This is a genomic window from Centipeda flueggei ATCC 43531 (assembly GCF_000160695.1).
GTDB classification, from domain to species: Bacteria; Bacillota; Negativicutes; order Selenomonadales; family Selenomonadaceae; genus Centipeda; species Centipeda flueggei.
On the sequence record NZ_GG694006.1, the window covers coordinates 1,034,007 to 1,091,271 of the forward strand.

Below are 57,265 nucleotides of genomic sequence, written 5' to 3' on the forward strand. Positions count from 1 at the left end.
CCCAGAAGGAGATGGTGACGGGCACGGCGCGCCGTACGGAGATGTCCGTACGCGGCGGATCCTTGCTCTCCTGCACCTCGTAGGTGTCCTTCTCGCCGAGCGTAACGCCAAGTTTTGCAAAAATATCGTTAGGCTGCGTCTGCACCGTCATGTCGTTGATCGTCTCTCCATCGACATGCACACTCACGCGGTGCATATTCTTCGGCAAGCCGTTCATCGTGAAGCCGCTGGACATCAGCATCATGCCCGCCAGCGCCGCACAGAGCACCGTGTTCTTCTTGGATTGGATGTATTTTCCTACACTTTTCCACTGCATAGAATTCCCCCTTTGTTGACGGTATTTTCCCACTGAGAACTGAATTTTTCATGAAAAATGGGATTCAGTATAAAATTGATAGGCATTTTCTAACTTAGCTCTCCACTTTTAGGGAATTCGTCCTATGTAAAAGCCCTGCGTGCAGAGGATTTTTCTGCACACAGGGCGATAAATTGCGTGAAAACAATAGTATTTGGTTTTCTGCAGGAACCTGCTGTTCCTGCGCGGTGTCTATCACAGCTTTGGATAGAGCCTCTGTGCATTCTCTGTCGTATAACGCGCAACTTCCTCGAATGCTTCACCACGAATCTCGGCGATCTTGGCGACGATATGCGTGACGCAGGCGGGCTCGTTGCGCTTGCCGCGCAGGGGGACGGGAGCGAGGTAGGGGCAGTCCGTCTCGACGAGGAGTTTATCCGCAGGGGCTTCGCGGACGATGTCCGGCAGTTTCGCCGCATTCTTGTACGTGAGCGGCCCGTCAATGCCAATGTACCAACCCATCTTCCACAGTTCACGTGCCATTTCAAGACTGCCCGAGTAGCAGTGGAGAACGCCCGTGAGCCCCGCCCCCTCAGCACGCAGCATGGCGAGCGTGTCGCCGTGCGCCTCGCGGTCATGGATGCAGACGGGAAGACCCGCCTCGCGTGCGAGGTCAAGCTGCGCTGCAAGGAGGTCACGCTGCAGGGCGCGGCGCGACGCGTCCTTTTCCCAGTAGTAGTCGAGTCCGATCTCGCCGATGGCGACGACCTTCGGATGCTGTGCCCATGTGAGGAGCTGACGGCGCATCTCGTCCGTCAGCACACACGCGCTCTCGGGGTGGATCCCGACAGCGGCATAGAGTGCAGGATATTCCTCCGCATCCTGCACCACCTGCGCGGATGCCGCCATCGTATCGCCCATGCTGATGATCTTCGTTACGCCCGCCTCATGCGCGCGTGCGATCACGTCGATGCGGTCATCGTCGAATTTTTCGTCGCAGAGGTGGGCGTGCGTGTCGATGAGTGTCATGCCTTCTCGACCTCGATGCGCGGGAAGAGCTGCTCTGCCGTGCCGACCGTATGCCCGTCAGGCGTTGTGCCCCATGCGGCGATGTCCGCCAGCTGCACGCCGTCAAAGTCCGCATGGAAGCCGAGCTGCTTGTGGATGCGGCGTGCCGTCGTCGGCATGAACGGCGCGATGAGGACGCTGACGATGTGCAGCGTCTCGACAAGGTGATAGAGCACAGCGTCAAGCTGCGCCGCCTTCGCTTCGTCCTTGGCGAGCGTCCACGGCGCAGTTTCGTCGATGTATTTGTTCGTACGCGAGATCAGCGCCCAGACGGTCTTTACTGCGGCGGAGAGCTCCATCGCGTCCATCTGCTCCGTATAGTCGCGCACCGTCGCCGCCGTCATCGTTTCGAGTGCCGCGTCGAAGTCCGTGCGCCCTTCACCCTTTGTGACAACGCCCTTCCGATATTTTTTTGCCATGGAGAGCGTGCGGTGAAGCAGGTTGCCGAGATCGTTCGCCAGATCGGAGTTGATGCGTCCGATGAGCGCATCGCGCGAGATATTGCCGTCCTGTCCGAGTGCGATCTCGCGCAGGAGAAAGTAGCGGATGGCGTCCGCGCCGAACTCCTCGATGAGGGCGACGGGGTCGACGACGTTGCCGACCGACTTCGACATCTTGGCACCGTTGACGATGAGCCAGCCGTGGCCGTAGACTTTTTTCGGCAGGTCAAGCCCGAGCGCCATAAGCATACAGCCCCAGATGATCGTGTGAAAGCGCACGATTTCCTTGCCGACGAGATGCACGTCCGCCGGCCAGTATTTATGGAACATTTCCTTGTCATGGAGGTAGCCGATCGGCGTGAGATAGTTCGTCAGTGCGTCGAACCAAACGTAGACGACGTGCTTTGGGTCAAACGGCACGGGGATGCCCCAGTCGAACGAAGTGCGCGAGACGCACAGATCCTCCAGCCCCTGCTCGATGAAGGCGATCATCTCGTTGCGGCGCGAGACGGGCTGGATGAAGTCGGGATGTTCGTTGATGTAGGCGAGCAGACGATCCGCATACTTGCTCATGCGGAAGAAGTATGCCTCCTCGGAGACCTCCTGCACGGGGCGGTGGCAGTCGGGGCAGCAGCCGTTCTCGTCGAGCTGCAGCCTCGTCCAGTAGCTCTCGCACGGCGTGCAGTAGAGTCCCTTGTACTCACCCTTGTAGATGTCGCCCTGATCGTAGATGCGCTGGAAGATATCCTGCACGAGTTCATAGTGGCGCGGCTGCGTCGTGCGGATGAAGTCATCGTAGGAGATGCCGAGCAGCCGCCACAGCTCTTGAAAGCTCGCAACGATGCGGTCGACGTACTGGATGGGCGTGATACCCTCCTTCTCCGCCGCCTGCTGGATCTTCTGCCCATGTTCATCCGAGCCGGTCAGGAAGAACACGTCGAAGCCTGCGAGCCGCTTGTAGCGCGCAATGGTATCCGCGACCGTCGTGCAGTACGCGTGCCCGATGTGGAGCTTCGCGCTCGGGTAGTAAATCGGTGTTGTAATGTAAAATGGAGTCTTTCCGCTCATAAATCATGCCTCGTTTCGATATAATTTCCTGTATATAGTAGCACAGAGTGTGCGGGGTGACAACTGCGGCGGCATTCATATACACAGAGAACTGTATTTATCATATCTACTTTTACAAGAACGATGTGCTCTGGACGAACATCTCCATCAGCATCCGTGCCGCTGCGGACAATCGTCTCCGCTAGGAAAGCACGGATACATTTCTGTATCGGGGATAAGCGGCGGTGTCTGTATGTATCGGCATGGTCAATCGGCGACATTTTTGATCGCGTGAATGACCTTGTCTGCAACCGCCCGATACACTGCCCAACCGCGATCATAGTGATTGCACTCACAGCAGACATAGCCAATAAACCCTGCCAACTCATCAGGAGCAGGGGCATTCCGCCACGGGGGACACGCCTCCAGCCGCTTGCAGATCAAGTGAACCTCATGCTCATATTCGTCTGGCGGCGCAGATGGAAACAAATGCAGGGGGTCCCATTCGTCTATGACCTTTTTCACGGCGAGAAAGGTCTCCAACTGCGGCACTGATGCTCTTAAATACAGATTCATGTATCGCATAATTTCTCCCCCAGTATTGCCTGATATACCTCCCTGCGCGAGATGCCGAGTTCCTGCGCGGTGCGGCGCATGGCTTCCTTCTTGTCGAGCCCTGCGGCGATATGTGCTGCATAACGTTCCGTGAGGGACATCTCCGCCCCATCATCCACAGCGACATTCTCATCTGCGCCCGCGACGACGATCACGAACTCGCCGCGCGGCTCGTTCTCTCGGTAGTAGTCTGAGAGTTCGCCGAGCGGCGCACGGCGAAACTCCTCGAATTTCTTCGTCAGTTCGCGCGCGGCGCATGCCTGCCGCTCTTTTCCAAGGCACTCTGCGAGAGCATCAAGCGTCTCACGCAGACGGTGCGGCGCCTCGTAGAAGATGAGCGTCTCGGGATAGGCGGCGACGCGTGCCAGCACCTCGCGCCGTTTCTTTTCCTTGCGCGGGAGAAAGCCGACGAAGGTGAATCCTTCGAGCGGGAGTCCCGCGCAGATGAGCGCGGAGAGTGCGGCGTTCGCCCCCGGCAGCGGGGTGACGGGAATGCCTGCGGCGACGGCGCGTCGTGCAAGATCGCCGCCGGGGTCGGCGATGCCGGGAAGTCCCGCATCGCTGACGCAGACGATGGTCTCCCCCGCCTGCATCCGTGCGATGAGTTCGGGGCCCTTGGCATCCTTGTTGTGCTCATGGTAGCTGGTCATGGGCGTATGGATGTCGTAATGCGCGAGCAGCCCGCGCGTATGGCGCGTATCCTCGGCGGCGATGAGATCCGCCGTGCGCAGCATCTCAACGGCACGGCAGGTGATGTCGCCGAGATTGCCGATGGGCGTTGCACAGAGATAGAGCCGTCCCGTTTCGTTCACGGTGATCCCCCCTCACGATCGTTCACATGCTTCCTTTATACGGAACAGACGGCAGGTTGTCAAGAAAAACAAGAGCAGCATCCTCCTTTCTTTAAGGAATCCCTGATAAAATGAATCCCGTCAAGGCAGAGGTACTGAATTTATCCGTGCTTCCTTAAAAGTTCGATTATATTTTTCTCTTTTGCCTTTTCATTTTTCTTTTGTTCATATATAGTAGTAGCATCGTTAAGGGATGATTTGAGGTGTTGTATTATGGATGAAAAAACACATGTCCTCATCGTGGAGGATGAGACACGCATTGCACGTTTTTTGCAGATGGAGCTGGAACACGAAGGATTTACAGCAGAAATCGAAGGCAATGGGACGCGTGCCTATGAGCGCATCATTCAGGAGAACTTTGATATTATACTGCTCGATGTAATGCTCCCCGGCATGGACGGCATTGAAATCTGCCGCCGTGTACGCACCGTGTCGAACGTGCCCATCATCATGCTGACGGCACGCGATGCCGTTGAGGACAGAGTCGAGGGGCTGGACATCGGCGCGGACGATTACATCACGAAGCCGTTTGCTGTGCCGGAGCTGATCGCACGCGTACGCAATGCCCTGCGCCGCCGCGATATATCGACGGACGATGCGTCCGACCGCCTGACGGTAAAGAACCTCATCATGTTCCTCTCACGCTACGAGGTGCAGGTAGACGGGGAGACGGTGGCTCTCACGAAGCGGGAGTACGATCTTCTCGAGTATCTCCTGCGCAACAAACGCACGGTGCTGACGCGCGACCAGATCCTGCAGGAGGTATGGGGATTCGACTACACGGGCGAGACCAACGTTGTCGATGTCTACATCCGCTACCTGCGCGCCAAACTTGATGACCGCTTCCACAAGAAGTACATCTATACGGTGCGCGGCGTCGGCTATGTGGTCCGCGATTAGGAAGAGAGCTGCCCGCTGGGCTGACCGCCATCTATACATCCGCATCTCGACCAAAATCACACTGATGTATGCCGCCATCCTCTTTTTCGTGCTCATTCTTTCAACGGCGATTCTGGGGATGGGTGCATACATCTTTTTTTATCGGCAGGCAGAGGTTGATCTCGACCGCAGTATCCGTCACGTGATGAATAATATCGAGAGCGGAAACGCCGCCGAAGCAAAATTTTGGTTTGAGGGTCCGGTCATTCCTGGGGTTATCGTGCGTATTACGGATGCCTCCGGTCGTGTCGTTCTCGATACAGATACACACTTCCCTTCCATTGAGGCAATTGAGAGAGGCCGTGTGCCGACGCCCTTCTGGGCGAACCCTGAGATGGAGGTCTCCGAGTTCCGCAACGGTGCGGTCTATCACGCGCGCCGTACCATTGAGTATGGCGGCATCTCCTATCAGATTCATTTCTTTCGCACGATCACGACAGAGAAGGATTTTTTTTACTCGCTGCAGCGGCTCCTCTTCTACACAGTTGCGATCTGCTTTGTGCTCGCCCTTGTTGCGGGTCATTTCATCAGCACGCGCATCCTGAACCCGATCCGTGCAATCACACGGACGGCAGGCAGCATCGAGGTGGAACGCCTTGGTCAGCGCCTCGATGTTCCGCGTGCACGCGATGAGCTGGCAGAGCTGGCACTCACGTTCAACCGCATGCTCGGACGTCTGCAGGAAGGGTTCATGCTGCAGCAGCGCTTTGTCTCGGATGCTTCGCATGAACTGCGCACACCGCTGACGGTTATCCTTGGATACTCCGATATGCTCTCACGCTGGGGGCGCGAAGACAAGGACATTCTCGAGGAGGGCATCACGGCGATCCGTTCGGAGGCGGAGAATATGCAGCAGCTCATCGAAAAGCTGCTCTTCCTCGCACGTGCCGATCAGAAGCGGCAGGCCGTACACAAGGAGTCGGTCATCTTCACGGAGCTTCTCGCCGACACCATCGAAAAGATGCAGACCGTCACGACCTCACATGAGGTGACGCTCGGGGAAAATGCCGAAGCAACGGTGTACGCCGATCCTGTTCTCCTGCGCCAGCTGCTGCGCATCTTCCTCGAGAATAGTCTGAAGTATACGCCGCCGGGCGGTCATATCCACGCTTCCTCCACGCTTGCGCCGGACGAAAAGTCGATCACCGTGACACTTTCGGACGACGGCATCGGCATTGCCAAGGAGCATCAGGCACATATCTTTGATCGTTTCTATCGCGTGGACTCTTCGCGCACGAAGGAGACAGGCGGCTCGGGCCTCGGACTCTCCATCGCCCGCTGGATCGCCGACCAGCACGACATCCGCATCAGGCTGATAAGTGAAGAGGGAGAAGGCACGTCCGTTATGCTGACCATCCCGACCATCGGCAGCAGCTCATAATGTATACCGAAAAGGCGTCGCCCATCGGCGGCGCCTTTTGTGATACAATAAGAGAAAGCAGAGACAAATGCAAAAGGAAAGGACAGATTGCGATGAAAATCCTCATCACGGGAGCCACAGGCCAGCTGGGTCATGACTGCGCGGAGGAATGCAGGGCACGCGGGCACGAAGTACACGGCGTCTCCTCCGAGCTCTTCCCGCTGTCTGACGAGAACGTCATGCGCGCCGTCCTCGATGCGACGGAGCCGGATGCCATCCTCCACGCGGCTGCGTACACCGCTGTGGACAAGGCAGAGGACGAACCCTCACTCTGCCGCAAGGTCAACGCAGCGGGCACGGAGATCCTCGCACGTCTCGCGCGAGAGAGAGATGCAAAGCTCCTCTACGTCAGCACAGACTACGTTTTCCCCGGTACGGGCGACGCTCCCCACGAGACAAACGAACTTACCGCCCCGCACAACGTCTACGGTGCATCAAAGCTCGCGGGCGAAGAGGCGGTGCAGCAGCATCTCGAAAAGTATTTCATCGTACGCACCTCGTGGGTCTTCGGTGCGCATGGCAAGAATTTCGTAAAGACCATGCTTGAGCTTTCCAAGACGCACAAGAGCCTCTCCATCGTCGCCGATCAGATCGGCTCGCCCACGTATACGCGCGACCTCGCGCCTCTGCTCGTGGATATGCTTGAGAGCGAGAAATACGGCATCTATCACGCGACGAATGAGGGATTCTGCTCGTGGGCGAAGTTCGCCGCCGAGATCTTCCGTCAGGCGGGCGCGGATGTCAACGTGACCTCCGTCCCCTCGCATATGTACCCGACGAAGGCCGTGCGCCCGAAGAACTCCCGCCTCAGCAAAAAGAGCCTCGATGAGGCGGGCTTCCGCCGTCTGCCGACGTGGCAGGATGCGGTGGGCCGCTTCTTAGGGGAGCTGAAAGAGTCGGCAGAATAGCCGCTGCTGCACTGTGAGGAGGCTGTGTGTTTCAAAGCAAACACTAGTGGAGTAAGTGCGTAAAGTGCACGATCCCTTGTGCAGTGAGGTGTTCGCGCGGGACAATACACCGCCATACAAGCCCTGCAAATATGTATACCCTGACAAAAGAGTGACAAATATGCCCCATTCTGCTATAATGGGGCATATTTTTTCATTCCAAAAAGGAGGAATCCATTTGCTCAGCAACATCAGCCGCAAGTACCGCGAGACGGCACTCATCAAGCTCATCGCGGTCGGACTCATCATCGGTATTCTCATCGCGCTCTACGCGCCCGCCGTCATTCCCGTCGTCGCCGTGCTCGGCGATGTCTTCGTCCGTGCCCTGAAGGGTGTCGCGCCGATCCTCGTCTTCGTTCTCGTCATGAACGCGATGGCGCAGCGCACCGTCGGCGCAGGTGCGGCACTGAAGCCCATCGTGCGTCTCTACATCATCGCGACCTTCCTCGCGTCCGTCGTCGCTGTCGGGTTCTCCTTCGCCTTCCCATCGACGCTCCATCTCGTCGTCGCGGACGCAAATGTTGCGCCGCCGAGCGGCATTGTCGAGGTCGTGCACAACCTCATTCTGAACGTCGTCGACAACCCAATTCACGCAATCGCAAGCGCGAACTACATCGGCATCCTTGCATGGAGCGTCCTCGCAGGGGTCGCTCTCCAGAAAGCAAGCCCGACCACGAAGAACACGGTGCGCGACTTCGCCGTCGTCATGACGCAGATCGTACTCTGGGTCATCCGTTTCGCTCCGTTCGGCATCATGGGGCTCGTCGCGGATGCAGTTGGTACGAGCGGCGTGGATGCCCTCATCAGCTACCTCCAGCTCCTCGCCGTTCTGCTCGGCGCATTCTTCTCCGTCGCACTCATTATGAATCCGATCATCGTCTGGACACACATCCGCCGCAACCCGTTCCCACTCGTCTTTACCACCCTGCGAGAGAGCGGAATCTACGCATTCTTTACGCGCAGCTCTGCAGCGAACATTCCCGTCAACCTCCAGCTCTGCAAGCGGCTTGGGCTCAATCCCGAGGTTTACTCCATCTCCATCCCGCTCGGTGCGACCATCAACATGAGCGGTGCGGCGATCACGATTGCAATTCTCTCGCTCGCTGCCGCACACACATTAAACATTAATGTCGATCTGCCGACCGCCCTCCTCCTCTGTCTCATCGCCACCATCGGTGCGTGCGGCGCATCGGGTGTTGCGGGCGGTTCGCTCCTCCTCATCCCCGTTGCCTGCTCCTCGTTCGGCATCAGCAACGACATCGCCATGCAGGTCGTCGGTGTCGGCTTCATCATCGGCGTTCTGCAGGATTCCTGCGAGACCGCGCTCAACAGCTCGACCGACGTACTCTTTACCGCGACGGCGGAGTTTGCCGACCGTGCGCGTGCGGGCACACTCGCGGATGGGGACATGATTCCGAAAGACGAGACCTGATCCTCCCGGTAAGACAAAAAGAACCTGCCATAGATCTTATGACCTATGGCAGGTTCTTTTTGTCTGTCTCTTTTTAGAAATAGCGAAGCCGCCGATTGAGTGTCACGCCGAGCGCTGCTGCTGCAACGGCTTTGATGAGGTCCCCCGGGATGAACTGGACAAGGGCCATAAAGGCGGCGGTGATGCCGACGAATTTATCGCCGAAGAGAATGGTCAGCCACAACGTCGCAAAGAGATACGTGATGGGGACGCTGATGAGCGCACCGACGAGGGCGTAGCGCGGAAAGGAGGGCGTATGCCCCTTGAGGAGGCTCATCAGTGTATAGGCGACAAGAAAGCCAATGAAAAAACCGCCGCGCGGTCCCATGATGATGCCGAGTCCGCCGACGCCGCCGGCAAAGACAGGCAGTCCGATCGCACCAAGGACGGTATAACCGATAAGGACTACCGCCGTCTGCCGCGGCGTGAGCACGAGCGCGGCAAGACACATGACGAAGGTCTGCATTGTGAGCGGTGCCATAAACGGTACAGGGATGGCAATGTAGGCACTCACACAGATCAGCGCGATGCAAAGAGCCATCCGTGTGGTGTTTCGGACGGAAAAAAACGGATCATCATGAGAGGTCATAAAAGCGACGCCTTCTTTCTTATATGCTCGTATTCTACACGGAAAAAGCCTAAGCGTCAACTCGTTTTGCTTTTTAGGTAAACAAAGAGGGATTGCGTACAAAGCCCATTCACTCTGTACCACAATCCCTCACTGTTATGCTGCCTCAGCTGCTCAGTTTCTCGAGCCGCGAGAGGTCAACTTCTTCGTATGTCTCCTCCTCAGGTTCCTCGGGTGCGGGTGGTTCCGGCACCGGCTGCGGTGCATGGTCGACGATCTCGAGGTTGCGGTAGCGGGTCATGCCCGTACCGGCCGGGATGAGCTTGCCGATGATGACGTTTTCCTTGAGTCCGACAAGCGGGTCAATCTTCCCCTTGATTGCAGCGTCAGTAAGGACGCGCGTGGTTTCCTGGAAGGAGGCCGCCGAGAGGAAGGAGTCCGTGGCAAGCGATGCCTTTGTGATGCCGAGCAGGATGGGCTTTGCCACGGCGGGCTCGCCGTCCTCCTCGATCGCCTTGGTATTCGCCGCCTCGAACGCGTTGATCTCGATGTACTCGCCCGGGAGGAAGTCGGTCGTTCCGGCCTCCTCGATCTTGACCTTGTGCAGCATCTGCCGCACCATGACCTCGATGTGCTTGTCGTTGATCTCAACACCCTGTGACTTGTAGACCTTCTGCACCTCGTAGACGAGATAGCGCTGAGTCGCCTGCAGGCCGCAGACACGCAGGATGTCGTGCGGATTCACGGAGCCCTCGGTGATCTTGTCGCCGGGCTTCATGACCGCGCCGTCGCGCACCGCCATGCGTGCACCGAACGGCACAGAGTACTCACGCGGCACGCCGCCCTTGGGCGTGATCGTAACCGTGCGCATTCCCTTGGCCGTATCATCAATGGCGACAACGCCTTCGTTCTCTGCAATGATGGCATTGTGCTTGGGCTTGCGCGCCTCGAAAAGTTCCTCAACACGCGGTAGACCCTGCGTAATGTCGTCACCGGCAACACCGCCCGAGTGGAAGGTACGCATGGTAAGCTGTGTGCCCGGCTCGCCGATGGACTGTGCGGCAATGATGCCGACTGCCTCGCCGATCTCGACCTCTGCCTGGTTGGCAAGGTCACGGCCGTAGCACTTCATGCAGACACCAAACTGCGACTTGCAGGTGAGTACGCTGCGGATGGAGACACGCTTCCGGACGCCCTCAATGCGCTTCGCGAGTGCTTCGTCTACGGAGTCATTGACATGGGCGATCGTCTCACCCGTCGCCTCGTCCACGATGTCTTCAGCGAGCACACGCCCGACGATGCGGTCGGCGAGGGATTCGATGACGCCCGTCCCCTCGGTGATCGCCTCGACCTCGATGCCGCGCACATTGTTGTTGCGGATATGGAGCTCATGAAGCTCGGAGGAAAGGATATCCTCCACCATCTTGTCCGTCAGCACAGCGCCGGCGGGAGCAAGTACAGTCCCATCCTCCATGACAGCGTCGCGTACGATTTCCTTGCCGCTGAGCTCGCGGAGGAGGGCGGCGTGCACCTTTCTGCGTTTCTTTGCATCCGGCTCACCGAGCGTAATGCTTTCCGTGACCATCGCGTTGCTGACCGCGCCGTCCGCGTTGACGGAGGAGCCGCGCACCATGATCTCGCGGATATCGCGCTCACCGATGGTCTCAAGCACTTCATCATCGAGGACGGTGTCCTGCGGATAGAGCACGTCCTTCGTCTCGGGATCGTAGATCGCCGCCGCGAGAAGGCGCCCCATCAGACTGTCAACGAGGAGTTCAAGTGCATCAAATGCAGACTCTGCGAGGCGCGCACGCACCTGCAGGAGGTTGATCGCGGAGACATCGCAGTCCTCTTCACGGACGATGACATCCTGTGCCACGTCAACGAGACGGCGGGTCAGATAGCCCGAGTCCGCCGTACGCAGTGCCGTATCGGCAAGGCCTTTGCGCGCGCCGTGCGAGGAGATGAAGTAATCCGAAACGGAGAGCCCCTCACGGAAGTTCGCCGTGATCGGCAGGTCGATGATCTTGCCCGACGGGTCAGCCATCAGTCCGCGCATACCGGCCAGCTGACGCATCTGCTGTTTGTTTCCTCGGGCGCCCGAGTCCGCCATCATGAAAATGGGATTGAAGGGATCCATGTTTTCCATCATGGCATCCGCGACGTCATCCGTCGCCTTCGTCCAAAGCTGGACGACCTTCTTGTAGCGCTCGTCCTCGGTGATAAGGCCGCGCGAGAACTGGCGCTCCACCTTATTGACCAGTGTCTGTGTATCCGCGATGATCTCTTTTTTCTGCGGCGGTACAATGACGTCGGAGACGGCGACCGTCATGCCCGCAATGCAGGCATAATGGTAGCCGAGATTCTTCACGTTGTCGATGACCTCGGCGGTCTTGGTCGCACCAAAATGATCGTAGCAGTTTGCAACGAGTTTGCCGAGTTCCTTTTTGTTCATGAGAACGCCGAGCGTCCACTCACCCGTCTCCGGATCCTGCTTGTAGTGACGCAGTTCTTCGGGCAGAATCTCGCTAAAGATGAGCCGGCCGAGCGAGCTTTTCACCAGCCCGTAGCCCGCGATCTGCACGCGGATCTCCGCCTGCAGGTCGAGCACCTTCTCCTGATAGGCAAGCAGTGCCTCCGCGATCCCCGTGAATGCTTTGCCCTCACCGATCGCACCCGGCTTCAGCTTGGTGAGGTAGTACGAGCCGAGTACCATGTCCTGCGAGGGCACGATGATGGGCTTGCCGTCCTTCGGCGCAAGGATATGGTTTGCGGCGAGCATAAGGACGCGTGCCTCGGTCTGCGCCTCGGCGGAGAGCGGCAGATGAATCGCCATTTGGTCGCCGTCAAAATCGGCGTTGTACGCCGTACACGCAAGAGGGTGCAGCTTCAGCGCACGTCCCTCGGTGAGCACCGGCTCGAATGCCTGAATGCCGAGGCGATGCAGCGTCGGTGCACGGTTGAGGAGGACGGGATGCTCCTTGATGACATCCTCGAGCACGTCCCAGACCTCGGGGCGCGCACGCTCGACCATGCGCTTGGCCGACTTGATGTTGTGCGCTGCGCCGTCCGCCTGCAGTTTTTTCATAACAAAGGGCTTGAAGAGTTCGAGTGCCATCTCCTTCGGGAGGCCGCACTGATGCAGCTTCAGCTCGGGACCGACAACGATAACGGAGCGTCCCGAGTAGTCGACGCGCTTGCCGAGAAGGTTCTGGCGGAAACGCCCCTGCTTGCCCTTGAGCATATCCGAAAGCGATTTCAGTGCGCGGTTGCCGGGGCCCGTGACCGGGCGGCCGCGGCGGCCGTTGTCAATGAGCGCATCGACCGCCTCCTGCAGCATCCGCTTCTCATTGCGCACAATGATGTCGGGCGCACCGAGATCGAGCAGACGGCGCAGACGATTGTTGCGGTTGATGACGCGGCGGTAGAGATCGTTGAGATCGGAGGTCGCAAAGCGGCCGCCGTCGAGCTGCACCATGGGGCGCAGATCGGGCGGGATGACCGGTACGACGTCCATAATCATCCACGAAGGCTGATTGCCGGACTTGCGGAATGCCTCGACCACCTCAAGGCGACGGATGGCGCGCACCTTCTTCTGACCGGAAGTCGTCCGCACGTCGTGTCTGAGCTGTTCGCTCATCTGCTCGAGATCGAGTTCCTCGAGCAGTTCCTTGATCGCCTCCGCGCCCATGCCGACACGAAACGTATTGCCGTACTTTTCGAGTGCCTCGTGATACTCGCGCTCGGAGAGCAGCTCCTTTTTCTTGAGATCGGTTTCGCCCGCATCAAGAATGATGTAGTAAGCGAAGTAGAGCACCTTCTCAAGTGAACGAGGAGAGACATCGAGGATGAGGCCCATGCGGCTCGGGATGCCCTTGAAGTACCAGATGTGCGAAACAGGTGCGGCGAGTTCGATGTGTCCCATGCGCTCACGGCGTACCTTTGCACGCGTCACCTCGACGCCGCAGCGGTCGCAGACGACCCCCTTGTAGCGGATGCGCTTGTACTTGCCGCAGTGGCACTCCCAGTCGCGCGTCGGGCCAAAGATGCGTTCGCAGAAAAGGCCGTCACGCTCAGGCTTCAAGGTGCGGTAGTTGATGGTCTCCGGCTTCTTTACTTCACCGTGCGACCACGCACGAATCTTATCGGGAGAAGCAAGTCCAATCCGCATCGAGTCAAAATTGTTTACATCCAGCAATAGATGCCACTCCCTTCCTTACAGATCATCCTCATCCGGCGCATCGATGCCGTCGATACTGCCGTGCAGGATTGCATCCATGTCATCCGCAATGTCCTCGTCCGCATCGATATCCGCAATGATGTCCTCATCAGCAGAGTTCTCTGCGTTTCCGTCGTCCTCGTAATCATCCGCGGAGGGCGGCGGCGCGGCTCCGTTCTCATCCACGCCCTCCACATCGAGGTCGAGGGAACGTGCCTTTTCGCTGATGTCCTCCTCCTCCTCATCGCGGATGGCAATTTCCTTCGCATCCTCGTTGAGCACCTTGATGTCGAGACCGATGGCCTGAAGCTCCTTGATAAGAACCTTAAAGGACTCGGGAACGCCCGGCTCCGGAATATTGTCCCCCTTGACAATGGACTCGTATGCCTTCACGCGCCCAACCACGTCGTCGGACTTGACCGTCAGGATTTCCTGCAGCGTATATGCCGCGCCGTATGCCTCAAGTGCCCAGACCTCCATCTCGCCGAAGCGCTGTCCGCCGAACTGCGCCTTGCCGCCGAGCGGCTGCTGGGTGACGAGGGAGTACGGTCCCGTGGAACGTGCGTGAATCTTATCATCAACCAGATGATGCAGCTTCAGCATGTAGACGCAGCCAACCGTGACGCGGTTCTCGAACGGCTCGCCCGTGCGCCCGTCATAGAGCACCGTCTTGCCGTCTGCGGGAAGTCCCGCCGCGCGGATCGTGCCGAATACGTCGTCGTCGCCCGCGCCGTCAAAGACCGGAGTCGCGATGTGAATGCCGGCCACATCGGGCACGGGCATCCCGTTTTTATCAAAATCATAGCCCGCCGCGCGGAGGTCGGCCTCCACCGTCGGGTCGCCGTCCTTGATGCGCTGACCGAGAACGCGGCACGCCATGCCGAGATGCGTCTCCAAGACCTGCCCGATATTCATACGCGACGGAACACCGAGCGGGTTCAGCACAATATCAACGGGTGTGCCGTCCGGCAGGAACGGCATATCCTCCTGGCGCATGATGCGCGAAACGACACCCTTGTTGCCGTGGCGGCCGGACATCTTGTCGCCGACCGAAATTTTGCGCTTCTGCGCGATGTAGACGCGCACGAGACGGTTGACCCCCGGCGGCAGTTCATCGTTGTTCTCACGGGTAAAGATCTTCACATCGATGATCTTGCCCGCCTCGCCGTGCGGCACGCGCAGCGAAGTGTCACGCACCTCACGCGCCTTCTCACCAAAGATCGCACGCAGGAGACGCTCCTCTGCCGTCAGCTCCGTCTCGCCCTTTGGCGTGACCTTGCCGACGAGGATGTCCCCAGGGCGCACGTCCGCGCCGATGGAAATGATGCCGTCCTCATCGAGATCCTTGAGCGCATCCTCCGCAACATTCGGAATGTCGCGCGTGATCTCCTCGGGACCAAGCTTTGTATCACGCGCATCACACTCATACTCCTCGATGTGAATCGAGGTATAGAGGTCACGCTTGACAAGGTTCTCACTGAGGAGAACTGCGTCCTCATAGTTATAGCCTTCCCACGGCATATAAGCAACGATGATGTTGTAGCCGAGTGCCAGCTCACCGTTGTCCGTCGAGGGGCCATCGGCGATGGGCTGCCCTTCCGTCACGCGGTCGCCCACATAGACGAGCGGCTTCTGATTGATGCACGTTGCCTGGTTCGAACGGATGAATTTCTGCAGTTTATAGGTATCAAATGCGCCCTCGTCCGAGCGGACCGTGATCGCATCTGCCGAAACCTCCGTCACCTCGCCGCTGTGCTTTGCGAGCACCATAACGCCCGAGTCGCACGCGGCCTTGTACTCCATCCCCGTACCGACGAGCGGCGCCTGCGTCTTGAGGAGAGGCACCGCCTGACGCTGCATGTTCGCACCCATGAGGGCACGGTTCGCATCGTCATTCTCCAGGAATGGGATCATTGCCGTCGCAATGGAGAACACCTGACGCGGCGACACGTCCATATAGTCCACGCGCTCACGCGGATGCAGCCCCGTCTCCTCATGAAAACGTGCTGTGACACGCTCGTTGACGAAGTATTCATTCTCATCCAGCGGCTCATTCGCCTGTGCGATGATGAGCTCATCCTCCTCGTCCGCCGTCAGGTAGCGAACATCATCCGTCACACGGTGATGTTCCTTGTCTACGCGGCGATAGGGCGTCTCCATAAACCCGAACTGATTCACGCGCGCGTAGTTTGCGAGCGAGCCAATGAGTCCGATGTTCGGTCCTTCCGGCGACTCAACCGGACACATGCGCCCATAGTGCGAGTTGTGCACGTCGCGCACCTCAAATCCCGCGCGCTCGCGCGAGAGCCCGCCGGGACCGAGCGCCGAAAGGCGGCGCTTATGCGTCAGCTCGGAGAGCGGGTTGTGCTGATCCATGAACTGCGAGAGCTGCGAGGAGCCAAAGAACTCCTTCACCGCCGCCACGACGGGGCGAATATTGATGAGTCCCTGCGGCGTGATGCTCTCCGTCTCCTGGATTGACATGCGCTCGCGCACGACACGCTCCATGCGCGAGAGACCGATGCGGAACTGATTCTGCAGCAGCTCGCCCACGGCACGCACGCGGCGGTTGCCGAGATGGTCGATGTCGTCCGTATTGCCAAAGCCGTTCATGAGGCCGAGGAGGTAGCTGATCGCCGCCATGATATCCTCACGCGTCACCGTGCGGAACTGATAGTCGCGCGTCGGTGCACAGAGCATATGATGGATCTCGCCATCGGGTTTCTGTACATCAAAGGAGATGAGTTCGCCGTCGCCGAAAATTGCCGTCTCGCGCTCTGCGCTGACCGCATCCACCATCTCCGGCGTAATTGGCTCGCCCTTCGGGAACACGATCTCGCCCGTTTCCTTGTCAACAATCGGCTCAGCAAGCACCTTGCCGAGGAGGCGACGGCGCCAGCCAAGCTTTTTCGTCAGCTTGTAGCGGCCGACCGTCGCGAGATCATAACGGCGCGGGTCAAAGAACAGCACCTCGAGAAGCTGACGCGCATTGTCCTCATTCGCAGGCTCACCCGGACGCAGGCGGCGATAGATCTCAATCACCGCACGGCCGCGCGTCTTGACCTCATCCGTGTCACGCTCGATCGTTGCAAGGATGCGCGGATCATCGCCGAAGAGTGCACGAATCTCCGCGTCCGTCTCGTAGCCGAGGGCGCGGATGAGGTAAGTCACGGGCATCTTGCGCGTGCGGTCGATACGCACGGAGATGACGTCATTTGCATCCGTCTCCAGTTCAATCCACGCCCCGCGGTTCGGGATCATCGTCGCGTTATAGAGCTCCTTGCCCGTCGTATCGATTTCCACACCGTAATACGTGCCGGGCGAACGCACGAGCTGGCTGACGATAACGCGCTCCGCACCATTGATGATGAAGGTTCCTGTATCCGTCATGAGCGGGAAATCGCCCATAAACACTTCCTGCTCCTTGATCTCGCCCGTTTCACGGTTCACGAGGCGCACATTCACGCGCAGGGGCGCAGCATAGGTCACATCGCGTTCCTTGCACTCGTCGAGATCGTACTTCGGCTCACCGAGCGCAAACGACTCAAAGGAAAGGATGAGATTCCCGGAGAAGTCCTGAATGGGTGAGATATCGCGGAAAATCTCCGCAAGTCCCACCTCAAGAAACCACTGATAACTTGCACGCTGAATGTCAAGAAGATGCGGCATCTCCATGACTTCCTTAATATGCGCATAGCTATACCGGGTGCGACGGCCGACCGATACAGGATTGAACATGAACGCTGTCACCCTTTCGCTGGAATATCCTGGCATCCGCACACCGTTTCAAGAGGAAGGAGCACCGCCGTCAGAAGCCACTGACAGCAGTTCCCTTGAACAGACACAAAAAGAACAAGGCAGCCATTCGAATACCTTGCTCTCTTGTCCTTTCTAACCGCACACCGAGCCGCGCGGCGTCCTCCCCCGAAAAAGGGCGCACAAACCCCATACTTATGTCAATAGGTCATTGTATAATACTACACCTTGAATACTGTGTCAAGAAAAATTTTATCCAGTGAAACAGCCCCCGCAAAAGCGCTTCTCCTTGCAAAATTCTCCTTACTCATGTACAATACGAAGGAAATCGAAATGCGGGAGGTATATTATGTTCACTACGCAGTACATACGTACAATGCTTGCTGCCATGATGCTTGGCATCCTCGTACTCACGAGCGGCTGTTTCAGCGGTGATGTGAGCGTCACCGTCAACGACGACGGCTCTGCCGATCTCAAGACGACGCTCGTCAGTGTACCGATGCTCGCCCAGCTCGTCGAGCAGAGCAAGGCGTCGATGGTGGCGAAGAATCCCGACGCACAGGTCGCGCCCGTCACGAAGGAGAACATGTCAGGCTACGAGATCACGGAGCACTATGCATCGGTTGACAAACTGTCCGACCAGGATTTCTTCGCCGCACACGACGGCAAGAACACGGGCATTACCGTCAATCAGGGGCTCTTCTACACGGACTATAACTTTGACCTCCTGTTTGAAGGGAGTCAGAACGGCGGCGGTGCAGGTGCATTCGCGAGCAACATCACGTTCACCTATCAGATGACGCTCCCATCTGCACCATCGAGCTCCAACGCCGACCGCGAGGAAGACGGCGGCAGGACGCTCACGTGGAACCTTGGCAAGACACTCGTCACGGGCGAATCTTCGCCGATTCAGGTCTCGTTCCGCATCTGGAACAAAACGGCCATCATCGGTACGGTCATCGCCGTACTCGTTCTGATCGCCGTGATCGCCTTCCTGATCTGGCGCCGCCGCAAGGGATCCGAGCCCGAGGAGCAGAAGCTGATCGACGGCCCGATCATCGACGTGAAGGCAGAAGAAAAGCACTGATCGCGAATTGAATACGAAAACATCCCTGCCATGCGGCAGGGATGTTTTTTGTGTCAGCCGTAATGTCCGCGACATGCAAAAATCAAGATACTCTCGTCCTCAACAAGATAAACAAGTCTATTGGTCAGTCCTCAATGAGATCATGTTCGGCAAAGCACAGCTTTCCCGCTCGGTATGCTTCCAGCTTTTGTTCAAGATAGTGCAGATTCCGCTCATCATAAAACGGATCCACAGAGACATCAAATGGGATTCGGCGTTCCCGTCCCACTTTCTTGGCAAAGATCGTAAACGCCGCACTCATGGAGAGCCCAAGTTCTGCACAAACCTGCTCCATGTTCTTCTTTACCGCTGCGTCCAGTCGAAAGTTTACATTAACTGCCTGTTCCATCGCACTCACTCCTTTACAAGGATAGAATACGCAACTGTAATGATTTTTGCAAGCGTTTTTCTTTATCTTTCATCCACACTGCAAAATCAATCGGACGTGATGAAAGTTCCGCGCAGCAAGGTCTTCCTTCCGAATCCAGAAGTAGATCAGACCGCAGTCGCCGTACATAAGCTCCGTTTCACCGTCCTCGACGGTGCCCATCTGAAACAGCAGCACCCAGCGATCTGCAGCATTTCTCACAAGTTCCGCTTCCTCCTCTTCGGAAAGCTCTTCCTGCATGTCTCCGTCAATGCCCCTGCTGTATAGTTCGCACTCCGGCTCCATTTCATTCTGAATCTCGTCGGCATAGCCGAGCATCTTCATGGGATTGTCCTCGTGAGCGGCAGCATCGTATCCGAACTCCGCCCGCAGTTCGTTGTAGGTATCCCAATCCACCTCTTTGCCGCAGCTGCGGCTGTATGCAAAAGGCGACAGAAGACTGACGGCATCCGCAAAGGTCAGCGCCTGCTCGCCCACGCTCCACTCCTTCGTTTCCTCCGGAATCTGTGTCGGGACAAGCCCCTCCGTCTCGGGGAAATAATAGACGCGTGCATATCCCTCAGACTTTAGTTCAAATCCCCACTCCATCGACACGGTCTCATAGAAGAAGCTGAGCACGCCCGTCTTCGGCAGGAGACCTGTACGGTCATACGGCGCGGCTTCGCCAAGGTTGATCTGCGCGAGAAAGGCAAGCGGGCGGTTCTTCGTCACGCCCTCGAAGTCCGTTCCCTTATAGTGCGGCCAGTCAAAATCTGCGGGCAGATCGGGCGTTCCGTAGAACTTGCTCGCACCGACGGGGAGTTTTTCCTGTGCAGGATGATGCGAGATCGCAATCTCACGCCGCTGCGTGCGTTCAAAGAACGCCGTCACCTCACGGCGCACACGCTCACGCTCTGCCTCAGCCTCACGCACGAGCTGCTCCACACTCATAGAAACGGGCTCCTCCGCATACCAGCCGTGCTTGTTTTCAACCGCCTCTTGGCACCGCGCCGTCATGCCGCCGGGCTTGCCATAGAAGACGCGCTCGATCTCTGCCTTGCTCTCCGCATCCTCGTCTGCACGCTCCAAATAGCCGAGAGCCAGACGCAGAACACAGAGCTTCGGATACCGATTGACTGCAAAAAAGTACAGGGAGTAGCCCATGCGATAGTTCCAGAGCGCATCGCGCTCGGCTTCCGGAACTTCGTACAGTGCCTTGACCGCATCGAAGAAGCTGCGTTCCTCGATGTATTCCTGTGCCGTCTTCATGCTGCCTCCTTTGCCCGCCGATACTGCATGACGAGAATGACGACGAAGAGAGCAAGTCCAACGAGGTCGGTGGTGCTGCCCGGCGCGATCATGAGGAGCCCTGCAGCGATAAGAAGCAGCCGCTCATAAGGGCGGCAGTGATCGGCAAGGAAACCGCAGAGCGCGGAGCTGACGGCGATCATGCCGAGGAGGGCAGAGATCGTGACTGAGACGAGTGCGAGCGGTGTCGCATCAACCATGAGGAGGACGGGCGAGAGGACGAATACATACGGGATGATGAATGCCGCTATCGCCAGTTTTGACGCGTGCACGCCTGTTTTCAGCGCATTTCCTCCGCTGATGCCCGCCCCCGCGTACGCAGCGAGGGCAACAGGCGGCGTGACATCCGCGATGATGCCAAAGTAGAACACGAACATGTGCGCAGCGAGCACAGGGACGCCCATCTGCTCGAGCGCAGGCGCGGCAATGGTCGAAGTGATGACGTAGTTCGCCGTGGTCGGCACGCCCATGCCGAGCACAATCGCCGTAATCATGGTGAAGAACATCGCAGGCAGGAGCATCCCGCCTGCGAGATCAATCAGTCCCGATGCGAGGCGCAGGCCGACGCCCGTCTTCGTGACGACGCCGATGATGATGCCCGCCGACGCGCAGGCGACGAGCACGCCGAGCACGCCTTTCGCGCCGCGCTCAAGGCCGTAGACGATCTCGATCGGCTTCATGCGCGTCGATTTGCGCAGCATGGCGCAGAGGATGGAGAGGAAGATGGCGACGAGTGCCGCACGCATGGGCGTATAGCCCGAAACGAGCAGATAGACGATCACGGCGAGAGGAATCGCGAGATGCCCGCGTTCCTTCAGGAGCGTCAGCGGATTCGGCAGCTCGGCGCGCGGGATGCCCTTCAGCTTCTTGCGCTTTGCCTCAAAGTGAACGCCGAGCCAAACCCCTGTGAAATAGAGAAGCGCGGGGATCGCCGCCGCCTTGACGACATCGATGTAGGGGACGCCGACGAACTCCGCCATGAGGAACGCCGCCGCGCCCATGACCGGCGGCATCAGCTGTCCGCCCGTGGAGGCCGCCGCCTCGACCGCCCCCGCAAAGTTCGCGTTGTAGCCGAGTTTTTTCATCATTGGGATGGTGAGCGAGCCCGTGCCGACGACGTTCGCGACTGAGCTGCCCGAGACCGTGCCCATCAGCCCGCTCGAGAGAACGGCGACCTTCGCCGGGCCGCCGCTCGCCCAGCCCGCGAGTGCATTGGCGAGGTCGATGAAGAACTTGCCGAGCCCCGTGCTCTCAAGATAGGCACCGAAAAGAATGAAGAGGAAGATAAACGTCGAGGAGACGCCGAGCGGGATACCGAAGATGCCCTCCGTCGTAAAGTAGAGATGTCCGATGAGCTGCTCCGGACTGAGTCCGCGGTGTGCGAGCACGCCCGGCATGTAGGGGCCGAGGAAGGCATACGCAATGAAGGCGAGCACGACCGTCACCATCGGCAGACCCACGACACGCCGCGTCGCCTCGATAACGAGCAGAATGCCGAGTCCGCCGACGACGGCATCCGTGGTCGATACGATCCCTGCACGTGTAATCAGCTCACAGTACTGGATGACAAGATAGGCGGGCGTCGCCGCGCCGAGGACGGCGAATGCGATGTCGATCGGGTGGAAGTAGTGATCCCGCGTCCACGCACGCCGAAAGGGATAGAGGAGATAGGCAAGCGCGAGCCCAAACCCGAGATGAACGGCACGCTGCAGCTGTGCATCGAGCACGCCGAAGATCGCCGTGTAGAGCTGAAAGATGGAAAATGTAATGGCAATCGCCGCAATGATCTTCTTCGGCCAGCCCGTATAATGGGCGGTGTTGGATTCGCGGTCATACGTTTTGAGTACTTCTTCCGCATTTGCAGCATGGTCAGTCATAGCGTGTTCACATCCTTAAATAATTCTTTCGGCAGGGGCAAGCCCCGAAGATTTTCACGATACATAAAATATTTGCGGAAAAAGAAATACGAGGCCACGATCCGCAGCCCCGGAAATCTTATAATAGGCTTGTATAGAGCGGTGCAGCGACGAGGTCGATGCGCGTGCCGTCAGGACAGCGCTCATAGAGGGGATAGTCCGTGCCGCCCGCCGTAATGGTCAGCTCCGTCCCCACACCTGTGCGCAGGCTCAGCGTGTCATAGTCGCGATCCATATCGAGGATGAAATGCCCATCCTCCTCGTGAAACGTCCCCTCCTCGGGGAGAAAGGGCAGTCCCACGCCGTGTGACTGGTAGCGCGTGCCCGTGAGGTGGAAATGTCCGTCCGGATAGACGGTGAGGAACTCCTCGACGGGCGTCTTCTGCACAGAGTGAATGAACCGCACGGTAAGCGGCGTGCCCTCTCTGCCGATCTCCCGTACGAGGACAGTCGTCTCTCCGCCCGCGTGCATGAGAAGCGCCGGCGCAGAGAGAATATCAAATGCGATGAGGAGCACCGCCGCGGCGAGAGCGATCAGATAGGCTCTCATTTCTCGTTAAAGTACTTCTCCGCCCCCGCATTCATCGGCAGAGACATTCCATCCTCCGCCGTTGCCTTTGTGATCTGCTTGCCGACAGCGTGCGCGGCCTGCAGGCGATCGAGGTTCGAGAAGATCGCCTTCGTGATGCTGTAGCCCATGTCGGCATCCACCGAGGGCCCCGCAACGAGCATCGCCATGACAGAGACCGAGGGGATGTCCTCATTGAATCCGCCGTACGTCCCCGCAGGGATCGTGGTCTTCGTATAGAACGGATACTTTGCGATCAGCGCATCCGCAGCCTTGTCCTCCACGGGGAGGAGACGTACGGGGTTCTGTGAGGCGATATCCTGCACAGACGCCGTCGGATAGCCCGCCGTCAGCACGGCAACATCCACGTTGCCGTCCTTCAGCGCGCTCGCCCCCTCGGCGAACGAGAGGAACTTCGCATCAATATCATCGTAGGAGATGCCGTATGCTGCGAGAATCTGGCGCACATTCGCCTCAACGCCCGAGCCGGCCGCACCGACCGCGACACGCTTGCCCTTCAGCTCCGAGAGATCCTTGATGCCCGAGGACTGGAGCGTCACAAACTGGCAGGTTTCGGGGTAGAGCGAGGCGATCCCCTGCAGTCCGTCCACCTTCTTGCCGTCGAACATCTCCGTGCCTGTCACGGCATAGTATGTAATATCGTTCTGCACCGTCGCAAGGTCGATCGCCTTGTCGCGCAGCATATTGATATTCGCCACCGACGCGCCCGTACTCTGCGCACTCGCGTTCATCCCCGGGATCTCCTTGTTCAGAATCTCGGCAATCGCGCCGCCGATCGGGTAGTAGGTACCCGCCGTGCCGCCTGTGCCGATGTTCAGGAACTTCTTGCCCGATGCAGAGTCGCCGCCGCAGCCGGTAAGGAGTGCAGCAGAGAATACAAGGACTGCACCTGCCGCAAAAATTTTCTTTACGGTAGAGATGTTCATGTTCTTTCCCTCCTAAAATGAGCGATTTTCCACAAAAAACGGAATAACAGAAACATAGTAACATAAAAACCGCCCTGCACGCAAGCAGGGCGGCGTTTGTATCGCGGTATACATAGGAAAGGCACGCGTATGGCAGAATGCTTTTATCAGCGATTTCTCAGTTTTTCACAATCTCTGCCGGCTCGCCGTTCGCCTTGGCGCGCGCAATGCACTCCTTCAGGCGCGCGATATTCTTCACGTGGAGGTCGATCGCAAAGCGGATGCGCTTCTTCTCCTCCTCGGTGAATACAGGGTCCTCGTAGGCAGCGCGGATGCGGACGAGGCGTGCCTCCACGTCGCGCAGCTCATCCTCCATCGGCCGTACATGCTGCAGCGCACAGCCGTAGACCGAACGCATCGCATCCTCGACGTACTGGGCATAGCCGGGCTCGCCCGACGTCTTCTCCAGCCACTGAGCGACATGATGAATCACATCGTAGGGCGACTCACCGCCGTGAATCATGGAGACGATCTCCATCTTTATCTGCTGCTCTTTTCCGTGCGGCTGGCGGATCAGCTCCTCTGCCGCCATCAGATGACCTTCTCGCCGTGGTAGCGTTCGCCGCCGATCTCAGGATAGACGCCGTATTCCACCGCCCACTCGCATTTATACTTGATTGCCTGTGCATGGATCGTCTTGATACGGTCGATATTCTCTCGCATGATCTTGCCCGGGACGCCCGCGACGAGCGAGTTCGGCGGGATTACTGCGTTCTCCTTGACCACGGCGCCTGCCGCGATAATCGAGCCGCGTCCGATCTTTGCCCCCGTGAGGACAATCGCGCCCATGCCGATCAGCACATGATCCTCGATTTCGCAGCCGTGGATGCACGCGCTGTGCCCGACCGTCACATAGTCGCCGATGATGCACGGATTATCGTCCGCGACGTGCAGACACGTGAGATCCTGAACATTGGAGCAGACGCCGACCGAGATATAGTTGACATCGCCGCGCGCGACAACCCCCGGCCAGAGGCTCGCGTACTGCCCGAGCCGCACATCACCCGAGAGGAACACCTGCGGCGCGACGAACGCCTCCTCGTGAATCTGCGGCGTAATGCCGTGAAAGGCATGGAATCCGTCTCCTTTGAATGTAAACATAGCAGCTCCTTTCAAACAGATGCGCACAATTTATTTTATCGCATTTCGGACAAAAAGAAAAGCTGGTGATCCTCACCAGCCTGTATTTCCTGCCATTTGGTCGTCGATGCACGACGCGCTCGTGCGCGTCTCTCCCGTGCAGACACTAATCATCCCGCCAAGTCTCAAGGTATCCCTCGCCAAGGCCAGCTAATTCTTCCAAATGTGCCGTATGCCGTTCCCCCCCATTCCCTTTCGAATGTTGGCACACGTACAAGAAATACGAGTGATAATTTACCATATCCCCCGTGCTATTGCAATAGTTCTGCGCCCTCCAGGAAAATTTAATAGAACACAGCATTACGAAAAGACAGACGATTATTTCTTCAAAGGGCAGGCAAAAAGGTTCCTTAAAAATCGCGCTGAATTTATCCGTGATTTCCACATCTCCGCTTGACTTCATCGCGCTTCTGCGCCATAATCAACGCATGAATAACTGTCCATATAAAAGCAGAAAGCGGTGATCCATCATGGATTCAGCAGCACAGTCTCATGATTGCGGGTGCGGATGCACGAACGCGCAGGCAGAGCGACGCACGTACCTGTCCGCGCGTACGCGCATCGCGGCGGCAGCTCTGCTCTTTCTCCTCGGTATGCTCTGCGGCGAGGGGACGGCGGGCACCATTCTCTTTCTCGCGGCGTATGTCCTCGTCGGTGCCGATGTGCTCTGGCGCGCCGCCGTAAATCTGCGGCATGGACATCTCTTTGGCGAGCACTTTCTCATAAGCACCGCCACGCTCGGCGCCCTCGCGCTCGGCGACTACGCCGAGGCCGCCGCCGTCATGCTGCTCTATCAGCTCGGTGAGTTCCTGCAGGATCGTGCCGTCCAGCGCGCACGCCGCTCCATCACAGCGCTCATGGACATCCGCCCCGACACGGCGCGCGTCCTCATGGACGGGCGCGAGGAGATCGTACATCCCGCGGCGGTTGCCCTTGGCAGCACGATCCGCATCTATCCGGGCGAGCGCGTGCCGCTCGACGGGACGGTGACCGCAGGCGAGAGCACGCTCGACACCGCTGCGCTCACGGGAGAGTCTCTGCCGCGCACCGTACGTACGGGAGATACGCTCCTCAGCGGCTGCGTCAACATCACGGGCGCGCTGACCGTCCGCGTCACAGCCGCCTATGCGCAGTCCGCTGCGGCGCGCATTCTGGATCTCGTGGAGGAGGCGGCGGATAAGAAGTCGCGCACGGAGGCGTTCATCACGCGCTTTGCGCGCATCTATACCCCCGTCGTCGTATGCGCCGCTCTCGCCATCGCCGTCCTGCCGCCGCTCATCATGGGAGACGCCTTCGCGCCGTGGGTCTACCGTGCGCTGACCTTCCTCGTCATCTCCTGCCCCTGCGCCCTCGTCATCTCCGTTCCGCTCACCTTCTTCGCGGGGCTTGGCGCGGCATCCCGTGCGGGGCTCCTCGTCAAGGGCAGCTCCTATCTCGACGCGCTCGCCCGCACGGACACTGTCGTCTTTGACAAGACAGGCACGCTCACCGAGGGCAACCTCCGTGTGACGCGCATCCTCCCCGCCGCAGGCACTACGGAGCAGGAGGTGCTCGCCCGCGCCGCCGCCGCAGAGCAGCACTCGTCCCATCCGATGGCGCGCGCCGTCATGCGTGCCTTCGCGGAATACGGCGGCACTCCTGCGGCTGTCCATGACATCGAGGAGCACGCGGGGCGCGGCATCACTGCGCGCAGCGAGGAACGCATCATCTGCATCGGCACACACGCATACCTCAGCGAGAGCGGCGTCACCGACCTCCCGCCTACCGCACCTGCAGGTGCGATCTGGCTCGCCGTGAATGGAGCGTATGCGGGCATGATCTGTGTCGCCGACACCGTCCGAGCAGGTGCTGCGGATGCCGTCCGCGCGTTGAGGGAGCACGGTGTCCGCGAGACCGTCATGCTCACAGGCGATGCCCGCCCCGCCGCCCAGAGCGTCGCTGCGGCGGTCGGCATCGACACGGTATACGCCGAACTCCTGCCGCAGGACAAGGCGGCGCATCTTGAGCGTCTGCTCGCCGCCGAGCGCACGGGCAGGACGCTCGCCTACATCGGCGACGGCATCAACGACGCACCTGTCCTTGCACGTGCCGACATCGGCATCGCCATGGGCGGCATCGGGGCGGACGCCGCCATCGAGGCGGCGGATGTCGTACTCATGACCGACGAACCGCGCAGGCTCGTCTCCCTCCTCGCCCTCGCACGCCGCACCGTCCGTATCGCACGGGAGAACATCGCCCTCGCCATCGGCATCAAGGCGGCCGTCCTCCTCCTCGGCGCACTCGGCTGGGCAAGCCTCTGGGCGGCGATCTTCGCCGACGTGGGCGTCACCCTCCTCGCCGTCCTCAATGCCATGCGTGCCATGCGGGCGCAGAAGGACTTCATCCATATTTAAGGAAACACTGATAAATTCGGCACACCATCTTGACGCATCTTTTTCGCCCGCTTTTCGTTAGCAAATCCTCCACATAGCCCTCGCTATGCGTCCGGTTTGCTGCCTCAATCGGACAAAAAATCTACGCCAATCTGGCTGACCTCATTTTATCAGTGCTTCCTTAAGCAATCTCCCCTCCATACGATATGATAGATAAAGAGATAACGCTCTGCGGAGGTGCTGATCATGCAAACACAGCGTATCGATGAAAAACTTTCCTTTCTGCACACGGACAATCATCCCGCACGTCAGGCCACGGGACAGGCAGCAGGGCAAAACACAAAAGCTGCACCGACCATCCTCTCCCGTGCCGCCGAGGTCTATATCAGTGCGAAAGGCCGCGAACTGAGCGCAATGGATGCTCCCGACGACCGCCTGACCCCCGCCGAGACGGCACTCGCCGCCGAACAGAACGAGGCGAACGAGAAACGCGCGAAAAAGGACGAAGCCGCCGCCATCGAGCAGCGCATCGCGACCGACGAAAAGCTCACAGACGACGATAAGGCGCTCCTGCAAAAGGAAGCGGACAAGCTGAAGCGGGCGGGAATGACCGACGAGGATAAACTCAGTACGCTCTACAAAGAAAAATACCAAATGGAGAAGCAGATCACAGACGGAACGCTGACCGCAGGTGAGATCGTGAACACCATGCGTGCGAAAGATGAATCCATCGCCAACCTCCAAAATATCATCAAGGAAAAAGCAGAGCATACCGATGCCCTGCGGCGTCAGTCCGTGCAGGAGCGTGCCGATCTCGATGCTGCGACGGCAAAGGAAAAGGAAAACGCCGCCCCCAAAGAGGACAATGCGACGGCGAACGCCGTCACCTCCCTCACTGCCGCACTGACGAAGAAGGCACTCGATGATGCGGAGAGCAAAGACAAGGACGATGCAGGGCACAAGGATGCAGCCCGCAGCGAATAAATCTTGCACGTTACACGGCTCTCTGATATAATAGAGACAAAAGAGAACCGCTCGATAGAGCGGCTGCCTTCATCACGGATATGGATTTAACCGCACCGTTTCTCAGGCAGGGCGGTTATTTCTTTGAAACACACAAAAGCCCCCGACGATCGTCGGGGGCTTTTCACATCTCTTTATGCCTCACCGCGGCGTCCGTGGTAGAGACACCACGGCTCCTCCGCCATGAAGTCACCGCCGTGGTAGTACGCGGCACGCGCACGGCAGCCGCCGCACGCCTTCTTATAGCTGCATGAGCCGCAGCCGCCGCCGTAGTCGAGCGTGCGCAGCTCCTTGAACACCTCGTTCTTCGCCCAGATCTCATCGAACGGCGTCTCGCGCACATCGCCGAGCTCGCGGTTGAGATACGCGCATGGCTGCACCTTGCCGCGCGGACTGATGATGCAGTACGTCAGCCCCGCAAGACAGCCGCGCGAAAAGCGCGTATTCACGCCGAGCTGGTCGGCGATGCGCAGGAACTGCGGCGCACAGGTCGGCTTCAGCTCGATGTCCACCGTCTCCTGCTTCTTCATGATGCGTGTGAGCACATCCTCGTACGCCTCCGCGCGCAGCGACTCCTCCTCGATCGTCTCCGCACGTCCCGTCGGCACGAGGAAGAAGAAGTGATGCGCCTTCGCTCCGATCTCCACGGCGAAATCCGTCATCGCCTCAAGCTCGTGCGCGTTCCAGTCCATCACCGTCGTGTGGATCTGGAACGGCAGCCCGACGGCACGGCAGTTCTCCATGCCGCGCACTGCACCGTCCCAGCCGCCGGGGAACGAGCGGAACGTATCGTGCTTCTTTTTGTCGAGCGAGTCGAGCGAGATGCCCATCCCGCACGCGCCCGCCTCCTTCAGCGCCTTTGCCGTCGGCAGGTCGATCAGCGTGCCGTTCGTGCCGAACACGGGGATCAGGCCCAGTCCGCGCGCATAGGCAACCAGCTCGATGATATCAGGGCGCGACAGCGGCTCGCCGCCCGAGAAGATCATGATGCGGAAGCCCGCCTTTGCGATCTCGCGCAGGAGCTTCTTGCCCTCCTCGGTCGAGAGTTCCTCGTCCGCACGGCAGCCCGCATCGCGATAACAGTGTGCACAGTACATATTGCAGGCGTTCGTCACGTTCCACGAGATGATCTTCACCCCGCCGCCCGCGACGCCCTTCGGATGTCCGCCGGGGTGACCGCCCTGCCCCATGCCATGCGGATGTCCGCCGGGATGTCCCATCCCGTGCGGGTGCCCAATGCCATGCGGATGCCCTGCCGGGGCGCCCTGCGCGGCGTGCGCCGCTTCCATCGGCGCGCTCACAGTGCCGCTCCCGCAACGCCGATCTCCTCATCCGTCAGATAGCAGGACGGATCGGATGCCCAGAAGTCCCCCGTCCGTGCCTCGGCACGCGTGCGGAAATTCCCATTGCACCAGTCGAGATACTGACAGCGCGCACAGCGTCCCTTGAGGAGCGGCTTGCGATCCTTCAGCCCCGCCATGATCGGATTCGTCACATCCTGCCAGATATCGCCGAACTTGCGCTCGCGCACATTGCCGAACGTGTGATGCTGCGTAAACTGATCGGGGTGCACATAGCCCATCGGATCCACCTCGCCGAACGCAATCCCGGAGCGGTTGCCGCCGTTCGCGCCGATCAGCTTTTTGATCTGCTCTGCCCCCGCGTCGTTGCCCTCGGCGAGCGCCTTCAGATACATATAGACCCCGTCGCAGTGGTTGTCCACCGTCAGGATCTCCTTCTTGAGACCGCGCGCCTCAAAGTCCTTCGTCCGCGCGATGATCGTATCCATCGCGTGACGTGCCTGCGCGGGCGTCACATCCTCATCCATCATCTGCCCGCCGCGTCCCGAGTAGACGAGATGATAGAAGCAGACGCGGTTGATCCCCTTTTCCTCGATAAAGTCGAAGATCTTGTCCAGCTCCATGATGTTGTGGTGGTTGATCGTAAAGCGCAGGCCCACGCGCTGACCGACGGCGACGCAGTTCTCGATGCCCTCCATCGCCCGCTGGTACGCGCCGTCCACGCCGCGGAACATATCGTTCACATCCGCCAGACCGTCGAGCGAGATGCCGACATAGCCCACACCGAGATCCTTGATGCGCTGTGCCGCGTCGCGCGTGATGAGCGTCCCGTTCGTCGAAAGCGTCGGACGCACGCCGCGCTTTGCCGCGTGCTCCGCAAGCTCGAAAAAGTCGGGGCGGATCAGCGGCTCGCCGCCCGAGAAGAGCAGCACGGGCACACGGAACTCCGCGAGATCGTCAATGAAGCGCTTTGCCTCCTCCGTCGTCAGCTCCCCGTCGTACGTCTGCCCGTCCGACTCCATATAGCAGTGGCGGCAGCGCAGATTGCACGTACGCGTCGAGTTCCAGACCACGACGGGGCCGATGCCCTCCGCCGCACCGCTCTTCATCCGATGCGCGTTGTGTGAGTAACGCAGCGCATCGCCATAGTACTCATCCATAAAAAGAAGTTTTGTTACACTGATCATTGGTACTCCTAAAATACACAGTTGGTTCAGGAAACTGTCTCCTCAGACTGCCTGCTCCTCATTCTGCCTGCGGATGCCGTCGAGGAGCAGGCGCGTCTTGAGCGCAATATTTTCCTGAAAGCTCAGATCCAGCTGACTGAACGCCGCCGCCTGATACAGTGAGTGGAACATCTCCGCGATCAGATCGACGGGAACGTCACCGCGAATCTCCCCCGCCTTCTGTCCCTCGCGGATAATCTCGGTAAAGACCCGCTTTACCTGCGGCGCCATGCGGCTCGGATGCGGCTTATCCTCCGCCCCCTCCTGCGGAGGGGCCCCCTGCGGCTTATGATGTGACACCGAGAGAAAGAGCGGCATCACAAAGCGGTTCTCATCGAGGAACTTTGCCGTCACGCGCGCACCGACCTCAAGCAGCTCCAGCGAACTGCGCTCCGCCGACCGCGCTTCGGCAAGCGCCATGCATATCGTCTCGCCCAGCCGTCCAAGCAGGGAGAACAGCAGCTCCTCCTTCGAGGCGAAATAGTTGTAGAACGTGCCGATGCCGAGATCCGCCGCCGTCATGATGTCCGCAACCGACGTCTCCTTGTAGCCCTTCTTCGAGAACTCGCTGACCGCGGCTTCGAGAATCATCTTGCGCGACTGCAGCTTCTTGCGCTCACGACGCCCCATCTTTTCTTCCAAACGAATCGCACCCTCTCTCGTTAGTAATACTATTATAACGAAAAAAAAGCCATTTGAAAAGCAAAATATGAACCTCGTTCATATTTTCATTCTCAATGACAAAAATATCATCCATGTACAAAAAAACGCCGATCTTCATCGGCGTCTGCGTTCAAAATGGTGACCCAGGAGGGATTCGAACCCCCGACCCTTTGATTCGTAGTCAAATACTCTAATCCAGCTGAGCTACTGAGTCACGTGTCTTGCGACGGTGATTATAATAACATCTTTGAGGCAGACTGTCAAGGGGGATTTTCCGGAAGTTGCAGGATTGCCATAGACATGCTGCACAAGCAAATAAAAGGGAGCACCGCATTGTGCTCTGTGCAGTCTCCTAGACGCGCTCGCCCCACACGCCGTCGCGGCAGAGACGCACGAGACGCATGGGGACGAGCTCGCCGCGCGGGACGGCGGCATCTGTATAGACGCGGATGTATGTCCCTGTCAATCCGTCCGCCACACCGTCGTGCTCCGTCTCAAAGAGGACCTCATCCACCGTGCCGAGCGCCGCACGATGATACGCCTCCGCCATCTCCTCAGCGAGTGCCTGCATCCGCGCTGCACGCTCCCTGCGCACCGGCGGGGCGATCTGATCCGTGCGCCGTGCCGCCGGCGTACCGCGCCGCGCCGAGTACGGGAAGACGTGCATCCGCGCAAATCCCATCGCGCGCACAAAGTCAAGACCTGCCGTGAAGTCCTCCTCCGTCTCCCCCGGAAATCCGACAATGATGTCCGTCGAGATCGCCGCGCCCGGCACGGCGCGGCGCACATCGGCGAGGAGCTGCGCAAACGCCGCCGTATCGTAGCGGCGGTTCATCGCACGCAGGACGTTGTCGCTCCCCGCCTGCAGCGGAAGGTGCAGATGCGGCGCAAAGCGCGGCTCCGTCCGTACGAGCGAGAGGAGATCCTCCGACAGCTCCACCGATTCCAGTGAGCCCAGCCGCAGCCGCCGCACCTCCTTCGTGCGCAGCGCTGTGCGGCACGCATCGGCGAGCGTTGGGCGCTGCGGGAGGTCGATGCCGTACGCACCGAGATGGATCCCCGTCAGCACCACCTCGCGAAAGCCCGCCGCCGCGAGTTTCTCCATCTCGCGCGCCACCGCCGCGAGCGGACGCGACTTCACCGGACCGCGCGCATAGGGGATGATGCAGAACGAGCAGAAATTCTGACAGCCATCCTCGATCTTGAGAAAGGCACGTGTGCGGTGCGGTACGCCGTGCAGGGGGATATCCTCAAAGGCACGCGCCTGCATCACATCCGTGATCTCCTCCACCACACCGTCCGCGTGCAGGGCCTCCTCCACATAGTCCACAATGCGCGCGCGCTCCTCCGTCCCGATCACGACACGCACCCCTTCGAGGCCGCGCACCTCCTCGGGCGATACCTGTGCGTAGCAGCCCGCCACAGCGATGCACGCCGTCGGATTCATGCGCGCGGCACGGCGGATAATCTGGCGGGACTTGCGGTCACTCAGATGCGTCACCGAGCACGTATTGATGACGTAGACATCCGCCCGCTCCTCGAACGGCACGATCTCATAGCCGCGCGCACGGAACAGTCCCTCCATCGTCTCCGTCTCGAACTGATTCACCTTGCAGCCGAGCGTCATAAATGCTGCGCGCACCGCACACCTCCTGTTTTCATACAGCGTTCCGACAATAAAAAAGAAATAACCGCCCCTTGCTCCCAACGCGCGGCGGTTAATTCCGTTTCCTTGTGAAGAGACAGACGCCTTGTCGAGGTCTCTTCTTTGTATCTCTATCCTAACAGATTTCGCCCATCTTGGCAAGGCACACACGGCATACCCGCAGTCATAAATTTTTCTCTTCAAACTAATGACATTGACGAAAAAAACGATATAATAGGTGTAGGATTTTTTTCCTATACCATTCACCAGGGAAGGAGGACACAGATATGGCAACCATTACACAGATGACCGGCGCAGCAAGCAGCATCTACCGCTCTCTCTACGCAGGCAGCTCCCGCACGGATGCAGCGCGCGCACTCTTTGGCACACCGGCGCAGCGTCAGGGAAACAGCAGTCTCTACTCCGCCTACTACAACGCGAAGGACTCAAGCGCACAGGAACTCAGCTCCATCCTCTCGATTGCGAATCAGGCAGCGAAGCTCCGCAAGACCTACGCTGAGACCAGCGCCAAGTTCTACAAAGAGTACGACGGCAATATGAAGGATTTGCGCAAGGCGGCACGTGCCGTCGAGAACACGGACTTCAAGTTCAGCAGCAGCGACATCACGACAAACGCCGACGGCTCGCGCAGCTACAGTGACCGTCTGAAAGGCGCGATCTCGGACGTGAAGAATCTCGTCAGCAAATACAACGAGACGAGCGACTTCCTGCGCGGAAACAAAGAGCTCGGCAAGGGCGTACAGGCCCTCGCGGGCGAGTTCTCCGACACTACATATATGGCGGGGTCGTACGCGAAGATGGGCATCTCCGTCGACGGCGCAACGGGCAAGCTGCGCGTCAACGAGAACCTGCTCGCCGACGCACTCATCGACTCCCCCGCACGCTCCGAGGCGATCCTCGGCAGGGATGGACTCGCGGGACGCGCCGACCGCCATGCGGAGGCGGCACAATTCTCGCGCCGCAGCGTCATCCCGACGATGGAGCAGGCGATCGGCGGACAGCTCAGCTACGCGTCAAACATCCTCAATGGACGTGCCCTGCCCACCATGTCACGCTACTCGAATATGCTGAACCTCTTCAGCATCTATGTATAATGGGGGAATGCAGAATGGATATTGCACAGCTTTCCGTCAGCATGGCGGCACAGCAGACCGCGCAGAGTCTCGGCATCGCCGCCGCCAAGATGGCGATGGACGCGAGCGGCGAGGCGCTCGAGATGATCGAGCAGAGCACCGCGAGCCTCGACCCGAGCCTCGGCGGCAGCATCGACGTATCAGCATAACAGGAAAACGGGGGTGTGCGCTGCACACCCCCGTTTTCCTGTACCAACATAAACACACAAAAATCCCCCTCCTGCGGGAGGGGGATTTTTCATGCGGCGGTCTGCCGCTGTGCGTTCTGTCGATCAGAAGAAGAACTCGACCGAGCCGTAGACCTTCTGAACCTTGTCGCCCACTGCACGCTCAATCAAGCGTCCCTTGTAGTACTTGGCCGTGAGAACGACATTCTTGAAGGGAGCATAGGTCGCACCGACCTCAACGCCCTTCGTATGGAAGAGTGCGCCGTCCTCCGTCGGTGCAATGGATGCATTGCCGAGGTAGCGATACGAAAGATATGCGCCCCAGGAACCCTTGTCCTCCGGATCAGCTCCCTTATATGCATAGGTAGCCTGATAGGATTTCTTCAGTTTGCTGTGGGTTGCGTCAACCGCATTGTTGCGCGCGTATGCAGCAGACAAGACGTTGTTCTTGTCGAAGCGGTAGCCGAGGTTGGTCCCCCAGATCCCCATGCGGTTTTTGTTCGCTTTCAGATTGAAGGGGCCGGAACCGGGAGCACCGCTGACGAGATCCTGTGAACCGAAGTTGTAGTAGCCAAGACCCGCCACGAGCTTGTCATTATCATACTGGACAGCGTAGCTCTGGAAGTTCGCCCTATCCGTAAATTCATCCTCGGCAGGCAGCGAGTGCGGCCAAGCCAGGTTTGCATGATCCTTTACGCGGCCGGCCTGGATAATCGCCTTGAGATCCTTGCCATAGCTGACCTGTGCGCCCGAGAAGTCACCATCATAGATGACTGCGCCCGGCGCCTGGTAGTCGCCCTCCGGGGAAAGAAGCTCAATCTTGCCGAGACGAACCTGGAACTTATCATAGTCGCCCTGTACATAGGCACGTTTCAGCGTGAGGCGATCCTCATCATGGTCGTCGCCTGCACCGCGGTCATCCTGCATATTGATTGAGGCGTCGAGACGGGCAACGGCATGCCAATGATTGTTGATCTCTGCCGTCGGCTCGAGACGGAGCTTGAGGTTGTTGTCATTGTCCTTCGGCACGCTCTCCCAACGCTCACTCGTATACTCGTACTGAACCTTGCCGTTCCACTTCACCATGTCAGCGTTGCGCTCGAGGTTCGAGACACGGACGCCGAGGTTGTTGAGCTCGTCAGCGAACTCTGCGGCAAGGCGGTCAACGAGCGCACGGTCCGAGGCGGACATATCGCCCTTTGCCATCGCCTTTGCCACCATCTGCGCCATCTCATAACGCGTGATGTTGCGGTCGCCGCGGTACGTGCCGTCGCCGTAGCCCTCCACAACACCGTCGGCAGCGAGCTGCGAGACAGCGTCATACGCCCAGTGGTCACGGGGCACATCGGAGAACGGGTTCGCCGCTGCGAACGTCGTGGATGCTGCGCCGACAACAAGCGCCGTCGCCAGTGCAGACACGAGAGTCTTCTTCATAAGAAACTCCTCCTTCGGTAAATAGTTTTACGCTCTTCCGTCAGAGGAATGCATGCGAAAGTGTCCATGTTTCCTCATTGCTCTGCATTCTCCTATACGGAACAGGCCCATTTTAACATTACTGAGAGAAAATTACAATAGGACAAATGAATTATATTTTCAATCCCATGTGCGCTGTACAAAAGAATCCCTCTCCCGCGGGGGGAGAGGGATTCTTTCATTCATGCAGCACAGCCGCACAATGCGTTCATCTTAGAACAGGAACTCAACACGTCCGAACACATGGCTGACACGCTTGTGATCATACGTTGCGTTCGCGGGGATAATCGACCGACCCTTGAAGTACTTCGCGGAAAGGACGATGTTCTTTGCCACAGCATAGTTTGCGCCGACCTCAATGCCCTTCGTGCGGAGGAGTGCACCATCCTCTGTCGGAGCAACCGATGCATTGCCGAGGTAGCGGTAGGAGAGATATGCGCCCCACGAACCCTTGTCCGCAGGATTTGCTCCCTTGTAGCCATACGTAACCTGATAGGACTTGTTCAGGCGCTTATGCGTAGCAAGGATGTTCGAAGCATGCGCATACGCACCGGAGAGAACGCTGTTCTTGTCGAAGCGATAGCCGAGGTTGCCGCTCCAGATGCTCATGGTCTTCTGGTTCGGGCGGAGGTTGAAATCATTCGTCGCATCATCGGAATTGAAGCGGTAGTAGCCAAGGCCTGCTGCGAGGCTGTTCTTGTCATACTGCGCTGCAATGCCGTAGAAGTTCGCCGTATCATCGAAGTCCGTATTCAGTGTCGTACCAGATGGCGTATCAAGACGGTTCGTTGCAGCATGATCGCGGACACGTCCTGCCTGGAGAATCCCCTTGAGATCCTTACCAAAGCTGACCTGTGCGCCCGAGAAGTTGCCATCATAGACGATCGCGCCCGGTGCCTGATAGTTGCCCTCCGGCGTGAGGAGATCCATTTTGCCGAGCTTCACCTGGAAGTTCGTGTAGTCGCCCTGTGCATAGGCACGCTTCAGCGTGACCTTGTCCTTGTCATGGTTTGTGCCTGTGCCGCGGTCATCTCTCAGGCTGGTCGTTGCATCGAGACGTGCCTTGACATGCCAATGATCATTGACCTCAGCCGTCGGATCGAGACGGAAGAGAACAACGCCATTATCGCGGTCACGATGCAGGTTCTCGCGGCGAATGTTCTCATAGGTGTAACGGAGTTTGCCGTTCCACTTCACCATGTCAGCGTTGCGCTCGAGGTTCGAGACGCGGACGCCGAGGTTGTTGAGCTCGTCAGCGAACTCTGCTGCGAGGCGGTCAACGAGCGCACGGTCCGACGCGGACATATCGCCCTTTGCCATCGCCTTTGCCACCATCTGCGCCATCTCATAACGCGTGATGTTGCGGTCGCCGCGATACGTGCCGTCGCCGTAGCCCTCAACAACACCGTCGGCAGCGAGCTGCGAGACAGCGTCGTATGCCCAGTGGTCACGGGGCACATCGGAGAACGGGTTCGCTGCCGCGAACGTCGTGGATGCTGCGCCGACAACAATGGCCGTCGCAAGTGCGGATACGAGTGTCTTCTTCATGAGAAACTCCTCCTTCAATAAATGGATGTAATCGATTTCCATTCGGAGGAATACACGGGTGAAAGTATCCATGTTTCCTTTGCCCTTTGTATCCTCTCGTTTGGAACGCCTTTATATTACCATGGACAAAAACAAAATGCAAGACCTATTGTGAATTAATTTTATACTAGGTTATGAAATTCAGATTGGTTTCAGGTTCTGTGCGCTTGGCGAACACAGCGGGAGCCATCCTGTCTGTTGGGAAGGATGCTGATCCGCCGGAATCAAAAACCTCCCCCGTCTCTGTGGGGGAGGTGCGATCTCTGCTATTTTTCATAATGCCCACGACAAGAAGCGATATGGATGATACCATCCTGTTCGTAGTAAACAACACGATTCACTTCGTCAATGCGTCTGCTCCACCATCCGCTGAGATTCCCTCTGAGGCGTTCGGTCTTCCCCATCCCTCCCGCGGGATCTCTCTGAATGTCGCGGATCACCGCGTTGAGGCGTTTCAACGTCTTCTTGTCCTGCGTCTGCCAATACAGATATTCTTCCCATGCACGGTCTTCCCATAGGAGCCCCATCAATCCGCCTCGATCAAGTCATGCTCAGCAAAATGTCCATTTCCTGCCTCAATGTCGCGCTTTAGTCCTTCCAGATACTGAATGTTGCTCGGCGAATAGAACGGGTCACTGCTCCGCTCGGCTGAGATCTCAAACGGTATTTTGCGCTCGCGCACCGCCGTCTTTGCAAAGACGCAGAACGCCGTTGTCATCGTCATGCCGATCTCCGTGCAGAATTCGTCGAATGCCCGCTTGAGGTCTGCATCCATGCGGATGCTCACGCTGGTCTGTGCCATGATTTTGCCTCCTCTCATCAGCGGCTCCTTAAGTTAATTTCATTGTATGGATTTTATCGTGCATTGTCAATGATTTTTGATGCATCTCGTCCACTCTCACTCCCCCACGAGGGCGAGCGGGACGGGGATGCGGGTGCCGCCCGAGGCCTGCAGGAGCTCGACGCGGACGCCGAACACCTCGGCGATGCGTTTCTCGGTCAGCACCTCGGCGGGCGTGCCCGTGGCAGCGACAGCACCGTCACGCACGAGGATGATGTCGTCGGCATACTGCATGGCGTGTGCCATGTCGTGCAGGACCATGAGGATGGTCATGCCATGCTCCGTGCTGAGGCGGCGCGTGATCTCCATGACGCGCAGCTGATGCGCGATGTCGAGGTAGGTGGTCGGCTCGTCGAGGAGGAGGAGGCGCGGCTTCTGACTGAGCGCCATCGCGAGGAAGACGCGCTGCCGCTCGCCGCCCGAGAGGGTGTGTACGTCGCGCGCGGCGAATGCGCCGACGTTCGCCATCTCCATCGCCCACGCGACCGCGTCACGGTCTGCCGCCCCCGTGCGCAGGGAGAACCGCCCCGCGTGGGCAAATCGGCCGTAGGCGACGAGCTCGCGCACGGTGAGCCCCGCGGCCGCCGCGCGCTCCTGCGGCAGGATGGCGCGCACGCGTGCCAGCTCCCGCGCCGTATAGCTGCGCAGCTCGCGTCCTGCCAGCTCGATCGTCCCCGTATAGTGTGGGTTCAGTCCCGCGAGGGCGCGCAGGAGGGTGGTCTTGCCCGCGCCGTTCGGGCCGATGATCGCCGTGCGCCGCCCCGCCGGGATCTCGATGTCCACGCCGTGCAGAATCTCCTGTCCGGCGGCGAAGACGGTGAGCCCCGCCGCCCGCAGTACGGCGCTCATAGCTGCCTCCGCAGGAGATAGAGGAAGAACGGTGCGCCGATGACCGCCATGAGGATGCCGACAGGCAGTTCAAGCGGGGCAAAGAGCAGCCGCGCCGCTGTATCGCTGAGGGTGAGGACGGCAACGCCGAGGAGTGCTGCCGCGGGCAGGAGCACGCGATGATCCGCGCCGACCATGAGGCGTGCGGCGTGCGGGACGATGAGCCCGACGAAGCCGAGGAGCCCCACAACGGAGACGGCGCTCGCGGCAAGCAGGGCGGCGAGCGCCGTGAGCATGACGCGCGTGCGCTCGACGGCGAGCCCCACGCCGCGAGCCATGTCGTCGCCGAGCAGGAGGATGTTGAGCCGCCCCGCCGCAAGCAGGGCGCAGAGCCCCGCACCGACGGTGTACGGCAGGAGCATCTCGACGTGCGGCCAGCTCCGCGCAGAGAGTCCGCCGACCATCCACATGAGCGCGCTGTGGACGCGGTCGCTGTAGAGAATCATCATGGCTGAGATGCCCGCGCCGAGGAATGCCGAGACGGCGACGCCCGCGAGGATGACGCGCGTCGGTCGGATGCCGTCACGCCACGCGAGGAGATAGATAAGGAGGGCGGCAAACATCGCCCCGCCGAACGCCGCCGGCGTGATGAGCCATGCCGCTCCAGGCAGGACGAGCATGATAAAGATGCCCGCCAGTCCTGCGCCGGAGGAGATGCCGATGATGTGCGGGTCGGCGAGCGGGTTGCGCAGGATCGCCTGCAGGATCGCCCCCGAGAGAGCGAGGTTTACGCCGACGAGGGCAGCAACGATGGTGCGCGGCAGACGGATGTTCCAGAAGATCTGGGCGTGCGCCGTGTCACGCACGCCGCCGAGGGCGGCGGCGATCTCCGCGCAGGGAATATCCACCGACCCCTTTGCCGTCGATACGATACAGCCGATGACGGCGAGCATGGCAAAGAGCACGAGGACGAGGATGCGTTTTCTCATGGATAGACGAGCCCCGCCATGTACTTCGCCGCCGCGGGGTAGTCAAGCCCGGGGCTGAAGAGGAACATCTCCTGCGGGAGGTAGTAGACTCTGCCCTCACGGATGGCCGTGACGGTCTGCCATGCGGGGTTATCCGCGAACATTGCCTCCATGGACGCGCGGATCTCCGCCTCGTCGCCCATGCTTGTAACAAAGAGGATGTCGGGGTTCTGTGCGACAAGGGTCTCCATGCTGTAGGGGGCGGCGTCGGGGTTCTTGTCAAGGGCAGGCATGCCCGCCGCCGTGTTCTCCCAGCCGAGCATGTTCGCAATGCAGCCCGCGATGCTGCCGTCGAGCTGGACGGAGAGTCCCTGCCCTGTGCTGTGGATGATGGCGACGCGCTTTTTCTCCTGCGGGATGGAGCGGCGGACGGCGTCGAGGTCGCTGTCCATCTTCCGGACGAGCTCCTCCCCCTTTTCCTTCTCCCCCGTGAGCACGGCGAGGATGCCGATCTCGCGCTTTACGTCATCGTAGCTCTTGCCGTCGAGGACGAGGGTCTTGATGCCGTTCGCATCGAGCGTGTCGATGAGCTTTTCGTTCATGCCGCGATTGAGGAGGACGAGGTCCGGCGAGAGAGAGATCAGCTTCTCTGTGTCGATCTGGTAGGTTTTTCCGATGGAGGGCGCCGCCTTTGCTGCGTCCGGGATCTTCATCTTGGAGTCGGGGCGTCCGACGACCTCGCCGCCGACGGCGTAGAGCGGCGCGATAAAGGAGGCAGAGGTGACGGCAATGCGCGCAGGCTTTTGGTCAAAGCTGACCGTGCGTCCGTTGTCATCCGTCACGGCAGCATACGTGCCGCCCGCTCCGCTGCCCGTGGAGGGGGCGGGCGCACCGCACGCGCTGAGGACGAGGGCGGCGGCGATGAGGAAAATTGTTCCCAATGCTCTCATGTCAGTTCCTCCGTGCAAGAATGGTGGAAAGGTAGTTCAGCGGTTCGCCGCGCTGCGCACCGATGTCGCGGATGATCTTCTCATCGTCGAGCCCTGCACGGCTGACGAGGACGGCATCCTCCGCCATGTGGTTTTCTGCGAGAAGGTCAACGATCTCGGGGGCGTTGCGGTAGACCTTCATGACGACAGCGCTCTGCACGGCGGAGAGAATCTTCTCGATGTCTGCGCGGTCCGCCGTGCCGGGAATGATGGCGAGGATGTCATCGCCCTCCACGATGGGGCGATTGAGACGGCTGCCGATCGCGGCAAAGGCGGGTACGCCCGGGATGGTGATGATCTCGACGTTCTCCTGCTCCATGAGGCGGAAAACGTAGATGTAGGTGCTGTAAAACATGGGGTCGCCGAGGGTGAGGAAGGCGACGTTCTTCCCCGCGTTGAGGAGGGCGAGGATCTCTGCTTTGTTTTCCTCCCATGCTTCGGGATTTTTCGCGAAGTCCTTGACCATGGGGAAGACCTGATAGACGATCTCGACGCCGTCTTTGAGGTAGGGACGGGCGATCTTGAGGGCGACGCTGCCGTCCTTCTTCTCGGTCTTGGGGGCAATGAGGACATCTGCTGCCTCAATTGCCTTGATTGCCTTGACGGTGAGCAGTTCGGGGTCGCCCGGACCGACGCCGATGCCGTAGAATGTGCCGCGCATAAATTTCCTCCCATGATAAAAGCCCGCGCCTTTCTTTTGTCTTGGGCGGTACTTTTCTTTCTTTTCCCACTTGTTCTTATCGGTTCTTCGGTGGAAGTGTGCGAAGAATACAAAAATCCTTCCCCCATAGTACAGAGGAAGGATGATTTTGTCAATATAGAGCATTCGCCGCCTCCCCCGCTCCGGCGGAGGATGCTTGGGCTTACAGCGAGACGGCAGAATGACTCATTACATCAGCATCGCGAGCATCGCACCTGCGGCGACGGCGGTGCCGATAACGCCGGCAACATTCGGCCCCATGGCGTGCATGAGGAGGTAGTTGCCGGGCTTTGCCTTGATGCCGACGATCTGGCTGACGCGCGCTGCCATCGGAACGGCAGAGACGCCCGCCGAGCCAATGAGCGGGTTGATCTTCCAGCCCGTCGCGCGGCACATGATCTTGCCGAGGACAACACCCGCCGCCGTACCGAAGATAAAGGCGACCAGGCCCAGTCCGATGATCATGAGCGTTTGCTTGACGAGGAAGCTCTCAGCGCTCATCGTGAGTCCCGTGCCGAGCGCGAGGAAGATGGTGACGGTGTTGATGAGCGCATTCTGCGCTGTATCGGAGAGACGATCCGTCACGCCGCTCTCGCGGAAGAGGTTGCCGAGCATCAGCATCCCGAGGAGGGCGGTGATGGACGGCAGGAGAAGGCTGATGAAGATGGTCGAGACGATCGGGAAGGCAATGCGCTCGAACTTCGTGACCTCACGTGCCTGCTCCATGACGACCTCGCGCTCCCGCTTTGAGGTGAGGAGCTTCATGACGGGCGGCTGGATGAGCGGCACGAGGGCCATGTAGGTGTACGCCGCAACGGCAATCGCGCCGAGGAGGTGCGGGGCCATCTTCGAGGCGAGGTAGATGGAGGTCGGGCCGTCCGCACCGCCGATGATGCCGATGGAACCTGCCTCCTGTGCATTGAAGTCGAGCATCATCGCGCCGAGCAGAGCGACAAAGACGCCGAACTGCGCCGCCGCGCCCATAAGAAGGCTCGACGGGCGGGCGATCAAGGGGCCGAAGTCCGTCATTGCGCCGACACCGAGGAAGATGAGCGGAGGGAAGATCTCATACTTGATGCCCATACCGATCGCGGACATGACGCCAGGCTCCTCAAATCCGTTGAACGGAATGTTCGCAAGGATACAGCCAAAGGCGATCGGGCTGAGGAGCAGCGGCTCGAAGTCACGGGCAAACGCAAGGTAGAGGAGCACCAGTCCAACGAAGATCATGATGAGGTTGCCGGATGTGAATCCGGAGAATCCACTGCCCTGTACAATCGCCTGCAGAGAGACGGAAAATGCATTGATAAAGTCCATGATGATCCCTCCTTAGCGCATCCCGCGCTCGCGGGCATAACGGCTCCACGAGGGCTGTTCCGCCGGACGCACGGCCTTGATCTGTGCAGGGCTGCAGCCGCAGGCGGCGACGGCGGCGGCGATGACTGCGATGGTCTCCGCGCTGACGCCCTCATCCGCGGCGGCAGGTGCGGCAGCCATAACGGGTGCAGCAGGTGCGGCAGCTGCCTGCGGCGGCGCTGCCGGCACTTCCTTTTTCTTGGTTGGATCAATCAGATGGACAAGCTCAATGAGCCCCCACACCGCCGTCAGCACAGCAAAGACAATGACCATGTTGATGACCATAATGACGAAGGGGTTGTCCGTGACCGGTTGATGCATACAATCACCTCATCCTTTTCAGCTGCGCATTTCTCCATAGGAATGCGCTAAATCTAATTCGCTGTTTATTATGCGTCATTTCAAACAATTTTACAAGTTTTATTTCGTTTTGAGAGCAAATTCTCACGTATTCGTGCCGCAATTCACATGCAAAAGCCCACAGACACAATAAAACTCGCCAATCCGGCACGTTTCATTGGATCCGCCCTTCACCCCCTGCCGGCCGCATCAAATGCGTGCTTTACCTCGGCGTAAATGGCCTCGTAGCCCTGCCCGGGCTGTGCCTCGTAGAGCTTCGTGCCGTCCATAAAGATGCTCGGGACGTAGTAATACTGCCCAGCGTAGGGCTGAGTGCGCTCCGGCTCATTGTTCTCGTCGATGAAGGTGAGCGGAACGTCCGCGTACACGCCGCCCTCTGCGCGCAGTGCGTCGATGGCGCGATGGGCATTCGCGCAGTAAGGGCAGCCCTGCATTTCGATCATGGTCAGTGTTTTCATGGAAATTTCTCCTGTTCATTCATTCCATATCTCCTACACGGTATGATGAGACATACCGCTATGTCCGTGGATATTGCTGTCAAAAGCGACCCCTAACGGCGCACTTCCTCCGCTTGCAAACGAGGTGTCCGCGCGGACAGCAATGCCGCACTTCGTATCATCATACCACAGATCTACTCCTCAAGCAAAAATGCGGCAAAGACTTCGTTGCCAAGCTTCATGCCCGCGGGGGTCAGTGCAATACCCGCCGCCGTGCGGCGAAGGAGTCCGAGCCCAACGTAGTGCGCGATCACCGCGCCGTAGACGTCCTCCAAGTCTCGCCCCCAGCAGCGATGAAAGTCCGCCGCGTCGATGCCCTCCGCCGTGCGCAGCGCGAGGAAAGCATACTCCTCCATCGCACGCTCTCGTGTGCGTGCGCCGTCCTCGGGCGTACGCACGCACGTCCCCGCCCGCACGGCGCGGATGTAGGAAGGCGTGTCCGCCTCGTTCGCCCAGCGCACGCCGTCCACATAGCCGTGCGCCGCCGCGCCGAGTCCGAGGTATGGAGTCATGTGCCAATAGCCGCGGTTGTGACGGCTCTCAAAGCCCCGCCGCGCGAAGTTCGCGATCTCATAGCGGGCGTAGCCGCGCGCGGGCAGTTCCGCCATGAGGAAGTCGTACATCTCCTCTGCCGCATCCTCCGTGGGGAGGTTGAGCCGCCCTGCCGCCTGCATCGCCGCGAACGGCGTCCCCTCCTCGATGGTCAGCCCGTAGACGGAGAGGTGCTCCGGCGCGAGGGCGGCGGCCGCCGCAGCGCTGCGGCGCAGGCGGTCAAGAGTCTGCCCCGGCAGTCCGTACATGAGGTCAATGCTGATATTTCCGAATCCTGCCGCGCGCGCCGCATGAAATGCCCGCTCCGCCTCCTCCGCCGTGTGGATGCGCCCGACGGCGCGCAGGAGCTCATCGTCAAAGCTCTGTACGCCGAGGCTGAGGCGATTCGCGCCCGCCGCACGGAGTGCACCGAGGTACACCTCATCCACGGTGCCGGGGTTCGCCTCGACACTGCATTCAAGGGGCTCTCCTGCCGCAGCCGTCAGCGTGTGCAGCACCCCTGTGAGAAGCGGCGCGGGCAGTGCCGTCGGCGTGCCGCCGCCCACGTAGATAGTCGCTGCATCGCCCCACCGTGCACGAAGCGGCGGCACTTCGCGCAGAATCTCTGCCGTCAGCGCCGCCGCATAGTCCTCCATCTCCGCCCCACGCTGTGCGGACGGGACGGAGACGAAGTCACAGTATGCACATTTTTTCACGCAGTAGGGGATGTGGACGTAGATGCCCCACGTCTGCCGCCCCTCTGCCCTGCGCATATCAGTCGTCAATTTTCAGCACCGCCATGAATGCCTCCTGCGGGAGCTCGACACTGCCGACCGCCTTCATGCGCTTTTTGCCTTCCTTCTGCTTTTCGAGGAGTTTGCGCTTGCGCGTGATGTCGCCGCCGTAGCATTTCGCGAGGACATCCTTGCGGCGGGCACGCACGTTCTCGCGCGCGATGATTTTGCTCCCGATGGCCGCCTGGATCGGGATCTCGAACATCTGCTGCGGGATGATTTCCTTCAGCTTGGCCGCGAGCTGGCGGCCGCGCTGGGCGGCGCGGTCACGGTGGACAATGGTCGAGAGGGCGTCCACGGGGTCGCCGTTGAGGAGGATGTCGAGTTTGACGAGGTTCGATGTCTGATAGTCGATCAGCTCATAGTCGAGGGAGGCATAGCCGCGCGTGGCGGATTTCAGGCGGTCGAAGTAGTCGTAGAGGATCTCGTTCAGCGGGATGTGGTAGATGACGGTGACGCGCGTCGCGTCGAGGTAGTCCATGGTCTGAAAGACACCGCGTTTTTCCTGCGAGATCTCCATGACGGCACCGACGTAGTCCTTCGGCACAATGACGGTCGCCTTGACGCACGGTTCCTCGATGTGGTCGATCTCGGTCTGGGGCGGGAGGTCGGCGGGGTTGCTGACCTCCCGCATGGTGCCGTCCGTACGGTAGACGTGATAGACGACGGACGGCGCGGTCATGATGAGTCCGAGGTTGTACTCGCGCTCAAGACGCTCCTGGATGACGTCCATGTGGAGGAGGCCGAGGAAGCCGCAGCGGAAGCCGAAGCCAAGGGCGATGGATGTCTCGGGTTCAAAGACGAGCGCGGCATCGTTGAGCTGAAGTTTTTCGAGTGCCTCGCGGAGGTTGTCGTAGTCCTTGCTGTCCTCGGGGTAGAGTCCGCAGAAGACCATGGGGGTGACGCCGCGATAGCCCGGCAGTGCCTCGGCGGCGGGGCGCTCGGCACTCGTGACGGTGTCGCCGACGCGCACGTCACGCACATCCTTGAGTGCGCCTGCAATAAAGCCGACCTCGCCCGTACGGAGCTCGCCTGTATCGACGGGGCGCGGACGGAAGCAGCCGACGTCCGTGACCTCGAAGGTCTTGCCCGTCGCCATGAGCTTCAGCTTCATGCCCTTTTTGATCATCCCTTCCTTGATGCGCACATGGGCAATCACGCCCTTGTATGCGTCAAAGTAGGAGTCAAAGATGAGCGCGCGCAGCGGTGCGTCTGCGTCGCCCTCGGGGGGCGGGATGTAGGCGACGACGGCGTCAAGGATTTCCTTGATGCCGATGCCGGTCTTTGCCGAGGCGAGGACGGCGGCACTCGTGTCGAGCCCGATGCTGTCCTCGATTTCCTCCTTGACGCGCTCGGGCTCGGCGCTCGGCAGGTCTATCTTGTTGATGACGGGCACGATCTCGAGGTCGTGCTCAAGCGCGAGGTAGACGTTCGCCAAGGTCTGCGCCTCCACGCCCTGCGCCGCGTCCACGACGAGAAGTGCGCCCTCGCACGCGGCAAGGCTGCGCGAGACCTCGTAGTTGAAGTCGACGTGTCCCGGTGTGTCGATGAGGTTCAGCTCGTACAGTTCCCCGTCCTCGCCGCGATAGTCGAGGCGCACGGTCTGCGCCTTGATCGTGATGCCGCGCTCGCGCTCAAGATCCATGCTGTCGAGTACCTGCGCTTCCATTTCACGCTCACTGAGTGTCCCCGTGTACTCGATGAGGCGGTCGGCAATGGTGGATTTTCCATGATCGATGTGGGCAATGATGGAAAAATTGCGGATATGCTTCTGCTCCATAGGTTCCCTCTCCTATATGATGACGTCGAATACGTCGCGCTGTGTCTCGGTCACAAAAATCGCCGCTGTGCCGTGCTCTGCCGCGAGCTCCGTGCGCAGGAGGCCGGCGAGGACGGGAAGGACGGGACGCTCCGTGCCGAAATGCCCCGCGTCGATGAGGTGCATGCCCTGCTCGACGGCGCGCTGTGCCTCGTGGTATTTGACATCCCCCGTGATGTAGACATCTGCGCCGCGCCGCACTGCCGCGTCGATGAACTCTGCGCCCGCACCGCCGACAACGGCCACGCGCCGCACGGGACGCGCGGCGGCACGCACAAGGCGCACGTGGGAGACGCCGAGCCGCTCGCACACGCTATGGGCAAAGTCGTCGATGGCGACGGGGGCGGGGAGCGTGCCGATGCGTCCGAGGCTCTCCGCGCTGCCGTCCGCCTGCGCGACCATGACGAAGCTGCTGAGCTTTTCCAGTCCCAGACGCTCTGCGAGGACGTCGTTCACGCCGCCGCGTGTGATGTCGAGGTTCGTATGCGCTGCCGCGACGGCGATGCCGTGCGTAAGGAGCGCGGCGAGCCGCCGTCCGAGCGGGAGGTCGGTGCGCAGCTGCTTCATGCCGCGAAAGATCGCGGGGTGATGCGCGACGATCATGTCCGCTCTGCGTTCGATGGCCTCGGCAACGACAGTGTCGTCCACGTCGAGCGCGACGAGGATGCGCTCCACCTTCTGTGAAAAGCTGCCGACAAGCAGTCCTGTGTTGTCCCAGTCCTCCGCCAGATGGCGCGGAGCGATGCGTTCGAGGGCGTTCATGACGACCTGACAGCTGAGCATGTGTGACCTCCTTAGATGCGTTGGGTTTTCGATGGGTAAGGCTGCGTGAAATGATGCGCGCCCTTTTGGCGCACTGGGTGTCGCTTCCGATGTCCGTTGACAGCAGCTCTTCAAGGCCCCCCCACTACCGCAGGCGTTCCCTGTTCCGACGGGGGCTTAGTGTGTGCGTCTGTCTGCATCGGCGCGTGCCTGCAGTGTACGCAGTGCCGCCAGCAGCGACACAGCCGCGCGGTACTCCGCACTTTGACGTGCCTCCGCGCTCCCCTCCATGCCCTCCGCGGCACGAGCGAGCCGCGCTGCCTTGCGCGCAATGTGCTCACCGAGGAGCGGGTCACGCTGCTGAACGAGCTGTGTGCCGATGTGGAGCAGTGCCGGCTCGGGCATCGCCGTGTGTCCGTGCACGGCGCGGATGATCTCATAGAGATGTCCGCCCGCACGGGCAAGCGTCTCCTTCTCGATCGTCCAGTCATGTGCATAGAGCCAGCGGCGCAGCTTCTCTGCGCCGTTCATCGGCTGGAGAACGAGCGTCCCGACGTCCCCGAGGATGTCCTGCGCCCCCGCGAGGATGTCGGCGATAAGTCCGCCGCCCATACCCGCGATGACAATGCTCTCCGCCTCGCCCGGCAGGAGGACGGAGAGCCCATCGCCCTGCCGCACATCGATCTGGCGTGTGAGCCGCTGTGCGCCGACCGTCCGCCGCGCCGCCGCGCACGCGCCCGCGCTGAGATCACCGACAACGGCGCGCGGCGCATGTCCGTGCAGGACGAGCGTTGCTGCGAGGTAGGCATGGTCAGCGCCGATGTCCGCCAGTGCCGTTCCGTGCGGAACAAGCGCTGCGATTGCCGCCAGCCGCGCATCGAGCTGCATAACCGCCCTCCTTGTCGTTTCACGCGCGGGGCACATCCCCGCGTAATAAATGTAAATATAAGAAAGGAGTGTAACCTCTCCGTTACACTCCAAAGATTCAAATGGCTCCTCGAACTGGACTCGAACCAGTGACATTCTGATTAACAGTCAGACGCTCTACCGACTGAGCTATCGAGGAATGTGTCAGACAAGCGTATTATAAAGGCTGTATGCCCCGCTGTCAAGAAAAATGTTGTGCCGCAGAGGCTTCTCCGTCATAATGTCCTTTGCACGAAGCAATCTCAAGAAAATCGGAAGAAACACGGTAGACGAGTCTGTTTTTCTCATCAATCCGTCTGCTCCAAAATCCGCTCAGATCTCCTCTGAGTGGCTCCGGTTTTCCCAGCCCCGTGTATGGATTGCGCTCTGCATCCTTGATGAGAAGATTGATTCGGCGCAATGTCTTTTTATCCTGCATCTGCCAGTCGAGGTAGTCCTCCCATGTCTCGTCCGACCAAATTTTACGCATCCTCCGTGTCCTCGATCAGTTCGTGCTCTGTGCCCTGCCCTGCATTGAGCTGGGCGATGCTGCGGCGAAGATGTTCCATATTGCGCGGAGAGTCGAACGGGTCAGGGGCGGCGGAGAGTTCAAACGGTATCTTGCGGTCACGTGCAACGCGCTTGGCAAAGATCAAAAAAGCCGCAGATACAGGAAGCCCAATGTCCTCACAGACTTGATGCAGTTCTTTGGACAGCTCATCCTCCAGCTGAATCATTACCTGCGTCATACCGTTCACCTCATTTCCTACTCAAGGAAGTCCCGCAGTACCTTGCTGCGGCTCGGATGGCGCAGCTTCCGCAGCGCCTTTGCTTCGATCTGGCGGATGCGTTCGCGCGTCACGCCGAAGCTCTGCCCAACCTCTTCGAGGGTGCGTGACCGCCCGTCCTCGAGCCCGAAGCGCAGGCGCAGGACGTTCTTCTCGCGGTCGGTCAGTGTCTCAAGCACCTCCTCAAGCTGCTCGCGCAGGAGCATGAAGGAGGCCGCCTCGGCTGGTGCGGGTGCCGCCTCATCCTCGATGAAGTCGCCGAGGTGGGAGTCCTCCTCCTCGCCAATCGGGGTCTCAAGAGATACAGGCTCCTGTGCGATCTTCATGATCTCGTGAACACGCGCAACGGTGATGCCCATTTCCTTTGCGATTTCTTCGGGGTGCGGATCGCGGCCGAGCTCCTGCAGAAGCTGGCGCGAGATGCGTACAAGCTTGTTGATCGTCTCGACCATGTGTACCGGGATACGGATCGTACGCGCCTGATCTGCGATGGCGCGTGTGATCGCCTGGCGAATCCACCACGTTGCATAGGTGCTGAATTTATAGCCCTTGCTGTAATCGAATTTTTCGACCGCCTTCAATAATCCGAGATTGCCCTCCTGAATGAGGTCGAGAAAGAGCATCCCGCGTCCGACGTACCGCTTGGCGATGCTGACGACGAGGCGCAGATTGGCCTCCTCGAGGCGGTGCCGCGCCTCCTCGTCGCCTGCCTCCATGCGCTGGGCGAGGGCGACTTCCTCCTCTGCCGTGAGAAGGGGGACGTGTCCGATTTCCTTCAGATACATGCGGACGGGGTCGTCAAGCGAGATGCCCTCGGGGACGGTGAGGTCAATCTCGACTTCCTCTTCCTTCTCAGGCTTTTCATCCTCAGCCCGCTCGTCTGTCGCCACATCATCGACAATCTCCACGCCTTCGTCGCTGAAGCGTTGGTACATATCGTCCATCTCGTCGGGGGACATATCCTGTTTTTGCAGCGCGTCAATGATCTCGCCAAACGTCAGCGACCCACCGTTCTTTTTGCCTTTGGCAAGCAGGCGCTCGATGATGTCGGTGCTCGGCGCTTTCTTTTGCTCCGTCCCCTCTGGCATAACGCTGTCCTCCTGTCGATATTGGATAGGCTCTCGCCTCATGAGTCAAAATTCCCCTGCAGTTTGCGCAGCCGTACGGGATGTCTGAGTTTTCGCAGTGCCTTCGCCTCGATCTGGCGGATGCGTTCCCGTGTCACGCCAAAATTCTGCCCGACTTCTTCGAGGGTGCGCGAGCGTCCGTCCACCAGGCCGAACCGCAGACGCAACACCTCTGCCTCACGCGGGGCAAGCGTCGTCAACACCTCGGAGATCTGCTCCTTCAGCAGCAGCATGGATGCTGCATCCGCAGGATCGGGAGCCGCCTCATCCTCAATAAAATCAGAAAGGCGGGTGTCCTCCTCCTCGCCGATGGGGGTCTCAAGGGAGACAGGCTCCTGCGAGATCTTCATGATCTCACGCACACGCGCCACGCTCAGCCCCATACGATGCGCGATCTCCTCCGGTGTCGGGTCGCGCCCGAGTTCCTGCAGAAGCTGCCGTGAGATGCGGATATACTTATTGATGGTCTCCACCATGTGCACCGGGATGCGGATCGTGCGTGCCTGGTCGGCAATCGCACGCGTAATGGCCTGACGAATCCACCATGTCGCATACGTGCTGAATTTATAGCCCTTGCTGTAGTCGAATTTTTCGACCGCCTTCAGGAGGCCGAGATTGCCCTCCTGAATGAGATCAAGGAACATCATCCCACGGCCGGCATAGCGCTTGGCGATGCTGACGACGAGGCGCAGATTTGCCTCCTCGAGACGATGCCGTGCCGCCTCATCGCCCGCCTCCATACGGCGTGCGAGCTCGACCTCCTCCTCTGCCGTCAGCAGGGGAACACGTCCGATTTCCTTGAGATACATACGGACGGGGTCATCAAGAGCAACGCCCTCGGGAACAGAGAGGACCGTATCGACATCCACGTCTGCATCCGTCTCATCCTTGTCCTCTATATCGGTAAAGTCCGACAGTTCCTCATCCGCGCCGACATCTGCATCATCGACAATCTCGATGTTCTCCTCCATGCAGTGCTGATACAGCTCATCCATTGCGTCGGGGGTTACGCCCTCCTGCACGAGCGCTTCCATCAGCTCGCTGCAGGTAAGTGTCCCGCCATTCCCCTTTCCTCTTTTCATCAGTTGTGTGATGTACGCAGGAGTTCCCATATCCTCCGTATTTTTTCGTATCGCTGCGGCCTGCACTCTTCCCCCCTCCTTTCAGTTCGTGTTTTTATTTAATAAACGCTATTATTTAATATATCGTTTTTTGTGTGCATCTGATAAAGACATGCGCCGAATTTATTCCTGTGCATCCCCACGGGCAAGTTCGTCCTGAATGCGCTTCACTGCGTTTAATTCGTCAACATAGCCTGCTTTTCCTTCCTGCATCATCATTTCCGCACGTCGCGTATGCTGTGCAAGCGCGGCCGTCAGGTAGACACGTCGGAATGCCGCGAGTGCATCCATGCAGGTATCCTTTGACGGAGCGTCCTCCACCAGTGCGCGCGTGACCTCCGCGCCCATCTCCGGCGGCTGTGCGGCGATGAAATCCGCATTGAGCGCACCGCCGTCATGGATATGCGCGTCAATCGCACGCAATATCGTACCGAAAAAGTCATCGGGGAACGCTTCGAGCGGCACGGCATCGGTAATCGACGCGAGAAAATCAGGATCGTGCCACACGGCAGCGATGAGCTGCCGTCCCGCACGCTGCAGGGCGCGGTCCGGCTGACGCACAGCAGCGATACGCGTCGGTTCTGCTGTGCCGCTTTCTGCCGTGCCGCCGCGCCGCAGAAAGCGGCGCAGGGCATCGGCGACAACGCCCTCATCGAGGAAGAATTCCGCGGCGGTACGCCGCACGTATGCGGCGCGCTCCACATCATCCAGCTCCGCCAGGACAGGCAGCATGGCGCGCAGTGCCGCCCGCTGGCCCTCGATCCCATCCGCCATCTGTGCACGGATATGGCGCAGGCGGAAGGCGGGCGCGGGCACGGCCGTCTCGACGAGGGCACGGAACGCCTCTGCGCCGTGTGTGCGGACGTACTCATCAGGATCCTTGCCGTCGGGCAGGAGGAGCACACGCACCTCTGCTGCCCGTCCACGCACCGCTGCGAGGGCACGCAGTGTCGCCTCCTGTCCCGCCCGATCGCTGTCATAGCAGAAAACAATGCGCGGAGCGCGGCGCAGGAGCAGAGCCGCGTGGTCACTCGTGAACGATGTGCCGAGTGTTGCGACGACGTTCTCGACCCCCGCCTCCCACGCGGCAATCGCGTCCATGTAGCCCTCGACAACGATGGTATAGCCCGCGCGGGCGATGGCACTGTGTGCGCGGTCCATGCCGAAGAGGAGCTTTCGCTTATTAAAGACAGGAGTCTCCGCCGTATTGAGGTACTTCGGCTGGGCATCGCCGAGCGCACGCCCGCCAAAGCCGACGATACGCCCGCGCTCATCCGCGATGGGGATGATGACGCGCCCCCGGAAGCGGTCGTAAATCCCACCTCCGCGCTCACGCCGCACGGCAAGCCCCGCATCGACGAGGACGTGCTGAGCAACGCCGCGCTTTTGGAACGCATCGGAGAGCTTTGACCACGCATCCGGAGCGAAGCCGATGCCGTAGCGCTCGATCGCCTCATCCGTGATGCCGCGCCCTGCGAGATATGCCTTGCCCGCTGCGCCGTAGCGTGTCATGGTGAGACAGTTGTGGAAGAAATCCCGCGCGAGCGCATTGACGCGCCGCAGATCGTCAAGGGCACGCAGCCGCGCCTCCTCCCGCGCATCGCGCTGACGCGCGGGGCGCTCGATGCCGAGCTGCTCCGCCTGGCGCAGGATTGCCTCAAACGGGGTGATATGCTCGATGAGCGAGAGAAATTTGAACGCATCGCCGCCCGCATGGCAGCCGAAGCAATAAAAGAAGCCCTCAGCAGGCACGACAGAAAATGACGCTGTCTTTTCGCTGTGAAACGGACAGCATCCCCAATAGCGGCTGCCCTTGCGTTTCAGGGAAACATAGCCCTGCACGACGGCGAGGATGTCCGTTCGTGCACGCACCTGCTGCACGAACGCCTCCATCCTCGGGTCATGCATAGGTTTCTCCTTATATTGGTTTGATCGTCATCTGATCGACGGGCGGGATGTAGATCTCGCGGAAGAGCGCGACGGCATAGCTGTCCGTCAGCCCCGCCACATAGTCCACGACGCACTGATCACGTCCCCACTTCTCTGCTCGTGCCGTGAATTCACGCGGCAGCGAGTCAAAGTACACGGTGAAGTGATCCATCAGCGCACGCAGGACATAGCCCGCCTGTGCACGCTCGTGTGCAAGCGTCTTGGAGTGATAGATATGCTCGAACATAAAGCTGCGGAATGCGTCCATGGCACGCTGCACCGCATCCGAAAGTGCCGCGTCGCCGCGCACCTCCGAGGTGACAATCATATCCGACACCATGCTCGTAATCATCGCCGATGTGTCCGTGCCGAGTGTGTCCCGCACCTCAGGCGGCAGATCTGCCGCCGTGAGGAGTCCCGCACGCAGGCTGTCGTCGTAGTCATGACAGAGATAGGCAATGCGGTCGGCGATGCGGACAATACGCCCCTCAAACGTCGACGGCATTCCCTTTCCCGTATGGTTCAGGATCCCGTCACGCACCGCGCCTGTGAGGTTCAGCCCCTGACCGCCGCGTTCGAGCACCTCTACCATGCGCAGGCTCTGCTCATTGTGGGCAAAATGGCCGATGATCTCCTCCATGACCGCCTCGCCCGCATGGCCGAACGGCGTATGTCCAACATCATGCCCGAGGGCAATGGCCTCCGTCAGATCCTCGTTGAGCCGCAGTCCGCGTGCAATCGTACGCGAGATCTGCGCCACCTCAAGACTGTGCGTCATGCGCGTGCGGTAGTGGTCCCCCGCAACGATATAGACCTGCGTCTTGTGCTTCAGGCGCCGAAACGATTTGGAATGAAGAATACGGTCACGGTCACGCTGAAATTTTGTGCGAAAAGGGCACTCCTCCATCGGATGGCTGCGCGATGCATCCACACTGCGCGCAGCCAAGGGCGACAGCAGGGCATCCTCCTGCGCCTCCAGGCGTTCGCGTACCGTCACGGCTGACACACCTCCTGCTGAGAGAAGCACAGCGTCGATCCGTGCTTCCTTTACTTCACCACCATGACGGGGATCTTGGATTCCTCGACCACCTTCTGGCTGACACTGCCGATGAGTACACCCTTGAGGAGGCCGAGTCCGCGGCTGCCCATGATGATAATGTCGCTCTGCACCTCATACGCCAGCTCCAGGATGCACTTGGCGATATGTCCGCTCTTGACGTGCTTGCGCGCCGTCAGCCCCTGCGGAAGCTTCTCCCAGATGCGGTCAAAGACGAGATGGCTTGGGATATCCTTGTTGATGTTGCTCGCAACATAGACAAAATCCAGCTCCGCGCCGCATTTCTCCGCAATCGAGAGTGCCTCGTCCACGGCCTTGCAGCCGTTCACTGAGCCATCCACCGGGACAAGAATCTTTTTGATCTCACCCATGATAATCCCTCCTAAATCGTTGCAGATATCAAATTGTTGGGTATGCTTTATCAGTATATTTCGATGATAAATTGACAAATCCTTTTTCTGAAAAAAAAAAGTATCCATTCATCGAAAATGGTACATCACAGCAGCCCCGCCTCAGCAAAGCTGAAGAATCCATCCCGTGCGACAATAACATGGTCGGCCACGGGGATGCCGAGCAGCGCCCCCGCCTCATGCAGGGAGCGTGTCAGACGGTGATCCTCCGCACTCGGCGCTGGATCACCGCTCGGATGATTGTGCGCAATGATGATATGCGCTGCGCTGCAGCGGATCGCGGGCTCGAACACTTCACGCGGGTGCACAAGTGTATTCGTGAGCGTCCCCGTTGACACATCAGCGATCATCAGCACCTCATTCTTCGCCGAAAGCGGCAGGACAAAGAAGTGCTCACGCCGCTCGGCTTGACAGCGTGCCGAGAGAAGCGCCGCCACATCCGCCGCCTCGTTCATGCGCGGCATCCCGCGCGTCCCCGCATAGGCGCGGCGGCCGAGCTCAAGTGCGGCGAGCACCGTCGCCGCCTTGGCGCTGCCGATGCCCGGGATGCGGGCGAACTCGGCCGCAGGCATGCGCAGGATCGCCGCCAGTCCCTCCTCCCGAAACCGCGCCGCGATGCCGCGCGCGAGATCAAGGACATTCTCCCCCGCACGTCCCGTCCGCAGGAGGACGGCGAGCAGCTCTGCGTCGCTGAGCACGGCTGCGCCGTGTGCGAGAAGCCGCTCACGCGGCAGCTCCCCCGGCGAAAGCTCAGAGAGATGCATCGTCCGCCTCCATGACGATGCCCGCCGTGCGGGCGAGTGCCGTAACGGCATGCAGAGGCAGACCGACGATGTTGGAGAACGAGCCGTGAATCTCCTCGATGTAGATGGCAGCACGCCCCTGAACCGCGTACGCCCCCGCCTTTCCCATCGGCTCGCCCGTCGCGACATAGGCATCGATCTCCGCCTGCGACATCGGCGCAAATCGTACCGCCGTCTCTGCCGCATCCGTGACGGCGTGTCCGTTTTTGACCCACGCGATCCCTGTCAGCACCGTATGCTGGCGCCCCTCAAGGAGAGAGAGAATGTGCCGCGCCTCCTCGGCATCGCGCGGCTTGCCGAACGATTTGCCGCCGAGGACAATCGCCGTATCCGCCCCGAGGACGGCGTGGTCGGGGTACTCCTCTGCCACTTTTTGGGCCTTCGCCAGCGCATTATAAATCACATCGTCACGCGGACGAGCCCCATCCTTGCGCTCCTCGACAGCGGGCGTAATCGAGACGAACTGCGCCCCGATCTGGCGCAGGAGCGCGCGGCGGCGCGGCGACGCCGATGCAAGAATAAACATAGCTCCCTCCTTCCTGCTGATACGCTCCGCTCTGCTGCCGCTCCACGCGGTCACAGCAAAGCAATCTCCAGGGAAGCACGGATCCCTTCGGCCCGACCATCTTGACGCATCTTTTTCATCCGCTTTTGTTCGCAAATCCTCCGCACAGCCCTTGCTGTGCCTCCGGGTTGCTGCCTCAATCGGACAAAACATCTGCGCCAATCTGAGAGACGGTTTGATCAGCGATTCACTCGGTCAAAAAGAGAGACACCGAAACTGTGCCGGTGTCTCCCACAAATTTCCAGTATTTATATGATTCGCGCAAGCGCTCTATTTTCCTGCAAAGAATGATTTTCTTTTATTCCTATAAGAAAACGCGGATCCATTCGGCCCCGCCCCTTGACGCGCCTTTTTCCCGATTTTTGTCGGCGAATTCTCCACAGAGCAGCACGCTGTATCCGATGTGCCGCCTCAATCAAACGAAAAATCATCCGAGAAACCGTCTTGTCGGCATTG

General features: G+C 59.6%; 52 protein-coding genes, 2 tRNA genes and 1 pseudogene (1 of these 55 running past the window's edge). 9 read left to right on the forward strand and 46 right to left on the reverse strand.

Annotation, left to right across the window (positions count from 1 at the left end; genetic code table 11):
• The 5 genes from HMPREF0908_RS04895 to rsmI all read right to left on the reverse strand — a co-directional run.
• Positions 1-316, reverse strand: the start of a protein-coding gene (locus tag HMPREF0908_RS04895) for a G5 and 3D domain-containing protein (protein ID WP_006690344.1). Its footprint begins 494 nt before the window's first position; only the first 316 of its 810 coding nucleotides appear in the window; it begins with the start codon at positions 314-316; its stop codon lies beyond the left edge, outside the window.
• Between the two features lie 234 nt (positions 317-550).
• Positions 551-1,324: a TatD family hydrolase gene (locus HMPREF0908_RS04900; protein WP_006690345.1), complete on the reverse strand. Its 774-nt coding sequence runs from the start codon at positions 1,322-1,324 to the stop codon at positions 551-553.
• Complete coding sequence (gene metG, locus HMPREF0908_RS04905) at positions 1,321-2,871, reverse strand: methionine--tRNA ligase (protein WP_006690346.1); 1,551 nt, start codon at positions 2,869-2,871, stop codon at positions 1,321-1,323. The genes HMPREF0908_RS04900 and metG overlap by 4 nt, the downstream gene beginning before the upstream one ends.
• Positions 2,872-3,117: 246 nt before the next feature.
• Positions 3,118-3,426 (reverse strand): hypothetical protein, encoded by a 309-nt coding sequence (locus HMPREF0908_RS04910; protein WP_006690348.1) that lies wholly within the window; start codon positions 3,424-3,426, stop codon positions 3,118-3,120.
• On the reverse strand, positions 3,423-4,277 hold the full coding sequence (gene rsmI / locus HMPREF0908_RS04915) for a 16S rRNA (cytidine(1402)-2'-O)-methyltransferase (RefSeq protein WP_006690349.1): 855 nt from the start codon (positions 4,275-4,277) through the stop codon (positions 3,423-3,425). The genes HMPREF0908_RS04910 and rsmI overlap by 4 nt, the downstream gene beginning before the upstream one ends.
• A gap of 252 nt (positions 4,278-4,529) precedes the next feature.
• Here rsmI and HMPREF0908_RS04920 point away from each other — a divergent pair, with 252 nt between their 5' ends.
• From HMPREF0908_RS04920 to sstT, 4 genes are all read left to right on the forward strand, one after another.
• Positions 4,530-5,216, forward strand: coding sequence for a response regulator transcription factor (locus HMPREF0908_RS04920; RefSeq protein WP_006690350.1), 687 nt, complete (start codon positions 4,530-4,532; stop codon positions 5,214-5,216).
• Positions 5,200-6,636 carry a sensor histidine kinase gene (locus HMPREF0908_RS04925; protein WP_006690351.1) on the forward strand — a complete coding sequence of 479 codons (1,437 nt, stop codon included), beginning with the start codon at positions 5,200-5,202 and terminating at the stop codon, positions 6,634-6,636. Before HMPREF0908_RS04920 ends, HMPREF0908_RS04925 begins: the two co-directional genes overlap by 17 nt.
• A 92-nt stretch (positions 6,637-6,728) precedes the next feature.
• The gene (gene rfbD / locus HMPREF0908_RS04930) at positions 6,729-7,583 is read left to right on the forward strand and encodes a dTDP-4-dehydrorhamnose reductase (protein ID WP_040572427.1); all 855 of its coding nucleotides are present in this window, start codon (positions 6,729-6,731) and stop codon (positions 7,581-7,583) included.
• Between the two features lie 217 nt (positions 7,584-7,800).
• Complete coding sequence (gene sstT / locus HMPREF0908_RS04935; protein WP_040572428.1) at positions 7,801-9,054, forward strand: serine/threonine transporter SstT; 1,254 nt, start codon at positions 7,801-7,803, stop codon at positions 9,052-9,054.
• Positions 9,055-9,127: 73 nt separating this feature from the next.
• Here the strand turns inward: sstT and HMPREF0908_RS04940 are convergent, their stop codons facing one another.
• The 3 genes from HMPREF0908_RS04940 to rpoB form a co-directional block, all read right to left on the reverse strand.
• Entirely contained in the window at positions 9,128-9,682 is a 555-nt protein-coding gene (locus HMPREF0908_RS04940; protein WP_040572429.1) for a biotin transporter BioY, read from the reverse strand.
• A gap of 145 nt (positions 9,683-9,827) precedes the next feature.
• On the reverse strand, positions 9,828-13,832 hold the full coding sequence (gene rpoC, locus HMPREF0908_RS04945) for a DNA-directed RNA polymerase subunit beta' (protein ID WP_006690355.1): 4,005 nt from the start codon (positions 13,830-13,832) through the stop codon (positions 9,828-9,830).
• Between the two features lie 45 nt (positions 13,833-13,877).
• On the reverse strand, positions 13,878-17,618 hold the full coding sequence (rpoB, locus tag HMPREF0908_RS04950) for a DNA-directed RNA polymerase subunit beta (protein WP_006690356.1): 3,741 nt from the start codon (positions 17,616-17,618) through the stop codon (positions 13,878-13,880).
• A 367-nt stretch (positions 17,619-17,985) separates the two neighbouring features.
• Between rpoB and HMPREF0908_RS04955 the strand changes: the two genes are divergently transcribed.
• Positions 17,986-18,723, forward strand: a complete 738-nt coding sequence (locus HMPREF0908_RS04955) for a hypothetical protein (RefSeq protein ID WP_006690357.1) — start codon at positions 17,986-17,988, stop codon at positions 18,721-18,723.
• A gap of 124 nt (positions 18,724-18,847) precedes the next feature.
• On the opposite strand, the gene HMPREF0908_RS04960 is transcribed toward HMPREF0908_RS04955, so the two are convergent.
• The 7 genes from HMPREF0908_RS04960 to HMPREF0908_RS04990 form a co-directional block, all read right to left on the reverse strand.
• Positions 18,848-19,111 (reverse strand): type II toxin-antitoxin system RelB/DinJ family antitoxin, encoded by a 264-nt coding sequence (locus tag HMPREF0908_RS04960; RefSeq protein WP_006690358.1) that lies wholly within the window; start codon positions 19,109-19,111, stop codon positions 18,848-18,850.
• A 69-nt stretch (positions 19,112-19,180) separates the two neighbouring features.
• The gene (locus HMPREF0908_RS04965) at positions 19,181-20,398 is read right to left on the reverse strand and encodes a YwqG family protein (protein ID WP_006690359.1); all 1,218 of its coding nucleotides are present in this window, start codon (positions 20,396-20,398) and stop codon (positions 19,181-19,183) included.
• On the reverse strand, positions 20,395-22,314 hold the full coding sequence (locus HMPREF0908_RS04970; protein WP_006690360.1) for a TRAP transporter permease: 1,920 nt from the start codon (positions 22,312-22,314) through the stop codon (positions 20,395-20,397). The genes HMPREF0908_RS04965 and HMPREF0908_RS04970 overlap by 4 nt, the downstream gene beginning before the upstream one ends.
• Positions 22,315-22,432: 118 nt before the next feature.
• Positions 22,433-22,903 carry a DUF1850 domain-containing protein gene (locus HMPREF0908_RS04975; RefSeq protein ID WP_006690361.1) on the reverse strand — a complete coding sequence of 157 codons (471 nt, stop codon included), beginning with the start codon at positions 22,901-22,903 and terminating at the stop codon, positions 22,433-22,435.
• The gene (locus HMPREF0908_RS04980) at positions 22,900-23,868 is read right to left on the reverse strand and encodes a TAXI family TRAP transporter solute-binding subunit (protein WP_006690362.1); all 969 of its coding nucleotides are present in this window, start codon (positions 23,866-23,868) and stop codon (positions 22,900-22,902) included. The genes HMPREF0908_RS04975 and HMPREF0908_RS04980 overlap by 4 nt, the downstream gene beginning before the upstream one ends.
• 157 nt (positions 23,869-24,025) lie before the next feature.
• The gene (locus tag HMPREF0908_RS04985; RefSeq protein WP_006690363.1) at positions 24,026-24,439 is read right to left on the reverse strand and encodes a hypothetical protein; all 414 of its coding nucleotides are present in this window, start codon (positions 24,437-24,439) and stop codon (positions 24,026-24,028) included.
• Positions 24,439-25,008, reverse strand: coding sequence for a gamma carbonic anhydrase family protein (locus tag HMPREF0908_RS04990; protein WP_006690364.1), 570 nt, complete (start codon positions 25,006-25,008; stop codon positions 24,439-24,441). The genes HMPREF0908_RS04985 and HMPREF0908_RS04990 overlap by 1 nt, the downstream gene beginning before the upstream one ends.
• A 509-nt stretch (positions 25,009-25,517) precedes the next feature.
• Here HMPREF0908_RS04990 and HMPREF0908_RS05000 point away from each other — a divergent pair.
• Positions 25,518-27,440 (forward strand): heavy metal translocating P-type ATPase, encoded by a 1,923-nt coding sequence (locus tag HMPREF0908_RS05000; protein WP_006690366.1) that lies wholly within the window; start codon positions 25,518-25,520, stop codon positions 27,438-27,440.
• Here the strand turns inward: HMPREF0908_RS05000 and HMPREF0908_RS11250 are convergent.
• Positions 27,437-27,561: pseudogene (locus tag HMPREF0908_RS11250) on the reverse strand (secretion protein HlyD). The gene HMPREF0908_RS05000 and the pseudogene HMPREF0908_RS11250 sit on opposite strands and share 4 nt — an antisense overlap.
• Before the next feature lie 104 nt (positions 27,562-27,665).
• Between HMPREF0908_RS11250 and HMPREF0908_RS05005 the strand changes: the two are divergent.
• Entirely contained in the window at positions 27,666-28,403 is a 738-nt protein-coding gene (locus tag HMPREF0908_RS05005) for a hypothetical protein (RefSeq protein WP_006690367.1), read from the forward strand.
• A 173-nt stretch (positions 28,404-28,576) separates the two neighbouring features.
• On the opposite strand, the gene nirJ2 is transcribed toward HMPREF0908_RS05005, so the two are convergent.
• From nirJ2 to mtaB, 5 genes are all read right to left on the reverse strand, one after another.
• Positions 28,577-29,731, reverse strand: a complete 1,155-nt coding sequence (gene nirJ2 / locus HMPREF0908_RS05010) for a putative heme d1 biosynthesis radical SAM protein NirJ2 (RefSeq protein ID WP_006690368.1) — start codon at positions 29,729-29,731, stop codon at positions 28,577-28,579.
• 8 nt (positions 29,732-29,739) lie between these two features.
• Entirely contained in the window at positions 29,740-30,930 is a 1,191-nt protein-coding gene (nirJ1, locus tag HMPREF0908_RS05015) for a putative heme d1 biosynthesis radical SAM protein NirJ1 (protein WP_006690369.1), read from the reverse strand.
• A 42-nt stretch (positions 30,931-30,972) separates the two neighbouring features.
• Complete coding sequence (locus tag HMPREF0908_RS05020) at positions 30,973-31,599, reverse strand: TetR/AcrR family transcriptional regulator (protein WP_006690370.1); 627 nt, start codon at positions 31,597-31,599, stop codon at positions 30,973-30,975.
• A 169-nt stretch (positions 31,600-31,768) separates the two neighbouring features.
• Positions 31,769-31,846, reverse strand: a tRNA-Arg gene (locus HMPREF0908_RS05025).
• Between the two features lie 138 nt (positions 31,847-31,984).
• On the reverse strand, positions 31,985-33,274 hold the full coding sequence (gene mtaB / locus HMPREF0908_RS05030; RefSeq protein ID WP_040572431.1) for a tRNA (N(6)-L-threonylcarbamoyladenosine(37)-C(2))-methylthiotransferase MtaB: 1,290 nt from the start codon (positions 33,272-33,274) through the stop codon (positions 31,985-31,987).
• A 290-nt stretch (positions 33,275-33,564) separates the two neighbouring features.
• On the opposite strand from mtaB, the gene HMPREF0908_RS05035 reads away from it, so the two are divergent.
• On the forward strand, positions 33,565-34,392 hold the full coding sequence (locus HMPREF0908_RS05035) for a hypothetical protein (RefSeq protein WP_006690373.1): 828 nt from the start codon (positions 33,565-33,567) through the stop codon (positions 34,390-34,392).
• A gap of 14 nt (positions 34,393-34,406) precedes the next feature.
• A complete protein-coding gene (locus HMPREF0908_RS05040; RefSeq protein WP_040572432.1) occupies positions 34,407-34,580 on the forward strand; it encodes a YjfB family protein in 174 nt (57 codons plus the stop codon).
• A gap of 123 nt (positions 34,581-34,703) precedes the next feature.
• Here the strand turns inward: HMPREF0908_RS05040 and HMPREF0908_RS05045 are convergent, their stop codons facing one another.
• From HMPREF0908_RS05045 to HMPREF0908_RS05165, 25 genes are all read right to left on the reverse strand, one after another.
• Positions 34,704-36,032 carry an S-layer homology domain-containing protein gene (locus HMPREF0908_RS05045; protein ID WP_006690375.1) on the reverse strand — a complete coding sequence of 443 codons (1,329 nt, stop codon included), beginning with the start codon at positions 36,030-36,032 and terminating at the stop codon, positions 34,704-34,706.
• A gap of 252 nt (positions 36,033-36,284) precedes the next feature.
• Positions 36,285-37,619 carry an S-layer homology domain-containing protein gene (locus HMPREF0908_RS05050; protein WP_040572527.1) on the reverse strand — a complete coding sequence of 445 codons (1,335 nt, stop codon included), beginning with the start codon at positions 37,617-37,619 and terminating at the stop codon, positions 36,285-36,287.
• A gap of 305 nt (positions 37,620-37,924) precedes the next feature.
• Entirely contained in the window at positions 37,925-38,185 is a 261-nt protein-coding gene (locus tag HMPREF0908_RS05055) for a Txe/YoeB family addiction module toxin (RefSeq protein WP_006690377.1), read from the reverse strand.
• On the reverse strand, positions 38,185-38,460 hold the full coding sequence (locus HMPREF0908_RS05060) for a type II toxin-antitoxin system RelB/DinJ family antitoxin (protein WP_040572433.1): 276 nt from the start codon (positions 38,458-38,460) through the stop codon (positions 38,185-38,187). The genes HMPREF0908_RS05055 and HMPREF0908_RS05060 overlap by 1 nt, the downstream gene beginning before the upstream one ends.
• Positions 38,461-38,556: 96 nt before the next feature.
• Positions 38,557-39,348, reverse strand: coding sequence for an ABC transporter ATP-binding protein (locus tag HMPREF0908_RS05065; RefSeq protein ID WP_006690379.1), 792 nt, complete (start codon positions 39,346-39,348; stop codon positions 38,557-38,559).
• Positions 39,345-40,316 carry a FecCD family ABC transporter permease gene (locus HMPREF0908_RS05070; RefSeq protein WP_006690380.1) on the reverse strand — a complete coding sequence of 324 codons (972 nt, stop codon included), beginning with the start codon at positions 40,314-40,316 and terminating at the stop codon, positions 39,345-39,347. Before HMPREF0908_RS05070 ends, HMPREF0908_RS05065 begins: the two co-directional genes overlap by 4 nt.
• Positions 40,313-41,245, reverse strand: a complete 933-nt coding sequence (locus tag HMPREF0908_RS05075) for an ABC transporter substrate-binding protein (protein ID WP_006690381.1) — start codon at positions 41,243-41,245, stop codon at positions 40,313-40,315. Before HMPREF0908_RS05075 ends, HMPREF0908_RS05070 begins: the two co-directional genes overlap by 4 nt.
• A gap of 1 nt (position 41,246) precedes the next feature.
• Entirely contained in the window at positions 41,247-41,945 is a 699-nt protein-coding gene (cobI, locus tag HMPREF0908_RS05080) for a precorrin-2 C(20)-methyltransferase (RefSeq protein WP_040572528.1), read from the reverse strand.
• A gap of 228 nt (positions 41,946-42,173) precedes the next feature.
• The gene (locus tag HMPREF0908_RS05085; protein WP_006690383.1) at positions 42,174-43,301 is read right to left on the reverse strand and encodes a sodium ion-translocating decarboxylase subunit beta; all 1,128 of its coding nucleotides are present in this window, start codon (positions 43,299-43,301) and stop codon (positions 42,174-42,176) included.
• A 12-nt stretch (positions 43,302-43,313) separates the two neighbouring features.
• The gene (locus tag HMPREF0908_RS05090) at positions 43,314-43,661 is read right to left on the reverse strand and encodes an OadG family protein (protein ID WP_006690384.1); all 348 of its coding nucleotides are present in this window, start codon (positions 43,659-43,661) and stop codon (positions 43,314-43,316) included.
• A gap of 209 nt (positions 43,662-43,870) precedes the next feature.
• Positions 43,871-44,158: a hypothetical protein gene (locus tag HMPREF0908_RS05095; protein WP_006690385.1), complete on the reverse strand. Its 288-nt coding sequence runs from the start codon at positions 44,156-44,158 to the stop codon at positions 43,871-43,873.
• Positions 44,159-44,331: 173 nt separating this feature from the next.
• Positions 44,332-45,501 (reverse strand): radical SAM family heme chaperone HemW, encoded by a 1,170-nt coding sequence (hemW, locus tag HMPREF0908_RS05100; RefSeq protein WP_006690386.1) that lies wholly within the window; start codon positions 45,499-45,501, stop codon positions 44,332-44,334.
• 1 nt (position 45,502) lies between these two features.
• Complete coding sequence (lepA, locus tag HMPREF0908_RS05105; protein ID WP_006690387.1) at positions 45,503-47,302, reverse strand: translation elongation factor 4; 1,800 nt, start codon at positions 47,300-47,302, stop codon at positions 45,503-45,505.
• 12 nt (positions 47,303-47,314) lie between these two features.
• On the reverse strand, positions 47,315-48,124 hold the full coding sequence (locus tag HMPREF0908_RS05110) for a Nif3-like dinuclear metal center hexameric protein (RefSeq protein ID WP_006690388.1): 810 nt from the start codon (positions 48,122-48,124) through the stop codon (positions 47,315-47,317).
• A gap of 156 nt (positions 48,125-48,280) precedes the next feature.
• Complete coding sequence (locus HMPREF0908_RS05115; RefSeq protein WP_006690389.1) at positions 48,281-48,991, reverse strand: tRNA (adenine(22)-N(1))-methyltransferase; 711 nt, start codon at positions 48,989-48,991, stop codon at positions 48,281-48,283.
• 102 nt (positions 48,992-49,093) lie between these two features.
• Positions 49,094-49,169, reverse strand: a tRNA-Asn gene (locus tag HMPREF0908_RS05120).
• A 42-nt stretch (positions 49,170-49,211) separates the two neighbouring features.
• The gene (locus HMPREF0908_RS05125; protein ID WP_006690390.1) at positions 49,212-49,499 is read right to left on the reverse strand and encodes a Txe/YoeB family addiction module toxin; all 288 of its coding nucleotides are present in this window, start codon (positions 49,497-49,499) and stop codon (positions 49,212-49,214) included.
• Positions 49,492-49,758, reverse strand: coding sequence for a type II toxin-antitoxin system RelB/DinJ family antitoxin (locus HMPREF0908_RS05130; protein ID WP_006690391.1), 267 nt, complete (start codon positions 49,756-49,758; stop codon positions 49,492-49,494). Before HMPREF0908_RS05130 ends, HMPREF0908_RS05125 begins: the two co-directional genes overlap by 8 nt.
• A 17-nt stretch (positions 49,759-49,775) precedes the next feature.
• A complete protein-coding gene (rpoD, locus tag HMPREF0908_RS05135) occupies positions 49,776-50,885 on the reverse strand; it encodes an RNA polymerase sigma factor RpoD (protein WP_040572434.1) in 1,110 nt (369 codons plus the stop codon).
• Positions 50,886-50,923: 38 nt separating this feature from the next.
• Entirely contained in the window at positions 50,924-52,036 is a 1,113-nt protein-coding gene (gene rpoD / locus HMPREF0908_RS05140; protein ID WP_083787522.1) for an RNA polymerase sigma factor RpoD, read from the reverse strand.
• A 132-nt stretch (positions 52,037-52,168) separates the two neighbouring features.
• Positions 52,169-53,953, reverse strand: a complete 1,785-nt coding sequence (gene dnaG / locus HMPREF0908_RS05145; protein ID WP_006690394.1) for a DNA primase — start codon at positions 53,951-53,953, stop codon at positions 52,169-52,171.
• A gap of 10 nt (positions 53,954-53,963) precedes the next feature.
• Positions 53,964-54,971, reverse strand: a complete 1,008-nt coding sequence (locus HMPREF0908_RS05150) for a deoxyguanosinetriphosphate triphosphohydrolase (RefSeq protein WP_006690395.1) — start codon at positions 54,969-54,971, stop codon at positions 53,964-53,966.
• A 50-nt stretch (positions 54,972-55,021) separates the two neighbouring features.
• Positions 55,022-55,402: a universal stress protein gene (locus tag HMPREF0908_RS05155; RefSeq protein WP_040572435.1), complete on the reverse strand. Its 381-nt coding sequence runs from the start codon at positions 55,400-55,402 to the stop codon at positions 55,022-55,024.
• Between the two features lie 125 nt (positions 55,403-55,527).
• Positions 55,528-56,205 (reverse strand): RadC family protein, encoded by a 678-nt coding sequence (gene radC, locus HMPREF0908_RS05160; RefSeq protein WP_006690397.1) that lies wholly within the window; start codon positions 56,203-56,205, stop codon positions 55,528-55,530.
• Positions 56,192-56,770: a Maf family protein gene (locus tag HMPREF0908_RS05165; protein WP_040572436.1), complete on the reverse strand. Its 579-nt coding sequence runs from the start codon at positions 56,768-56,770 to the stop codon at positions 56,192-56,194. The genes radC and HMPREF0908_RS05165 overlap by 14 nt, the downstream gene beginning before the upstream one ends.
• Positions 56,771-57,265: the final 495 nt, after the last annotated feature.

Coding starts and splice junctions, on each gene's coding strand:
- HMPREF0908_RS04900 (WP_006690345.1), bottom strand. CDS start 1,324: ATGACACTCATCGACACGCACGCCCACCTCTGCGACGAAAAATTCGAC.
- metG (WP_006690346.1), bottom strand. CDS start 2,871: ATGAGCGGAAAGACTCCATTTTACATTACAACACCGATTTACTACCCG.
- HMPREF0908_RS04910 (WP_006690348.1), bottom strand. CDS start 3,426: ATGAATCTGTATTTAAGAGCATCAGTGCCGCAGTTGGAGACCTTTCTC.
- HMPREF0908_RS04920 (WP_006690350.1), top strand. CDS start 4,530: ATGGATGAAAAAACACATGTCCTCATCGTGGAGGATGAGACACGCATT.
- HMPREF0908_RS04925 (WP_006690351.1), top strand. CDS start 5,200: ATGTGGTCCGCGATTAGGAAGAGAGCTGCCCGCTGGGCTGACCGCCAT.
- rfbD (WP_040572427.1), top strand. CDS start 6,729: ATGAAAATCCTCATCACGGGAGCCACAGGCCAGCTGGGTCATGACTGC.
- HMPREF0908_RS04940 (WP_040572429.1), bottom strand. CDS start 9,682: ATGACCTCTCATGATGATCCGTTTTTTTCCGTCCGAAACACCACACGG.
- rpoC (WP_006690355.1), bottom strand. CDS start 13,832: ATGCGGATTGGACTTGCTTCTCCCGATAAGATTCGTGCGTGGTCGCAC.
- rpoB (WP_006690356.1), bottom strand. CDS start 17,618: ATGTTCAATCCTGTATCGGTCGGCCGTCGCACCCGGTATAGCTATGCG.
- HMPREF0908_RS04955 (WP_006690357.1), top strand. CDS start 17,986: ATGTTCACTACGCAGTACATACGTACAATGCTTGCTGCCATGATGCTT.
- HMPREF0908_RS04960 (WP_006690358.1), bottom strand. CDS start 19,111: ATGGAACAGGCAGTTAATGTAAACTTTCGACTGGACGCAGCGGTAAAG.
- HMPREF0908_RS04965 (WP_006690359.1), bottom strand. CDS start 20,398: ATGAAGACGGCACAGGAATACATCGAGGAACGCAGCTTCTTCGATGCG.
- HMPREF0908_RS04970 (WP_006690360.1), bottom strand. CDS start 22,314: ATGACTGACCATGCTGCAAATGCGGAAGAAGTACTCAAAACGTATGAC.
- HMPREF0908_RS04975 (WP_006690361.1), bottom strand. CDS start 22,903: ATGAGAGCCTATCTGATCGCTCTCGCCGCGGCGGTGCTCCTCATCGCA.
- HMPREF0908_RS04980 (WP_006690362.1), bottom strand. CDS start 23,868: ATGAACATCTCTACCGTAAAGAAAATTTTTGCGGCAGGTGCAGTCCTT.
- HMPREF0908_RS04985 (WP_006690363.1), bottom strand. CDS start 24,439: ATGGCGGCAGAGGAGCTGATCCGCCAGCCGCACGGAAAAGAGCAGCAG.
- HMPREF0908_RS04990 (WP_006690364.1), bottom strand. CDS start 25,008: ATGTTTACATTCAAAGGAGACGGATTCCATGCCTTTCACGGCATTACG.
- HMPREF0908_RS05000 (WP_006690366.1), top strand. CDS start 25,518: ATGGATTCAGCAGCACAGTCTCATGATTGCGGGTGCGGATGCACGAAC.
- HMPREF0908_RS05005 (WP_006690367.1), top strand. CDS start 27,666: ATGCAAACACAGCGTATCGATGAAAAACTTTCCTTTCTGCACACGGAC.
- nirJ2 (WP_006690368.1), bottom strand. CDS start 29,731: ATGGAAGCGGCGCACGCCGCGCAGGGCGCCCCGGCAGGGCATCCGCAT.
- nirJ1 (WP_006690369.1), bottom strand. CDS start 30,930: ATGATCAGTGTAACAAAACTTCTTTTTATGGATGAGTACTATGGCGAT.
- HMPREF0908_RS05020 (WP_006690370.1), bottom strand. CDS start 31,599: ATGGGGCGTCGTGAGCGCAAGAAGCTGCAGTCGCGCAAGATGATTCTC.
- HMPREF0908_RS05035 (WP_006690373.1), top strand. CDS start 33,565: ATGGCAACCATTACACAGATGACCGGCGCAGCAAGCAGCATCTACCGC.
- HMPREF0908_RS05040 (WP_040572432.1), top strand. CDS start 34,407: ATGGATATTGCACAGCTTTCCGTCAGCATGGCGGCACAGCAGACCGCG.
- HMPREF0908_RS05045 (WP_006690375.1), bottom strand. CDS start 36,032: ATGAAGAAGACTCTCGTGTCTGCACTGGCGACGGCGCTTGTTGTCGGC.
- HMPREF0908_RS05050 (WP_040572527.1), bottom strand. CDS start 37,619: ATGAAGAAGACACTCGTATCCGCACTTGCGACGGCCATTGTTGTCGGC.
- HMPREF0908_RS05055 (WP_006690377.1), bottom strand. CDS start 38,185: ATGGGGCTCCTATGGGAAGACCGTGCATGGGAAGAATATCTGTATTGG.
- HMPREF0908_RS05060 (WP_040572433.1), bottom strand. CDS start 38,460: ATGGCACAGACCAGCGTGAGCATCCGCATGGATGCAGACCTCAAGCGG.
- HMPREF0908_RS05065 (WP_006690379.1), bottom strand. CDS start 39,348: ATGAGCGCCGTACTGCGGGCGGCGGGGCTCACCGTCTTCGCCGCCGGA.
- HMPREF0908_RS05070 (WP_006690380.1), bottom strand. CDS start 40,316: ATGAGAAAACGCATCCTCGTCCTCGTGCTCTTTGCCATGCTCGCCGTC.
- HMPREF0908_RS05075 (WP_006690381.1), bottom strand. CDS start 41,245: ATGAGAGCATTGGGAACAATTTTCCTCATCGCCGCCGCCCTCGTCCTC.
- cobI (WP_040572528.1), bottom strand. CDS start 41,945: ATGCGCGGCACATTCTACGGCATCGGCGTCGGTCCGGGCGACCCCGAA.
- HMPREF0908_RS05085 (WP_006690383.1), bottom strand. CDS start 43,301: ATGGACTTTATCAATGCATTTTCCGTCTCTCTGCAGGCGATTGTACAG.
- HMPREF0908_RS05090 (WP_006690384.1), bottom strand. CDS start 43,661: ATGCATCAACCGGTCACGGACAACCCCTTCGTCATTATGGTCATCAAC.
- HMPREF0908_RS05095 (WP_006690385.1), bottom strand. CDS start 44,158: ATGAAAACACTGACCATGATCGAAATGCAGGGCTGCCCTTACTGCGCG.
- hemW (WP_006690386.1), bottom strand. CDS start 45,501: ATGCGCAGGGCAGAGGGGCGGCAGACGTGGGGCATCTACGTCCACATC.
- lepA (WP_006690387.1), bottom strand. CDS start 47,302: ATGGAGCAGAAGCATATCCGCAATTTTTCCATCATTGCCCACATCGAT.
- HMPREF0908_RS05110 (WP_006690388.1), bottom strand. CDS start 48,124: ATGCTCAGCTGTCAGGTCGTCATGAACGCCCTCGAACGCATCGCTCCG.
- HMPREF0908_RS05115 (WP_006690389.1), bottom strand. CDS start 48,991: ATGCAGCTCGATGCGCGGCTGGCGGCAATCGCAGCGCTTGTTCCGCAC.
- HMPREF0908_RS05125 (WP_006690390.1), bottom strand. CDS start 49,499: ATGCGTAAAATTTGGTCGGACGAGACATGGGAGGACTACCTCGACTGG.
- HMPREF0908_RS05130 (WP_006690391.1), bottom strand. CDS start 49,758: ATGACGCAGGTAATGATTCAGCTGGAGGATGAGCTGTCCAAAGAACTG.
- rpoD (WP_040572434.1), bottom strand. CDS start 50,885: ATGCCAGAGGGGACGGAGCAAAAGAAAGCGCCGAGCACCGACATCATC.
- rpoD (WP_083787522.1), bottom strand. CDS start 52,036: ATGGGAACTCCTGCGTACATCACACAACTGATGAAAAGAGGAAAGGGG.
- dnaG (WP_006690394.1), bottom strand. CDS start 53,953: ATGCATGACCCGAGGATGGAGGCGTTCGTGCAGCAGGTGCGTGCACGA.
- HMPREF0908_RS05155 (WP_040572435.1), bottom strand. CDS start 55,402: ATGGGTGAGATCAAAAAGATTCTTGTCCCGGTGGATGGCTCAGTGAAC.
- radC (WP_006690397.1), bottom strand. CDS start 56,205: ATGCATCTCTCTGAGCTTTCGCCGGGGGAGCTGCCGCGTGAGCGGCTT.
- HMPREF0908_RS05165 (WP_040572436.1), bottom strand. CDS start 56,770: ATGTTTATTCTTGCATCGGCGTCGCCGCGCCGCCGCGCGCTCCTGCGC.